Origin of the sequence: Devosia ureilytica (genome assembly GCF_024273195.1) — a bacterium.
GTDB classification, from domain to species: domain Bacteria; phylum Pseudomonadota; class Alphaproteobacteria; order Rhizobiales; family Devosiaceae; genus Devosia; species Devosia ureilytica.
This window is the reverse complement of the sequence record NZ_JAMZCU010000002.1, coordinates 1-53,753: the sequence shown is the minus strand read 5'-3', so window position 1 is coordinate 53,753 and position 53,753 is coordinate 1. Positions and strand designations below refer to the sequence as shown.

62 protein-coding genes (1 of these 62 running past the window's edge) are annotated in these 53,753 nt (G+C 62.8%); 34 read left to right on the top strand and 28 right to left on the bottom strand.

Annotation, left to right across the window (positions count from 1 at the left end):
- The 8 genes from NIM87_RS04175 to NIM87_RS04140 form a co-directional block, all read left to right on the top strand.
- A protein-coding gene (locus NIM87_RS04175) for a globin-coupled sensor protein (protein WP_254673382.1) crosses the window boundary here: on the top strand, positions 1–838 show its 3' portion. It extends 758 nt beyond the left edge of the window; 838 of the gene's 1,596 nt are visible here — the last part of the coding sequence; the start codon falls outside the window, past its left edge; the stop codon is at positions 836–838.
- 79 nt (positions 839–917) lie between these two features.
- On the top strand, positions 918–1,211 hold the full coding sequence (locus NIM87_RS04170) for a hypothetical protein (RefSeq protein ID WP_254673381.1): 294 nt from the start codon (positions 918–920) through the stop codon (positions 1,209–1,211).
- Positions 1,208–1,570, top strand: a complete 363-nt coding sequence (locus NIM87_RS04165) for a DUF1801 domain-containing protein (RefSeq protein ID WP_254673380.1) — start codon at positions 1,208–1,210, stop codon at positions 1,568–1,570. The genes NIM87_RS04170 and NIM87_RS04165 overlap by 4 nt, the downstream gene beginning before the upstream one ends.
- A 99-nt stretch (positions 1,571–1,669) precedes the next feature.
- Positions 1,670–2,032 carry a methylglyoxal synthase gene (locus NIM87_RS04160; protein WP_254673379.1) on the top strand — a complete coding sequence of 121 codons (363 nt, stop codon included), beginning with the start codon at positions 1,670–1,672 and terminating at the stop codon, positions 2,030–2,032.
- 107 nt (positions 2,033–2,139) lie between these two features.
- Complete coding sequence (locus NIM87_RS04155) at positions 2,140–2,922, top strand: ABC transporter ATP-binding protein (RefSeq protein WP_254673378.1); 783 nt, start codon at positions 2,140–2,142, stop codon at positions 2,920–2,922.
- A gap of 52 nt (positions 2,923–2,974) precedes the next feature.
- Entirely contained in the window at positions 2,975–3,679 is a 705-nt protein-coding gene (locus NIM87_RS04150) for an ABC transporter ATP-binding protein (protein WP_254673377.1), read from the top strand.
- A 3-nt stretch (positions 3,680–3,682) separates the two neighbouring features.
- The gene (locus NIM87_RS04145; RefSeq protein WP_254673376.1) at positions 3,683–4,687 is read left to right on the top strand and encodes a branched-chain amino acid ABC transporter permease; all 1,005 of its coding nucleotides are present in this window, start codon (positions 3,683–3,685) and stop codon (positions 4,685–4,687) included.
- Positions 4,684–5,970 (top strand): branched-chain amino acid ABC transporter permease, encoded by a 1,287-nt coding sequence (locus tag NIM87_RS04140; protein WP_254673375.1) that lies wholly within the window; start codon positions 4,684–4,686, stop codon positions 5,968–5,970. The genes NIM87_RS04145 and NIM87_RS04140 overlap by 4 nt, the downstream gene beginning before the upstream one ends.
- A gap of 1,042 nt (positions 5,971–7,012) precedes the next feature.
- On the opposite strand, the gene NIM87_RS04135 is transcribed toward NIM87_RS04140, so the two are convergent.
- Positions 7,013–8,209 (bottom strand): ABC transporter substrate-binding protein, encoded by a 1,197-nt coding sequence (locus tag NIM87_RS04135; RefSeq protein WP_254673374.1) that lies wholly within the window; start codon positions 8,207–8,209, stop codon positions 7,013–7,015.
- A gap of 234 nt (positions 8,210–8,443) precedes the next feature.
- On the opposite strand from NIM87_RS04135, the gene NIM87_RS04130 reads away from it, so the two are divergent.
- From NIM87_RS04130 to pyc, 7 genes are all read left to right on the top strand, one after another.
- Positions 8,444–9,493 (top strand): glycine betaine ABC transporter substrate-binding protein, encoded by a 1,050-nt coding sequence (locus tag NIM87_RS04130; protein WP_254673373.1) that lies wholly within the window; start codon positions 8,444–8,446, stop codon positions 9,491–9,493.
- 223 nt (positions 9,494–9,716) lie between these two features.
- The gene (locus NIM87_RS04125; RefSeq protein WP_254673372.1) at positions 9,717–10,745 is read left to right on the top strand and encodes an ABC transporter substrate-binding protein; all 1,029 of its coding nucleotides are present in this window, start codon (positions 9,717–9,719) and stop codon (positions 10,743–10,745) included.
- A gap of 136 nt (positions 10,746–10,881) precedes the next feature.
- Positions 10,882–11,751 carry an ABC transporter permease gene (locus NIM87_RS04120; protein ID WP_254673371.1) on the top strand — a complete coding sequence of 290 codons (870 nt, stop codon included), beginning with the start codon at positions 10,882–10,884 and terminating at the stop codon, positions 11,749–11,751.
- A 1-nt stretch (position 11,752) separates the two neighbouring features.
- A complete protein-coding gene (locus NIM87_RS04115; protein WP_254673370.1) occupies positions 11,753–12,805 on the top strand; it encodes a quaternary amine ABC transporter ATP-binding protein in 1,053 nt (350 codons plus the stop codon).
- Between the two features lie 151 nt (positions 12,806–12,956).
- Positions 12,957–14,495, top strand: coding sequence for a putative bifunctional diguanylate cyclase/phosphodiesterase (locus NIM87_RS04110; RefSeq protein WP_254673369.1), 1,539 nt, complete (start codon positions 12,957–12,959; stop codon positions 14,493–14,495).
- Positions 14,496–14,662: 167 nt separating this feature from the next.
- A complete protein-coding gene (locus tag NIM87_RS04105) occupies positions 14,663–15,079 on the top strand; it encodes a protein tyrosine phosphatase family protein (protein WP_254673368.1) in 417 nt (138 codons plus the stop codon).
- 102 nt (positions 15,080–15,181) lie between these two features.
- Positions 15,182–18,622 carry a pyruvate carboxylase gene (pyc, locus tag NIM87_RS04100; RefSeq protein ID WP_254673367.1) on the top strand — a complete coding sequence of 1,147 codons (3,441 nt, stop codon included), beginning with the start codon at positions 15,182–15,184 and terminating at the stop codon, positions 18,620–18,622.
- 41 nt (positions 18,623–18,663) lie between these two features.
- On the opposite strand, the gene NIM87_RS04095 is transcribed toward pyc, so the two are convergent.
- On the bottom strand, positions 18,664–18,948 hold the full coding sequence (locus NIM87_RS04095) for a YkvA family protein (protein ID WP_254673366.1): 285 nt from the start codon (positions 18,946–18,948) through the stop codon (positions 18,664–18,666).
- Positions 18,949–19,021: 73 nt separating this feature from the next.
- A complete protein-coding gene (locus tag NIM87_RS04090) occupies positions 19,022–19,231 on the bottom strand; it encodes a DUF4287 domain-containing protein (protein WP_254673365.1) in 210 nt (69 codons plus the stop codon).
- 122 nt (positions 19,232–19,353) lie between these two features.
- Between NIM87_RS04090 and ispG the strand changes: the two genes are divergently transcribed.
- Positions 19,354–20,595: a flavodoxin-dependent (E)-4-hydroxy-3-methylbut-2-enyl-diphosphate synthase gene (gene ispG / locus NIM87_RS04085; protein ID WP_254673364.1), complete on the top strand. Its 1,242-nt coding sequence runs from the start codon at positions 19,354–19,356 to the stop codon at positions 20,593–20,595.
- Complete coding sequence (locus tag NIM87_RS04080) at positions 20,592–21,041, top strand: GNAT family N-acetyltransferase (protein WP_254673363.1); 450 nt, start codon at positions 20,592–20,594, stop codon at positions 21,039–21,041. Before ispG ends, NIM87_RS04080 begins: the two co-directional genes overlap by 4 nt.
- Here the strand turns inward: NIM87_RS04080 and NIM87_RS04075 are convergent.
- The 5 genes from NIM87_RS04075 to NIM87_RS04055 all read right to left on the bottom strand — a co-directional run bounded on the left by NIM87_RS04075 (position 21,038) and on the right by NIM87_RS04055 (position 24,485).
- Entirely contained in the window at positions 21,038–21,463 is a 426-nt protein-coding gene (locus NIM87_RS04075; RefSeq protein ID WP_254673362.1) for a PACE efflux transporter, read from the bottom strand. The genes NIM87_RS04080 and NIM87_RS04075 overlap by 4 nt on opposite strands.
- Positions 21,464–21,813: 350 nt before the next feature.
- Positions 21,814–22,452 (bottom strand): class I SAM-dependent methyltransferase, encoded by a 639-nt coding sequence (locus tag NIM87_RS04070; protein WP_254673361.1) that lies wholly within the window; start codon positions 22,450–22,452, stop codon positions 21,814–21,816.
- Positions 22,434–22,901, bottom strand: a complete 468-nt coding sequence (locus NIM87_RS04065) for a YbaK/EbsC family protein (protein ID WP_254673360.1) — start codon at positions 22,899–22,901, stop codon at positions 22,434–22,436. Before NIM87_RS04065 ends, NIM87_RS04070 begins: the two co-directional genes overlap by 19 nt.
- A gap of 36 nt (positions 22,902–22,937) precedes the next feature.
- Positions 22,938–23,579 (bottom strand): MOSC domain-containing protein, encoded by a 642-nt coding sequence (locus tag NIM87_RS04060; RefSeq protein WP_254673359.1) that lies wholly within the window; start codon positions 23,577–23,579, stop codon positions 22,938–22,940.
- A 3-nt stretch (positions 23,580–23,582) separates the two neighbouring features.
- The gene (locus NIM87_RS04055; protein ID WP_254673358.1) at positions 23,583–24,485 is read right to left on the bottom strand and encodes a polyprenyl synthetase family protein; all 903 of its coding nucleotides are present in this window, start codon (positions 24,483–24,485) and stop codon (positions 23,583–23,585) included.
- A gap of 111 nt (positions 24,486–24,596) precedes the next feature.
- Between NIM87_RS04055 and NIM87_RS04050 the strand changes: the two genes are divergently transcribed.
- A complete protein-coding gene (locus tag NIM87_RS04050) occupies positions 24,597–25,307 on the top strand; it encodes a biosynthetic peptidoglycan transglycosylase (protein WP_254673357.1) in 711 nt (236 codons plus the stop codon).
- Here the strand turns inward: NIM87_RS04050 and NIM87_RS04045 are convergent.
- Complete coding sequence (locus NIM87_RS04045; protein WP_254673356.1) at positions 25,304–25,588, bottom strand: BrnA antitoxin family protein; 285 nt, start codon at positions 25,586–25,588, stop codon at positions 25,304–25,306. The genes NIM87_RS04050 and NIM87_RS04045 overlap by 4 nt on opposite strands.
- Positions 25,572–25,838 (bottom strand): BrnT family toxin, encoded by a 267-nt coding sequence (locus NIM87_RS04040; RefSeq protein ID WP_254673355.1) that lies wholly within the window; start codon positions 25,836–25,838, stop codon positions 25,572–25,574. The genes NIM87_RS04045 and NIM87_RS04040 overlap by 17 nt, the downstream gene beginning before the upstream one ends.
- A gap of 185 nt (positions 25,839–26,023) precedes the next feature.
- Between NIM87_RS04040 and rpmF the strand changes: the two genes are divergently transcribed.
- Both rpmF and fumC read left to right on the top strand, forming a co-directional pair.
- Positions 26,024–26,203, top strand: coding sequence for a 50S ribosomal protein L32 (gene rpmF / locus NIM87_RS04035; protein WP_126150442.1), 180 nt, complete (start codon positions 26,024–26,026; stop codon positions 26,201–26,203).
- Between the two features lie 127 nt (positions 26,204–26,330).
- Positions 26,331–27,731 carry a class II fumarate hydratase gene (gene fumC, locus NIM87_RS04030; protein ID WP_254673354.1) on the top strand — a complete coding sequence of 467 codons (1,401 nt, stop codon included), beginning with the start codon at positions 26,331–26,333 and terminating at the stop codon, positions 27,729–27,731.
- A 133-nt stretch (positions 27,732–27,864) separates the two neighbouring features.
- On the opposite strand, the gene NIM87_RS04025 is transcribed toward fumC, so the two are convergent.
- Positions 27,865–28,344 carry a VOC family protein gene (locus NIM87_RS04025; protein WP_254673353.1) on the bottom strand — a complete coding sequence of 160 codons (480 nt, stop codon included), beginning with the start codon at positions 28,342–28,344 and terminating at the stop codon, positions 27,865–27,867.
- Positions 28,345–28,529: 185 nt separating this feature from the next.
- Here NIM87_RS04025 and NIM87_RS04020 point away from each other — a divergent pair, with 185 nt between their 5' ends.
- Positions 28,530–28,982: a hypothetical protein gene (locus NIM87_RS04020; RefSeq protein WP_254673352.1), complete on the top strand. Its 453-nt coding sequence runs from the start codon at positions 28,530–28,532 to the stop codon at positions 28,980–28,982.
- Positions 28,983–29,267: 285 nt separating this feature from the next.
- On the opposite strand, the gene NIM87_RS04015 is transcribed toward NIM87_RS04020, so the two are convergent.
- Positions 29,268–29,540, bottom strand: a complete 273-nt coding sequence (locus tag NIM87_RS04015; RefSeq protein ID WP_254673351.1) for a hypothetical protein — start codon at positions 29,538–29,540, stop codon at positions 29,268–29,270.
- A 201-nt stretch (positions 29,541–29,741) separates the two neighbouring features.
- A complete protein-coding gene (gene gloB / locus NIM87_RS04010) occupies positions 29,742–30,509 on the bottom strand; it encodes a hydroxyacylglutathione hydrolase (protein ID WP_254673350.1) in 768 nt (255 codons plus the stop codon).
- Positions 30,510–30,610: 101 nt separating this feature from the next.
- On the opposite strand from gloB, the gene NIM87_RS04005 reads away from it, so the two are divergent.
- The 3 genes from NIM87_RS04005 to NIM87_RS03995 all read left to right on the top strand — a co-directional run bounded on the left by NIM87_RS04005 (position 30,611) and on the right by NIM87_RS03995 (position 33,897).
- Positions 30,611–31,342, top strand: a complete 732-nt coding sequence (locus NIM87_RS04005) for a class I SAM-dependent methyltransferase (protein WP_254673349.1) — start codon at positions 30,611–30,613, stop codon at positions 31,340–31,342.
- A gap of 492 nt (positions 31,343–31,834) precedes the next feature.
- Positions 31,835–32,929: a histidinol-phosphate transaminase gene (gene hisC / locus NIM87_RS04000; protein ID WP_254673348.1), complete on the top strand. Its 1,095-nt coding sequence runs from the start codon at positions 31,835–31,837 to the stop codon at positions 32,927–32,929.
- A complete protein-coding gene (locus NIM87_RS03995; protein ID WP_254673347.1) occupies positions 32,926–33,897 on the top strand; it encodes a prephenate/arogenate dehydrogenase family protein in 972 nt (323 codons plus the stop codon). The genes hisC and NIM87_RS03995 overlap by 4 nt, the downstream gene beginning before the upstream one ends.
- Here NIM87_RS03995 and NIM87_RS03990 read toward each other — a convergent pair.
- Positions 33,894–34,865: a DUF2125 domain-containing protein gene (locus NIM87_RS03990; protein WP_254673346.1), complete on the bottom strand. Its 972-nt coding sequence runs from the start codon at positions 34,863–34,865 to the stop codon at positions 33,894–33,896. The genes NIM87_RS03995 and NIM87_RS03990 overlap by 4 nt on opposite strands.
- A gap of 150 nt (positions 34,866–35,015) precedes the next feature.
- On the opposite strand from NIM87_RS03990, the gene NIM87_RS03985 reads away from it, so the two are divergent.
- Positions 35,016–35,600 carry a gamma-glutamylcyclotransferase gene (locus NIM87_RS03985; RefSeq protein ID WP_254673345.1) on the top strand — a complete coding sequence of 195 codons (585 nt, stop codon included), beginning with the start codon at positions 35,016–35,018 and terminating at the stop codon, positions 35,598–35,600.
- On the opposite strand, the gene NIM87_RS03980 is transcribed toward NIM87_RS03985, so the two are convergent.
- From NIM87_RS03980 to NIM87_RS03965, 4 genes are all read right to left on the bottom strand, one after another.
- Positions 35,588–35,929: a hypothetical protein gene (locus NIM87_RS03980; RefSeq protein ID WP_254673344.1), complete on the bottom strand. Its 342-nt coding sequence runs from the start codon at positions 35,927–35,929 to the stop codon at positions 35,588–35,590. The two genes, NIM87_RS03985 and NIM87_RS03980, sit on opposite strands and share 13 nt — an antisense overlap.
- A gap of 117 nt (positions 35,930–36,046) precedes the next feature.
- Positions 36,047–36,859: a lysophospholipid acyltransferase family protein gene (locus tag NIM87_RS03975; protein ID WP_254673343.1), complete on the bottom strand. Its 813-nt coding sequence runs from the start codon at positions 36,857–36,859 to the stop codon at positions 36,047–36,049.
- Positions 36,860–36,928: 69 nt separating this feature from the next.
- A complete protein-coding gene (locus NIM87_RS03970; RefSeq protein WP_254673342.1) occupies positions 36,929–37,858 on the bottom strand; it encodes a cell division protein FtsX in 930 nt (309 codons plus the stop codon).
- Positions 37,851–38,513, bottom strand: a complete 663-nt coding sequence (locus tag NIM87_RS03965) for a cell division ATP-binding protein FtsE (RefSeq protein ID WP_254673341.1) — start codon at positions 38,511–38,513, stop codon at positions 37,851–37,853. The genes NIM87_RS03970 and NIM87_RS03965 overlap by 8 nt, the downstream gene beginning before the upstream one ends.
- A 212-nt stretch (positions 38,514–38,725) precedes the next feature.
- Between NIM87_RS03965 and NIM87_RS03960 the strand changes: the two genes are divergently transcribed.
- From NIM87_RS03960 to NIM87_RS03950, 3 genes are all read left to right on the top strand, one after another.
- Positions 38,726–39,697, top strand: a complete 972-nt coding sequence (locus tag NIM87_RS03960; protein ID WP_254673340.1) for a DUF3426 domain-containing protein — start codon at positions 38,726–38,728, stop codon at positions 39,695–39,697.
- 9 nt (positions 39,698–39,706) lie between these two features.
- Complete coding sequence (locus NIM87_RS03955; protein WP_254673339.1) at positions 39,707–40,114, top strand: response regulator; 408 nt, start codon at positions 39,707–39,709, stop codon at positions 40,112–40,114.
- Between the two features lie 121 nt (positions 40,115–40,235).
- The gene (locus NIM87_RS03950) at positions 40,236–41,492 is read left to right on the top strand and encodes an invasion associated locus B family protein (RefSeq protein ID WP_254673338.1); all 1,257 of its coding nucleotides are present in this window, start codon (positions 40,236–40,238) and stop codon (positions 41,490–41,492) included.
- A gap of 97 nt (positions 41,493–41,589) precedes the next feature.
- Here the strand turns inward: NIM87_RS03950 and lysA are convergent, their stop codons facing one another.
- The 3 genes from lysA to argH form a co-directional block, all read right to left on the bottom strand.
- Positions 41,590–42,849 (bottom strand): diaminopimelate decarboxylase, encoded by a 1,260-nt coding sequence (gene lysA / locus NIM87_RS03945; protein ID WP_254673337.1) that lies wholly within the window; start codon positions 42,847–42,849, stop codon positions 41,590–41,592.
- A gap of 173 nt (positions 42,850–43,022) precedes the next feature.
- The gene (locus NIM87_RS03940) at positions 43,023–43,742 is read right to left on the bottom strand and encodes a gamma-glutamylcyclotransferase (protein ID WP_254673336.1); all 720 of its coding nucleotides are present in this window, start codon (positions 43,740–43,742) and stop codon (positions 43,023–43,025) included.
- A 61-nt stretch (positions 43,743–43,803) separates the two neighbouring features.
- Positions 43,804–45,273, bottom strand: coding sequence for an argininosuccinate lyase (argH, locus tag NIM87_RS03935; protein WP_254673335.1), 1,470 nt, complete (start codon positions 45,271–45,273; stop codon positions 43,804–43,806).
- On the opposite strand from argH, the gene NIM87_RS03930 reads away from it, so the two are divergent.
- Positions 45,272–45,934, top strand: a complete 663-nt coding sequence (locus NIM87_RS03930) for a TlpA family protein disulfide reductase (RefSeq protein WP_254673334.1) — start codon at positions 45,272–45,274, stop codon at positions 45,932–45,934. The two genes, argH and NIM87_RS03930, sit on opposite strands and share 2 nt — an antisense overlap.
- Before the next feature lie 8 nt (positions 45,935–45,942).
- Here the strand turns inward: NIM87_RS03930 and NIM87_RS03925 are convergent, their stop codons facing one another.
- The 6 genes from NIM87_RS03925 to NIM87_RS03900 form a co-directional block, all read right to left on the bottom strand.
- On the bottom strand, positions 45,943–46,152 hold the full coding sequence (locus NIM87_RS03925; protein ID WP_254673333.1) for a hypothetical protein: 210 nt from the start codon (positions 46,150–46,152) through the stop codon (positions 45,943–45,945).
- An 8-nt stretch (positions 46,153–46,160) separates the two neighbouring features.
- Positions 46,161–46,298, bottom strand: a complete 138-nt coding sequence (locus tag NIM87_RS03920; RefSeq protein ID WP_254673332.1) for a hypothetical protein — start codon at positions 46,296–46,298, stop codon at positions 46,161–46,163.
- 194 nt (positions 46,299–46,492) lie between these two features.
- Entirely contained in the window at positions 46,493–47,176 is a 684-nt protein-coding gene (locus NIM87_RS03915; protein ID WP_254673331.1) for a rhomboid family intramembrane serine protease, read from the bottom strand.
- Positions 47,177–47,339: 163 nt separating this feature from the next.
- Positions 47,340–47,936, bottom strand: a complete 597-nt coding sequence (locus NIM87_RS03910) for a cob(I)yrinic acid a,c-diamide adenosyltransferase (protein ID WP_254673330.1) — start codon at positions 47,934–47,936, stop codon at positions 47,340–47,342.
- 27 nt (positions 47,937–47,963) lie between these two features.
- Entirely contained in the window at positions 47,964–48,158 is a 195-nt protein-coding gene (locus NIM87_RS03905; protein WP_254673329.1) for a twin transmembrane helix small protein, read from the bottom strand.
- Position 48,159: 1 nt separating this feature from the next.
- On the bottom strand, positions 48,160–49,080 hold the full coding sequence (locus tag NIM87_RS03900) for a LysR family transcriptional regulator (RefSeq protein WP_254673328.1): 921 nt from the start codon (positions 49,078–49,080) through the stop codon (positions 48,160–48,162).
- A gap of 143 nt (positions 49,081–49,223) precedes the next feature.
- On the opposite strand from NIM87_RS03900, the gene NIM87_RS03895 reads away from it, so the two are divergent.
- Complete coding sequence (locus NIM87_RS03895) at positions 49,224–50,183, top strand: NAD-dependent epimerase/dehydratase family protein (RefSeq protein ID WP_254673327.1); 960 nt, start codon at positions 49,224–49,226, stop codon at positions 50,181–50,183.
- 21 nt (positions 50,184–50,204) lie between these two features.
- Positions 50,205–50,576: a DUF4260 domain-containing protein gene (locus NIM87_RS03890; protein WP_254673326.1), complete on the top strand. Its 372-nt coding sequence runs from the start codon at positions 50,205–50,207 to the stop codon at positions 50,574–50,576.
- Here NIM87_RS03890 and gluQRS read toward each other — a convergent pair.
- The gene (gene gluQRS, locus NIM87_RS03885) at positions 50,573–51,418 is read right to left on the bottom strand and encodes a tRNA glutamyl-Q(34) synthetase GluQRS (RefSeq protein ID WP_254673325.1); all 846 of its coding nucleotides are present in this window, start codon (positions 51,416–51,418) and stop codon (positions 50,573–50,575) included. The genes NIM87_RS03890 and gluQRS overlap by 4 nt on opposite strands.
- Positions 51,419–51,438: 20 nt before the next feature.
- Here gluQRS and NIM87_RS03880 point away from each other — a divergent pair, with 20 nt between their 5' ends.
- The 3 genes from NIM87_RS03880 (at position 51,439) to NIM87_RS03870 (ending at position 53,416) form a co-directional block, all read left to right on the top strand.
- Positions 51,439–52,113, top strand: a complete 675-nt coding sequence (locus tag NIM87_RS03880) for a DNA-3-methyladenine glycosylase family protein (RefSeq protein WP_254673324.1) — start codon at positions 51,439–51,441, stop codon at positions 52,111–52,113.
- Positions 52,110–52,769 (top strand): alpha/beta hydrolase, encoded by a 660-nt coding sequence (locus NIM87_RS03875; RefSeq protein WP_254673323.1) that lies wholly within the window; start codon positions 52,110–52,112, stop codon positions 52,767–52,769. Before NIM87_RS03880 ends, NIM87_RS03875 begins: the two co-directional genes overlap by 4 nt.
- A gap of 89 nt (positions 52,770–52,858) precedes the next feature.
- Positions 52,859–53,416: an HNH endonuclease gene (locus tag NIM87_RS03870; RefSeq protein ID WP_254673322.1), complete on the top strand. Its 558-nt coding sequence runs from the start codon at positions 52,859–52,861 to the stop codon at positions 53,414–53,416.
- Positions 53,417–53,753 lie beyond the last annotated feature (337 nt).

The following is a 53,753-nucleotide window of genomic DNA, read 5'->3' as shown; positions in this document are numbered from 1 at the left end:
GTCGCGCTCGCTCAAAACGGCAACGGGCGAAATCCTCTCGGGCGCCAATGACCTGGCGGAGCGGACCACCCGGCAGGCCGCGACCATTGAAGAAACCACTGCCTCGATCGAACAATTGTCGACGGCCGTGGTGGAAAATGCCAAGCGGGCGGCTTCGGCCAGTGATACGGCCCGCAAGCTGACGCTCAGCGCGACCGATGGCGGGGCTGTGATGGCCAGTGCCACAGGCGCCATGGGCGCAATCGAGACATCTTCGGGCAAGATCTCCAACATTATCGGGCTGATCGACGATATCGCTTTCCAGACCAATCTGCTGGCGCTCAACGCTTCGGTGGAAGCGGCGCGGGCTGGTGAAGCGGGCAAGGGCTTTGCCGTGGTGGCCGTGGAAGTGCGGCGCCTGGCCCAGAGCGCAGCGCAGGCCTCGTCCGACGTCAAGCAATTGATCGAAGCCAGTGCCGTCGAGGTGCGCAATGGTACGCAGCTGGTGGCGAAGGCGGCCGAGACCCTTCGCGACATTCAGATGCGCGCCGAGGAAAGTGCCGGGCTCATCGATACCATCGCCCAGGCCAATGCCGAGCAATCGGCCTCCCTCGAGGAGGTGACGGTTGCGGTGCGCCAGATGGATGAAATGACCCAGCATAACGCCGCCCTGGTGGAGCAGACCAATGCTGCCATCGAGCAGACCGAGGCGCAGGCCAGCGAGCTGGACCAGATTGTCGATGTGTTCCGCATCGGCGATAGCGTGCCCAAGATGCCCCAGGCCAAACGCCCGCAGCCCAGCCCCGTGCTCAAAAGTGCCGGCAATGCTGCGCTGGCCGCCGACTGGGAAGCCTACTAGGCGCTGCTGCTGCCATAGCCTGACACAAACCAGACGCACATGCAGTTCGCGCCAGGATCGGCGCGAACTGGAGGGCGTGATGCCAACAACTGAACTTGTCACCTTTCGCTTGTCCGGCGCCGACCGCGACGCCTTCATCGCCGCCAATGCCCAGGTCAACCACTGGGTGCGGCAGCAGACCGGCTTTGTCAGCCGGACGCTCAGCGAGGGTGCGGATGGTGAGTGGACCGACATCGTCATCTGGTCGAGCGCCGAGGACGCCGAAGCGGCTGCGGCGCAGATGAACCAGGACATGGACCGCTTTGAGGCCATGGCCATGATCGAACCGTCGAGCATTGTCATGCGCCATGCCGCGGTGGTTCTTTCCGCATGAGCACGCCGCCGGGGGCCGATGTCGAGGCTTTGCTTGCCCCGCATTCGGAAGGCATAGCGGCGCTTTTCCGGCCCCTGGTGAACCTGATTGGCACGGTGCCCGAGGTTTCGGGCGTCGTGCGGTTTGGCTGGCGTTCAGTCAATTTCCGGCATAGCCGCGCCGGCCTGATCTGCGCGGCGTTTCCCCATGCCGATCGCGTGGCGCTGTATTTCGAGAATGGGCGCCTGCTTGATGACCCCGAGGGGCTTTTGGAAGGCGATCTCAAGAAGGGGCGGTTTCTGCGTCTTTATCCGGGTCAGGCAATTCCGCGCGATGCCATCCTTCTGCTGGTGGCCGAGGCGGTTGCCTTGCGCGCCTGAGGCCCATTGGCATGGACTTCGAGCCGGGCTGGTTGCTGACCCATTGCCCTTTTCGCGCCATGCGGGCAGAAAGCGCCGACCAGCATTGGAGGCGGGACAATGGCGCGTATCGGTCTTGTGGCTCATGATGACAAGAAGGACGATCTGTGCCGCTGGGCCGAGGCCCACAGGGACAAGCTCTCCCAGCACGAGCTTTGGGGCACCGGCACCACGGGCAGCCGGGTGACCGCCGAGACGGGCCTGCATGTCCATCTGCTTAAAAGCGGCCCCCTGGGCGGCGATCAGCAATTGGGGGCGATGATCTGCGAGGGGCGGCTGGACGTGCTGATCTTTTTCATCGATCCGCTGTCGGCCCAGCCCCATGATGTCGATGTCAAAGCCCTCACGCGGCTCGCCACGCTTTACGATGTGCCGCTGGCCAACAACAAATCCACAGCCGACGCGGTGCTCGCAGCGGTGTGAGCCGCCGCTTCCGGTTGAATTTCCCGCGCTCTTGTGAGCAGATGCCCCAAAATCGCCTGGATTGAACCAGGCTGGCAGACATTCAGGAAACCGGGGCTCCAATTAACTTGTCCTCAGACTTGGTCATTGACGTTCGCAACGTCTCAAAACGCTTTGGCGGGCTCACCGCCGTCAACAATTGCTCGCTCTCGGTTCGGCGCGGCTCCATCACCGGGCTGATCGGCCCGAATGGCGCGGGCAAGTCGACCCTGTTCAACATGGTGGGCGGCAATATTGTGCCCGACAGCGGGCAGGTCATTTTCGATGGCCAGGACGTGACCGGCTTTCAGCCGTACCAGCTGTTCCGTATCGGCATGCTGCGCACCTTTCAGATTGCGCATGAATTTTCGCAGATGACGGCGCTGGAAAACCTGATGATGGTGCCTGGCGACCAGCCGGGCGAACACCTGCTCGATACCTGGCTGCGGCCGCGCCTGGTGCGCTCGCGCGAGACCGATGTGCGCAAGAAGGCGCTCGATGTCATCGACTTCCTCAAGCTCGGGCATGTGCGCGACGAATTGGCCGGCAATCTTTCGGGTGGGCAGAAGAAACTGCTTGAGCTGGGGCGCACCATGATGGTGGACGCCAAGATCGTGTTGCTCGATGAGGTGGCGGCGGGCGTCAACAAGACGCTGCTCAATGATCTCGCCAGCAATATCGAGCGGATGAACCGCGAGCTGGGCTACACATTCTTCGTCATCGAGCACGACATGGACCTGATCGGGCGGCTCTGTGATCCGGTGATCGTCATGGCGCAGGGCGAAAAGATCGCCGAGGGCCCGATGGCTGAAATTCGCGCCAATCCCGCAATCGTCGAGGCCTATTTCGGCACTCCGGTGGAGGCCGTCTGATGCGTGTCTTCCTGTCCAAAAACCGGTTCCCACTTTTTGGGGAGACCCGTTGATGCCCTTGATCGAACTCAAACACGTCGTCGGCGGTTATGGCGGCGCGCCGATCCTGAATGGCGTCAACATGGCCATCGAGAAAAGCGATATCGGCGTGATTGTCGGCCCCAATGGGGCGGGCAAGTCGACGACGCTCAAGGCCATTTTCGGTCTGTTGAAGGTCACCGGCGGGACTATCGAGTTTGGCGGTGAGAACATCGCCAATTCGCTGCCCGACAAGCTGGTGCCACGCGGCCTGAGCTTTGTGCCGCAGGAAAAGAACGTCTTCACCTCGATGAGCGTGGAGGAAAACCTCGAGATGGGGGCCTTCACCCGCAAGGATGATTTCAAGGCCACGATGGCCTGGGTCTATGAGATGTTTCCTGTGCTGGGCGAAAAGCGCCGCCAGCCGGCAGGCGAACTCTCGGGCGGCCAGCGCCAGATGGTGGCCATGGGCCGCGCGCTGATGAGCAAGCCCAGCCTTCTGATGCTGGACGAGCCTTCTGCGGGCCTGTCGCCGCGCTATGTCATCGAGATTTTCGAGACCATCCAGCGCGTCAATGCCGAGGGCGTGGGCATCCTCATGGTCGAGCAGAATGCACGCCAGGCGCTGGCCTTTGCCACCAAGGGGTTCGTCCTCGCCAGCGGCCAGAACCGCTTCACCGGCACCGGGGCCGAACTGATTGCGGACCCCGAAGTCGCCAAGTCTTTCCTCGGGGGCTGAGCCGTGACCGAAATCATCTTTTTCATCAACCAGGTGGTGATCTCCGGCCTTGTGCTGGGATGCATCTATGCGCTGGGGGCCATCGGCATCACGCTGATCTTCGGCATTCTGCGCTTTGCTCATTTTGCCCATTCCGAGCTGATGACGGGCGGCGCCTTTATTGCGTTCCTCCTTGCTTCGGCCTTTGCAGCCTGGGGCATTGTTACGCCTATCCCCACCGGCTTTGTGGTGCTGCCCATTGCCATGGTGCTGGCCGCCATTCTGGCGCTGGGCATCGACAAGGGCTTTTATGCGCCGCTGAGGAAACGTGGCGCCAAGCCGGTGACACTGCTGATCGCGTCCATCGGCGTGACGCTGATGGTGCAGGGGCTCATTCGCCTGTTCTTTGGCGCCGGGTCCTATTCGTTCTTTGAAAACGAGCCCAAGGAAATCTTCCGCATCGACACGTCGGCGCTGGGGTCGACCCGTCCGCTGGTGATCACCGAGCCGCAGGTGCTGATGATCCTTGTGACGCTGGTTTCGGTGATCGCGCTGCATTTCTTTCTCACCCGCTCGCGGCTGGGCAAGGCGATGCGCGCCATGGCCGACAATGCCGATCTGGCGCAAGTGTCGGGCATCAACACGGCGCTGGTGGTGCGCGTCACCTGGGTGATTGCGGGTGCCCTCGGGTGCATGGCCGGCACCATGCTGGCGCTGGACGTGACGCTGAAGCCGGACCTCGCCTTCAACATCATCCTGCCCATCTTTGCCGCCGCCATCGTCGGTGGCCTCGGCCAGGCCTATGGCGCTATTGCCGGGGGCCTCTTAATCGGCTTTGCCGAAACGCTGGCGGTGTTCAACTGGACCATGCTGTTCCGGCCGCTCAACGCCATTCTGCCCGACTGGGCGCAATTGCCTTCGACGCTGGCGCTGGTGCCCACCGAATATAAGCTCACCGTGGCCTTCGTCATCCTGGTGATCACGTTGCTTGTCCGGCCCACCGGTATCTTCAAGGGAGCCTCGTCATGATCCAGCGTTCCCTGACACTGTTTGGCGGGCTGTTTGTCCTGATCCTGGTCGTCGGCTGGGTGATGGGTCTGCCTTTCACCTCGTCGCGCCTGGTCGAGGCCGCCGCCTATGCGCTGATCGCGCTGGGGCTCAATATCCAGTGGGGCTATGGCGGGCTCTTTAACTTCGGCATCATGGGGTTCCTCATGGTGGGCGGCGCGGCCGTCACCTTCATTTCCTATCCGATCAACCCCGATTTCTGGGGCTCGGATGGCCCGATGATGCTCGGGCGGGCGCTGCTGGCCTTTGCTATCGGGGCGCTGCTCGTGCTGGCGGCACGCCAGGCGCATCGCGTGGGTATTACCGGCAAGTGGAAGGGCGCGCTGACCGTCCTCGCCTGGTTCGTGGCCTATGTGCTCTATCGCAGCCAGCTCGATCCGGCGGCAGCCTATATCGAGAGCGCCGGCGGTGGCTGGGTCGGCGGGCTGGGTGCGCATCCGGTGCTCGGCTGGCTGTTCGGTGGCGTGCTGGCCGCGGGCATTGCCTATGTCATCGGCAAGATCTGCCTTGGGCTGCGCACCGACTATCTGGCCATTGCCACCATCGGCATTTCCGAGATCATCCGGGCGCTGATCAAGAACATGGATTGGCTGACGCGCGGCACGCTGACGGTTTCGCCCATTCCGTGGCCGACACCGCTGCCGCAGAACTATCAGGCGGGCGGCATGGATATTGCCAGTTCGCTGCTCCTGGCGCGGGCGGGCTATCTGGTGCTGGCTTTGGTGATATTGGCCGCAGTCATGTGGCTGATTTCGCGCGCCTATGCCGGCCCCTGGGGCCGGATGATGCGCGCCATCCGCGACAATCACATCGCGGCCTCCTCCATGGGCAAGAATGTTACGGCCCGGCAGCTCGAAATCTTTGTCTTCGGCTCGGTGCTGATGGGCATTGGCGGGGCCATGCTGGTCAGCTTCGTGCAGATTTTCGATCCTTCGAGCTACCAGCCGATCAACCACACCTTCCTCATCTGGGTCATGGTGATCGTGGGTGGCGCCGGCAACAATTGGGGCGCGCTGTTCGGGGCCGTGCTGCTCTGGCTGATCTGGGTGATTTCCGAGCCGCTGAGCAAGGCCATTTTCGACATGGTCAGCTATTGGTCGACCAATGTTGGCTGGGGCGCCATTCCCGAAATCGAGGCGCGTTCGGCGCAGATGCGGGTGTTCGTGCTGGGGCTGGTGATCACCATTGCGCTCCGGTTTGCGCCCAAGGGCCTGATCCCGGAAGTGGTGAAGCGCGAGGGGTAAGCTAGCGCCTTACCGATCAACAAAGAGGGAAGCTATTTGACGGATTCGCAATCTTTCAATAGCTTTCGGTGGAGGCGGGGGGTGTCGAACCCCAAGGGGAGACGCTGCAAATCGTTCCTTGGCACCGGCCATTAACCGCCCCCATGCCAGTCAGGGCGTGCCCTGACTGGCTGTTCATGAGAGGTTACGCTAATCTCATGTACCACCTCCCGGACCGGCTTCACGGCCCCGCAGGGAGTTGAATGGAAACCCGAAGATGCCTCCTCGCCAGGAATGCGCATCTTCGGGTTTTTTCGCGTCAAGGCGCATCATTCGAAAATGCCCCTCTCTCGACTCTCGGGAATTTTCATGCCCCGGATGTACCAGAGGTTGCCATCAAGTATGAGGTCACCAGACTGCTTAAGTCGGGACAGTTGAGGGCTGAGGCTCGTACGTGGGTATTGAATTCCCAAGAGTGCATTGATCCTTGGCAGAATGTCGGTTGCGGGTAGTCCGTGCCCCGCCTCTTCCAGAGTCTGAAGAACCGCTTCCTTAATCGTAGTTCCGGACGCGCGCCGCCCCCTCCTACGCGGCTGAGAGCTATGCGCGATTTCGGAGGATGACGCCAACGCGGGTTCGGACAATCCTGCCGCCAATGCGGCCTTGTCCAGCTTCGTTCGTTCGTCGAGCACTTTACGAAGTTCTTCGCGCAAGCGCGCCTCGGCGTCGGAAAGCTCCGTACGCCGACGAGCAATGTAGTCTTCCAATGGCAGGCTTGCATCGACCATGTGCAATTGTATAAGCCGAGTCCGATGTGCTTGCAACAGGCAACATTAAGGTTGCTTGTGTGCCCCCTATGTTCCGCGACTTCGCGGACGGAGTCATAGTTAACGAGTCCTTAATGTGGGGCGGTCGTGGGCGCGGGTGTAGAAAAAAGGCCCGGGAATACTCCCGGGCCTTCTTATGTCTGTGTATTCGTGCCCTGCGCGCGTAGCGCTCCGGGCCTAAGCTCCACAAAACCCTCCACTGGAGGGTTTTGCCCTCGCCATGCGCCGGATGGAGCCTAGTCGATCAGGCCCTTTTCGACGAACGAACCGCCTTCGACGGCGAGTTCGACGATGATGCCGTCCACGTCGCCGGCTTCGTCAAAGTCGAGCGCGCCACCGGCGCCTTCATAGTCGATGTCGGTGCCGGCTGCGATCAGTTCCTTGGCCTTGGCCCATTCGCCCGGCAGGATCTTTTCGCCCGGAGCCGAGGAGACTTCGCGCAGTGCTGCCGAGAGGCCTTCGCGGGCAGACGAGCCGTTCTTCTCGATGGCGAGGGCCATCAGGAAGGCAGCGTCATAGGCCTGAGGGGCATAGGTGGCATTGGCGGTGAAGCCGTCAGCGGTGAAGGCATTGTAGATGTCCACGGCAGCGCCCGAGGGAGCGCCGGCGCGGGTGGCAATCATGCCTTCCACGGCAGCAGCGTCGATACCGTTGAGCAGGTCGTCGCCGACCATGCCGTCGCCGCCCACATAGGTGGTGAAGTTGCCGCTCTCGACGGCCTGGCGCAGCACGGTGTTACCCGAAGCGTTGGCATAGGCGAGGATGACGAGGTTCTGCGAAGCCACCAGGTTGCCCAGCTCGGCGCGGTAGTCGGCCTTGCCTTCTTCGTGGGCGAGATTGGCAGCAATGGTGCCGCCACCAGCTTCATAGGCTGCGGCCAGCGCGTCGGCGAAGCCCTTGCCGTAGTCATTGTTGACATAGGTGATGGCGATGTCGTTGACGCCCTTGGCCAGCAGCAGGTTGGCCAGCTTGACGCCCTGGAGCGCGTCGGACGGGGTGGTGCGGTAGACAAGGTCATTGTCTTCCAGGGTGGTCAGGGTCGGGGCCGAAGAGGCCGGCGAGATGAACACCACGCCACCCGAAAGACCCGAGCCGTTGAAGGCGCCGATGGTTTCGCCCGTGCAGAGCGCACCGACCACGCCGGTCACGTTGTCGGTATTGATCACCTTGTCGGCAGCAGCGGCAGCGGCCGTTGCATCGCAGGCACCGTCAGCCGAGATGATGGAGAGTTCACCACCCAGGATGCCGCCCTGCTCGTTGACCTGGCTGACAACCAGTTCGGCGCCGGCAAAAATCGGCGGGGTCAGGGATTCGATGGGGCCGGTGAAGCCGCCGATGAAACCGATGGTGGCGCCGCTGTCCTGGGCCAGGGCCGGAGCGGCAATGGTCAGGGTGGTGGCGGCAACCGCCAGGGTCAGGGTTTTCTTGAACATAGACGTCCCTCTGTTTCGGTTGCGCGCCGGGTGGTCTTGCTGACCTCCTTCTTGCGGCGCGGCAACAGGCATGGGGGCGCGTCGCGCGCCCCGCTGGGGCAGACTGTTGCATAATCGGGGCGCCGATGTCACCGGGGATTGCGCGCCAATTCTTGTACTCCGCGCAGTTGCTTAACAGGGGGGTGTTGGGCATAGACTGGCGCCGGGTCCGGGACGCAGCGGCAAGGGTGTGCCATGATTTTTCTCCGCCATGCGATTGCCGTCGCAACGCTGGCCCTCATCATGCAACCGGCGCTGGGTCAGATCACCGTGCTCGATACGGCCCAGGATGCGGCAGCCACGCCGGCAACAACCGAAGCCGCAGCAGCGCCGCCACCGCCCTGCGGCCGGCGGCCCCTTGCCATTGCGCGGATGGGCTGGCCATCGGCGGCTATCCTCGCGGAAATCCATGCCCGGCTATTGACCGCCGAATTCGGCTGCGAGGTGCGGGTGGTTTCGGGGGACCTGGCGGCCACCACATCGTCCATGGGCTCGACCGGCCAGCCGCAGGTGGCGCCCGAAATGTGGATCAATCGTATTGCCGATCTCTGGAATGGCGCCATGGAAGGTCAGCAGGTGCGCAGCGCCGCTCCAACCTATGCGCAAAGCCAGTTCGAGGGCTGGTACATGCCATTGACCCTGGCCAGTAGTTTCAGTGCGACGCCGGTGGCGGCGGAGCTGGCGCTGACCCTGCCGCAGGTGCAGGCCGCGGGGCGCGTGCGCTTCATCTCCTGCCCGGTGGACTGGGCCTGTTCGGTGATCAATCGCAATCTGGTCAAGGCCCACGGGCTGGGCGATCTGGTTGAGATCGTCGAGCCGGCCAATCGGCTGGAGATGGACCGGTTGATTGCCGAGGCGCTCAATCGGCGCGAGCCCTTCCTGTTCTATTATTGGCAGCCCAACGCCATTCTGGCGCAGCTCGAATTTGTCGCCATCGACATGGGTGCCTATGACGAGGCGGCGGCGCAATGCCTCGCCGACCGGGTCTGCAATGACCCCAAGCCGTCGGCGTTTCCCAGCGACAGCGTGGTGATCGCGCTGGCCGAGCGGGTGTTTGCCGAGACCCCGCAGATTGCCAGCTATTTCCAGCGCGCGAGCCTTGCCCTTGAGGAAATGGATCAATTGCTCGCCCAGCTCAATCAGCCCGGCGCCACGCTGGAGACGGTTGCCGACCGCTTCGTGGCCGAGCGTCGCGATCTTTGGCAGGATTGGGTTGGCGCTGCGCCTCCAATCGATAACGAATAAATTCGGGATATTTTTTCGACTTGAAACAGTCGAATTTCTACCTGCTTGCTTCTTGGGCAATCAAGAAGTGTCCGGCGATCAGTTAAAACGTCAAGTTCGCAATGCGGTCGACCAAGATAATGTGGCGCGTCTGGTCTGTTATTGATCAAATATTGCCGGATTTGACACACAATTCTGCCATCTTTATGGTCCGCTCCATTCCACAACCGCAGGAGTTGACCTGATGATTTTGAAATCCGGTGGCATTGCCGCCGCGATCGCTGTTGCCTTTTTGTCTGCCAGCAGCCTTCCCGCCCTTGCCCAGGATGCAGATGCCGCCGCATGCGGTACCGACCGCACCATCGACATTGCCGAGATGAGCTGGCCTTCCGCTGCAGCCCTGGCGCATATTCATGCGACGATCCTGGAACAGGGTTATGGCTGCGACGTCGAGATCGTCGCGGGCGACACGGTTCCCACCTCGTCGTCCATGCTGACGCGCGGCAACCCGGCGGTGGCGCCGGAGCTGTGGACCAGCGCCATTGAAGAGGCCTGGGACGCCGCTATCGAGGAGGGAACGGTGGTCGAGCTGTCCGATGCCATCACCGATGGCACCGTCGAGGGCTGGTTCATCCCCGCCTATGTCCAGGAGGAATATCCCGAGCTGACCACCGCCGAAGCCGTGATCGCCCGTCCTGACCTGTTTGCCGATCCTGAGGATCCCAGCAAGGGCCGTCTCTATTCCTGCCCGCCGGGCTGGGCTTGTGAGCTTTCAACCTCCGCACTGTTTGAAGCCTTTGGCATGGAAGAGACCTGGAACCTGTTCTCGCCCGGTTCGGGTGGTGCGCTGGACGCTTCGATTGCCCGTGCCTTCACGCGAGAAGAGCCAATCCTGTTTTACTACTGGGGTCCGACGGCCATTTTGGGCAAGTTCCCTGCCGTGCAGCTCGATATCGGTGAAGCCGACGTGGCTGTCTACCAGTGCAACACCGATCCCGATTGCGACGAGCCGGCGGGCGTGACCGCCTATCCGTCGAGCCCCGCGGTTGTGGGTGCTGCAGCCTGGATCACGGAAGACGCTCCAGCGGTTGCCGACTATTTCTCCAAGGTTGGCCTGACCAATGCGGAAATCAGCGAACTGCTGGTCTATGGCGACGAGAACCAGGCTGATGCCGAGGCGACCGCCGAGAATTTCCTCAAGACCAAGCAGGACGTTTGGACCAATTGGGTTCCGGCTGAAGTGGCCGAAAAAGTGCTGGCAACGCTCGGTTAATCCCGGCGTTCAGCGTTCCTCATGGCGGCCGGGTTTCGACCCGGCCGTTTTGTGCGTTCGATCCCAAAGCCAATGGAGGCGCTGGCTTTGGGATCGCACGCCGGTCTGCGGCACTCCGAAATGAGAAAGTGCAAACATGTTTCCAGAACTGATCGACACCCGCCCGTGGCGCAGGGCCATTGATGATGGCCTCAACTGGGTCGTGCGCAATTGGGGCGACGAATTCGAGGCGGCGGCCTATCCGCTGCTGATGCTGCTCAAATTCATCGAGGACACCCTGATTGCCACGCCCTTCTGGCTGATCATGATTCTCCTTGTGGGCATTGCCTGGCTCGCCACACGGCGTTGGCAATTGCCGCTCATCGTCTTCTTGTCGCTGGTCTTCCTCGGGGTCATGGACCTTTGGGAAGATGCCATGACGACGATGGCGCTGATGATCGCGGCGACGCTGACCGCCATTGTCGTCTCCATTCCGGTGGGCGTGTGGATGAGCCGGTCGGCGCGGGTGCGCCAGGTCATCACGCCAATCCTTGACCTGATGCAGACGCTGCCCAGCTTTGTCTATCTCATCCCCACGGTGATGATCTTCGGCCCCGGCAAGATCCCGGCGCTGATCGCCACCATCGTCTATGCGGCGCCACCGCTGGTGCGCCTTTCGGACCTCGGGCTGCGCTCGGTTGATCCGGCGGTCATGGAGGCCAGCCGCGCCTTCGGCACGACGCCGAGCCAGCGGCTCTTTGGCGTGCAGATTCCGCTGGCGCTGCCGACGATCCTGGCCGGCATCAACCAGACCACGATGATGGCGCTGTCCATGGTGGTGATCGCCTCGATGATCGGGGCCGGCGGCCTTGGCTACCAGGTGCTGCAGGGCATTGGCCGGCTTGAGGTCAGCCGGGGTCTTTTCGCGGGGCTGGGCATTGTGGCGCTGGCCATCATCTTTGACCGCATCACCCAATCGTTCGGCAAACAGCTTCAGGCCCGCATCGGCCTGGCGGAGGCGCGCTAACATGCATGACATGAACCAGGATACCGGCCTTGCCATCCGCATGCGCGGCGTCACCAAGATTTTTGGCAACGATCCGCAGGGCGCACTTGCGCTGTTGCGCTCAGGCAAGTCCAAGGCTGAAGTGCAGGCCCAGACCAATCACGTGGTCGGGCTCGACAATGTGTCGCTCGATATTGCGCGGGGCCAGATCTTTGTGGTCATGGGCCTTTCGGGCTCGGGCAAGTCAACGCTTATCCGCCACGTCAACCGGCTGATCGATCCCACCGATGGGGAGATCGTGGTTGAGGGCAATGACGTGCTCAAGATGAGCCTGCCCGAGTTGCGCACCTATCGGCGCAGTACCGTTGCCATGGTGTTTCAGAAGTTCGGCCTGTTGCCGCATCGTTCGGTCATCGACAATGTCGCCTATGGACTGGAAGTGCGGGGCGTGCCCAAGGCCGAGCGCATGGAAAAGGCCGCCAAATGGATCGAGACGGTGGGTCTTTCGGGCTATGAGCAGAGCCAGCCGCGCCAGCTTTCCGGCGGGCAGCAGCAACGGGTTGGCCTGGCGCGGGCTTTGGCGCTCGACACCGACATCATCCTGATGGATGAGGCCTTTTCGGCGCTCGATCCGCTGATCCGCTCGGGCATGCAGGACCAGCTGGTCGAATTGCAGAAGAGCCTGGGCAAGACCATCCTCTTCATCACCCACGATTTCGACGAAGCGCTCAAGATCGCCGACCGCATTGCCGTGCTCAAGGACGGGGCGGTGCAGCAGGAGGGCAAGCCCGAGGACATCGTGCTCAAGCCCGCCAATGAGCATATCGAGGAATTCGTGCGCGAGGTGAACAAGGCGCGCGCCATTCACGTCCGCACCATCATGGAGCGGGGCGAATTCGAGGCCTGCGAGTTCCAGGTGCCGGCCAATGCCCGATGCGAGGACGTGCTGCCCTATTTTGCCGAGCATCAATGGGTGGGCGTCACCAATGACAAGGGTGTGCAGATCGGCCGGGTGACCGCCAAGCGCGTCATCGGGGCGCTGGCCCGCTATACGCCGGGCGTGGGTGAAAGCTGACCAATTCACACTTGATCAACCCTGACCATCGGGGCGCCCGGTTTGTCATCTGCGTGTCGCAGAGGGACACTAGCGTGGCGCCCCGATTTTCGATTTTGCTAGTTTTTCCTTATAAATCAGGCATTTAACATTGATTCAGACTTGATGGGGCATGCTGGGGCCAGCTCTCGACCATCCAGGTTACACCATGCAGGTCCGCCCCAACTTTGCCCTCGTCAACCAGGCCTATGACTGGCTGCGGCTGACCATCGGGCTGCTTGCCATCATGCTGCTGGGATTGAGCCTGGCCACACTGCTTGGCTTCGGTTCCCAATCGGTCATCGCCTGGATTATGGCAGGCCTTGCCATCACCATTCCCGTGGTGCTGTTGCAAGCCCACAGACTGTTACGGCGACGCCTGGCCGAAGCGCAGGCAGCGATGGCCGAAGCCCTGGCCTCGGCCAATCGCGATGCCCTGACCGGCACGTTTACGCGCTCCTATTTCCTCGATGAGCTGCAGCGCTTTGCCCACCGCGGGTCGCTGTCGGCGCTGGGGTATCTGCAGATCGACATGGACAATCTCAAGGTGCTCAATGACAGCGCCGGGCATGGCGCGGGCGATGCGGCGCTGGTGGCGCTGGTGCGCGAGATGCGCGCGCTGATGCCGAACGCCATCATCGGCCGGCTGGGCGGGGACGAATTTGGCGTGCTCATTCCCGGCCATGACAACAAGGGTGGCCTCTGCCGCCTGGGTGACCGGCTGCTGCGCCAGCTCAACGAACCGCATCAAATTGCGGGGCGGATGACGCGGCTTTCGGCCACCATCGGGGTGGCGCTGGCGCCGCTCGACAGCGACGACCCCAATGAGCTGATCGCCATTGCCGATCTGGCGCTCTACAAGGGCAAGCATGCCGGCCGCGGTTGCGTGGTGCCTTTTGATCCGGACATGCTGGGCGATGAGCGCCATCGTCGCTTCGTGGAGCGCGAGTTGCGCGCCGCCATCCTGATGGACGAGTTGGAGCTGCATTATCAGCCGGTGTTCGACAGCGCGACGCTCACGGTGCGCTCGCACGAGGCATTGGTGCGCTGGCGACACAAGGTGCGCGGCACGATTGCGCCGGGTCAGTTCATCGGTGTGGCCGAGCAGAGCAGCCTGATCGACCGGCTGGGCGAATGGGTCTTGCGACGAGCCTGCGCAGACCTGCCGCGGCTCAAGGGGCCGGTGGCGGTCAATGTCTCGCCGGTGCAATTGCGCCGGGCCGAATTTGCCGAGAGCTTTGCCGATATCCTGATCGAGACCGGCACCTCACCGACGCGCATCATCGTCGAAATCACCGAGAACGCGCCGCTGGCGGCGGGCAGCGTCGAGATGAACAATCTGACCACCCTGAGGGCCATGGGTGTCCGCGTCGCCATCGACGATTTCGGCGCTGGCCATGCGAGCCTGCACTATCTGCGCGATTTTGCCTTCGACATCATCAAGATCGACCGCACCTATGTCGCGGATTTCGCCGCCAATCCGGTCAATGCAATGATCGTTTCGGCGGTCTGCGACATTGCCCGTTCGCTCAAGCTTGAGGTGGTGGCCGAAGGCATCGAGACCGAGGAACAGTTGCAGATGCTGGTCGAGGCCGGCTGCACGGCGCTGCAGGGCTATCACCTGGGCCGGCCACAACCCCTGGTCGTCCAGCAGGTGGTGTGCGCAGCCTGATCGCGGTCTGCGACAGCTCGGTGACAGCTTTGCGCCACAGCCAGTTGCGTCACCGGCAACCGCGTGGCTATAACGGGCCATTGCGCGCCGGCGCTCTGCCTGTGACTGCGTCCGCGAAGTGGTGACCGCTTCAAGGACTGCCGCAGGGGCTTGTGGGAGAAGAAGCCTTGGAACTGAAGCGGATCAACGATCACGTCAGCGTCTCTGGACAGATCCAGCCCGACGACGTCAAAACGCTCAAGGACCTGGGCTTTGTTGCCATTGTCAACAACCGGCCGGACGGGGAATCACCCGACCAGCCGGCTGGGGCTGAAATCGAAGCAGCCGCCAAGGCTGCCGGGCTCGCCTATCATGCCATTCCGCTGGGACGCGAAGGGGTGAGCCCCGATCTCGTCAATGCCACCAAGGCCGTGCTCGAGGGGAGCGACGGCAAGGTGTTCTGTTTCTGCCGGTCGGGTACGCGCTCGACGACGCTGTGGGCGCTGAGCCAGGCGGGGGATGTCCCCGCCGATCAGATCATCTCCCAGGCCGCTGAGGCAGGATATGACATGAGCCACCTGGCCGGATATCTCGGCCAGAACTGAAATCAGGTTTTCGACGGTTGGGCGGTCAACCGTCCCGTCCGTCGGCATTTGCTGAGCCGGACCCAAGCGGTCCTTGCCCCCTCCTGCTCGGAACGGACATCGATGACCATCAAGAAAATTCTCGTCGCCAACCGCAGCGAAATCGCCATTCGCGTGTTTCGTGCCGCCAATGAACTCGGTCTCAAGACCGTGGCGGCCTATGCCGAAGAAGACAAGCTGGCGCTGCACCGGTTCAAGGCCGACGAGGCCTATCTGATCGGCAAGGGCAAGGGCCCGGTCGAAGCCTATCTTCAAATTGAAGAGTACATTCGGATCGCTCGCATATCCGGTGCTGACGCGATCCACCCGGGCTATGGCCTGCTTTCAGAGAGTCCCGAATTCGTTGATGCCTGCGAGGATGCCGGCATCATCTTTATCGGACCGCGCGCGCAGACCATGCGCGACCTGGGCAATAAGGTTGCCGCCCGCAATATGGCGATTGCCAGCAATGTGCCGGTGGTGCCGGCCACAGAGCCGCTGCCGGACGACCCCGAGACCATCAAGAAGCTGGCCGCCGAAATCGGCTATCCGCTGATGCTCAAGGCGAGCTGGGGCGGCGGCGGGCGCGGCATGCGGCGCATCATGGATGAAAAGACGCTGCTTTCGGAAGTGTCTGAAGGCAAGCGCGAGGCCAAGGCCGCCTTCGGCAAGGACGAGATGTATCTCGAAAAGCTGATTGAGCGCGCCCGGCATGTGGAAGTGCAGCTGATCGGCGACGATCATGGCAATCTGGTGCATCTGTTCGAGCGCGACTGCTCGGTTCAGCGGCGCAACCAGAAGGTGGTGGAGCGCGCGCCCGCGCCTTATCTCAGCGACGCCGTGCGCAAGGAGTTGACCGACGCCGCCGTCCGGCTGGGCAGTGCCGCAAACTATCGTGGCGCCGGTACCGTCGAATTCCTGATGGATGCCGACACGGACAAATTCTACTTCATCGAAGTGAACCCGCGCATCCAGGTGGAGCATACGGTCACCGAGGAAGTGACCGGCATCGACATCGTCAAGGCGCAGATCCATCTGCTCGACGGCGCCGTGATCGGTACCCCTGAATCTGGTGTGCCGCTGCAAGAAGATATCAAGCTCAATGGCAATGCCATTCAGTGCCGGGTGACCACCGAGGACCCCGAGCAGAATTTCATTCCCGATTATGGCCGCATCACCGCCTATCGCGGCGCCACCGGCTTTGGCGTACGCCTCGATGGCGGAACCGCCTATTCGGGCGCGGTCATTACCCGTTACTACGACCCGCTCCTCGAAAAGGTCACCTGCTGGGCACCAAGCGCCGATGAGGCCATTGCCCGCATGCATCGCGCCTTGCGCGAGTTCCGTATTCGCGGCGTGGCGACCAATCTGGCGTTCCTTGAGAACATCATTACCCATCCCGATTTCCTCGAGAACCGCTATACGACGCGCTTTATCGACACGACGCCGGACCTCTTCAATTTCAAGCCGCGCAAGGACCGGGCGACCAAGCTCCTTTCCTATATTGCCGATGTGACCGTGAACGGGCACCCGGAAGTGCGCGACCGGCCGCGTCCGCCGGCCGAGGCCGCGGCGCCCTTCGTGCCTGAATTCCCACCGCTTTCGGTGGTGGAAGGCAGCCGCCAAATTCTGGACCGGGACGGCCCTGTCGGCCTTGCGCAGTGGATGAAGGACCAGACGCGGGTCCTGTTCACCGACACCACAATGCGGGACGCGCATCAGTCGCTGCTGGCGACGCGCATGCGCAGCTTCGACATCACCCGCATTGCCCAGGCCTATTCGCGCGGCCTGCCGAACCTCTTCAGCCTCGAGTGTTGGGGCGGGGCGACCTTTGACGTTTCCATGCGCTTCCTCAACGAGGACCCGTGGGAGCGCCTCGCCAAGGTCCGCGCCGGGGCGCCGAACATCCTCACCCAGATGCTGCTGCGCGGCTCCAATGGCGTGGGCTACACCAATTACCCGGACAATGTCGTCCAGTTCTTCGTCAAGCAGGCGGCCGCCGGGGGCGTCGACATTTTCCGCGTTTTCGATTGCCTGAACTGGGTCGAAAACATGCGCGTCTCGATGGACGCGGTGATCGAGGCCAACAAGGTCTGCGAGGGTGTCGTCTGTTATACCGGCGACATGCTGGACCCCGACCGGGCCAAATATGACCTCAAATATTACGTCGCGCTGGCCAAGGAACTCGAAGCCGCAGGGGCGCATGTGCTCGGTCTCAAGGACATGGCTGGGCTGCTCAAGCCCGCCGCCGCGCGCAAGCTGATCTCGACCCTGAAACAGGAGGTCGGCCTGCCGATCCACCTGCACACGCATGACACGTCCGGCGCGGCGGCGGCCACGGTGCTGGCAGCGGTGGATGCGGGGGTTGATGCGGTCGACGCGGCCATGGATGCGCTTTCCGGCACCACGAGCCAGCCGACCCTGGGTTCGCTGGTTGCGGCCATGGCCGATGGGGATCGCGATCCCGGGCTCGATGCCAAGGCGATCCGCCAGATTTCCTTCTATTGGGAGGCCGTTCGGACCCAGTACCGCGCCTTCGAGAGCGACTTGAAGGGCGGCGCATCGGAGGTCTATCTCCACGAAATGCCGGGCGGCCAGTTCACCAATCTCAAGGAACAGGCGCGTTCGCTGGGGCTCGAAACCCGCTGGCACGAGGTCGCCCAGACCTATGCCGACGTCAACCAGATGTTCGGCGATATCGTCAAGGTGACGCCTTCATCCAAGGTGGTGGGCGACATGGCGCTGGCCATGGTTTCGGCGGGCATCACCCGCAAGGATGTCGAGAACCCGGACAAGGACATTGCCTTCCCTGACTCGGTGGTGGGTTTCTTTGCCGGTGACCTGGGCCAGCCGCCGGGCGGCTTCCCCGAACAGCTGCAAAAGAAGGTGCTCAAGGGCAAGACGGCGCTGACCGAGCGGCCAGGCTCCTATCTGAAGCCCATTGATCTTGAGGCCGAGCGCAAGAAGATTGCCGAGGAAGTGGGACAGCCCATCGACGATTATCGTCTGGCCTCGTTCCTCATGTATCCAAAAGTCTATTCGGATTTCGAAAAGACCCAGGATCGCTATGGGCCCACCGAAGTGCTGCCCACGCCGGTCTATTTCTACGGCCTCGAAGAAGGCGACGAACTGCTGGTCGATATCGAAAAAGGCAAGACGCTGGTCGTCACCTATCAAGGTCGCGCGCCGACCAATGAAAAGGGCGAGGTCCGCTGCTTCTTCGATCTCAACGGCCAGCCGCGCACCATTATCGTGCCGGATCGGCTGAAGGCCGGTGAGGTCAAGGTGCGCGCCAAGGCTGCGGCGGGCGACCCCAAGCAGGTGGGCGCGCCCATGCCGGGCGTCATCTCGACACTGGCCGTCAAGCAGGGCCAGTCCGTCCAAGCGGGCGATGTGCTCTGCTCGATCGAAGCCATGAAGATGGAAACGGCCATTCACGCCGAAGCCGATGGCGTGGTGGCCGAATTGCTGATCAAGCCCGGCGACCAGATCGATGCCAAGGACCTGCTGGTGCGATTGGAATAGCAAGAAGGCCCGGAGCGATCCGGGCCTTCTGGTTTTCCGTGTTACTTCCGCCGGGCCGTCCCATCGACGGTCTTGCCGTATTTACCGGCATAGACCGGCACAGGCAGGCGCGAGACGATCCAACTCACCATTAGTGGCACGAGGACAAGATCGTCCACCCAGCCGAGCAGCGGGATGAAATCGGGCAGGATGTCGAAGGGGTTCACCAGATAGAAGGCGACAAACAGCGTTGCCGCCTTGAGGTGGAACGGGGTTTCGGGCGCCCGGAAGGCCTTCCAGAGCTGGACGACTTCCTTGCGGAACAGAACGAGGCGGGAAAGGAGCATGGTCATCATGCTCCATCAAGTGGTTGTGCCGCGGCTCCGGTTCAAGCATCGCGCGATCACGAATTGACGACGATCAGGTGAGGACCCCGCGATCCTTGAGCAGTTTGACGATGGCCATGGCATGGCCGTGGCCCAGCCCGTACTCGGACTTCAGCCAGTCGGTGATGGCCGTCGCCCTGGTGCCGGGGGCGGTGAGCCCCCTGGCGCGCGCCAGACGCACGAACTCGTCCGGCGAGACGCCGGTTTGTTTTTCGATATTGGTGAGATAGGCGGCAAAGGTCATGGTGAGTCTCCGTGTCCATAGCAGCGCAACGAAGCGCTCGTCGTCAATTCGACACAGGTTTCCAATATTGCGCCGGTCCGCCCCGGGGCTTATGTGTCAGGGCAATTGGACGAGGTGTTTTGATGGCCGGAGCGGCGCCGCGCAGGCAGTCTGTTGGAGTTGATGTGGGTGGCGTCATGGTGGGCGGCGGCGCCCCCGTGGTTGTCCAATCCATGACCAATACCGATACCGCAGACATCGACGCGACGGTTCGGCAGGTCATGCAGTTGGCGCGCGCCGGCTCGGAAATCGTGCGCATAACTGTTGATCGAGACGAGAGCGCGGCGGCGGTGCCGGTGATCCGCGACCGCCTCCAAAGCATGGGCTATGACGTGCCGCTGGTGGGCGACTTCCACTATATCGGCCACAAGCTGCTCACCGATCATCCAGCCTGTGCCGAGGCGCTGGCCAAGTATCGCATCAACCCGGGCAATGTCGGGTTCAAGGCCAAGCGCGACACGCAGTTTTCGACGCTGATCGAGATCGCCAATCGCTATGACAAGCCGGTGCGGATCGGGGTCAATTGGGGGTCGCTCGACGAGGAACTGCTGACGCGCCTGATGGATGAAAACGCTGCCTCCGTCGCGCCGATTTCGGCCGCCGCAGTGCAGCGCGAGGCGATCATCCAGTCGGCGCTGCTCTCGGCGCAGCGGGCCGAAGAGCTGGGCATGGCCCGCGAGCGGATCATCCTTTCCACCAAGGTGTCAGACGTCCAGCACCTGATCGCGGTCTACGAGGACTTGGCCGCCCGTTGCGATTATGCGCTGCATCTGGGGCTGACCGAGGCAGGCATGGGATCAAAAGGCATCGTCGCCTCCTCGGCGGCGCTGGGCATCCTGCTGCAACAGGGAATTGGCGACACCATTCGCATTTCCCTCACCCCCGAGCCAGGCGGGGATCGCACCACCGAGGTCAAGGTGGCGCAGGAATTGCTGCAGACCATGGGTTTCCGGCAGTTCCTGCCGGTGGTGGCGGCGTGCCCCGGTTGCGGGCGGACCACCTCGACCACGTTCCAGTCGCTGGCCAAGGACATTCAGGACCACCTCAACACTTCGATGCCGGAGTGGCGCGAGCGCTATCCGGGCGTCGAGACGCTCTCGGTGGCGGTGATGGGCTGCATCGTCAACGGGCCGGGTGAGAGCAAGCACGCCAATATCGGCATTTCCCTGCCGGGCACCGGCGAGACCCCGGCTGCACCGGTGTTTGTTGACGGGCACAAGGTCGCGACCCTGCGTGGGGCCGACGTCGCCGACCAGTTCAAGGTCATGGTCGCCGATTATATCGAAAAGAAATTCGGGGCCGGAAAGCAGGACGCGGCGGAGTGAGCGGCGACAAGCCGGCGCTGGAGGCGGTTCTGGCGCTTGATCTCCTCTGTCTCAAGGGTCCCGATGGTGGGCCGCTGGACGCAGAAACGCATAGACAGGCGCTGACGGCCAGCCTGCAGCGGTCCGAATGGGCCAGCGTCCACCGCGACGGCGCGCTGGTGGCCTATGGCTGTCTCTGGCCGGTGGCGGACAACAATTGGTTCGTTGGCGGCCTGGCCATTCACCCTGCACATCGAAGCTCGCCGACTATCGCCGCGCTTGGGCGCGCCATGGCGGACCTATTGAAAGGGCTCGGGCCGGTGACGCTGCGCAGTCATGTGCGGCGCGGCAATGTCGCCTCGCTGCGGCTGCATCGGCGGCTGGGCTTTGCGGTGGAGCAGGAGAATGAGCGTGCCGTGGCATTCGTGGCCGAGGCCGCGCTCATTCTTGCGCGGCTGCCCGGTTAGGATTTCTGCCACTCGGGCAGGGGGAACACGCGGTCATAGGCCCAGTTAAAGATTAGCGCATAGCCCATGTAGAAAAGGGCGAAAGCGAAATCCATGACCAGGGCCTGCCAGAGTGAAATGCCCAGATACCAGGCAATGAGCGGCATGAGCATGAGCAGCAGGCCCAGTTCGAACAGCATGGCATGGGCGATGCGGATGGGCGCTGTTTTCAGCGTTGTGCCGGCAAAGCGGTTCATCGCCCGATCAAAAATGAGGTTGTAGACGTAGTTCCACGCCATGGCGACAGTGGCGCTGCCGATGATGATGACGGCGCTGTCGCCGGCGGGCAGGTGGAAGACCAAAGCCGCGAGCGGCGTTGCGATCAAAATGCCGATGACCTCAAAGGAAATGGCGTGGCGGATACGGTCGGCGGTGGTCCGCATGGAAAGCTCCATGAGTTCCGGGCCGTCCCGAACGCTGATCCCGAAATGGGGGAGGTCGTCCTCGCTGGTTCGTGGATTTAATCCGGCTTGCCAGAGTGTGCAAGGGCGCCGGAGCATTGCTGATGGTCTAGATCATTTCACACTCAGGCGGACGCGGTTCCATCGCCTCCCTCCCCCTTGGGGGGAGGGTAGCGACGCGAGGCCGACAGGCCATCGCAGAGCTGGGGTGGGGGTGACGCGACCTCCAAAGGCTCCGAGCAAGAGGACAGGCCGACACCCCCACCCTCGGTCCCTCCCCACAAGGGGGAGGGCGGCAAGAGGGCCGCGCGTTCAGCTAAACGTGAAACGGTCTAGGGACGCAGGGCAAAGACCCCGGCGCGAACCGGGGCGCTGCCGCCCATGTCGGCCACGGCGTATTCGATCAGCAGATCGAGCCGGTCAAGCGGAAGATCGCGCCGGAAGGGGTCGCCAACCAGAACATTTGCGCCCTGCGCGGCGGCATCCAGCAGAATTGGCAGCGTCCTGCCGACCACCTCGGGGAGGTAGAAGATATCCCCCGCCAGGATGATATCAACCGGCGGCAGCGCCGGTTCGGTCCAGAGCGCCAGAGAAACGTTGTTGGCTTCGGCATTGAGGCGCAGGGCCACCTGTCCGACCGGGTCCGGTTCGACGGCCAATACCGATGCCGCGCCCGCCTTGGCCGCAGCGATGCCCACCAGCCCGGAACCCGCTCCGAAATCGAGCACGCGCTTGCCCAAAACAGCCTCGGGATGATCGCGGAGATAAAGCGCCAGCGCCGCTCCGCCGCCCCAGGCATAGGCCCAATAAGGCGGCGTCCGCTCCAGCCCCTCGCTGGTCAGCCAGCCGTTGAGCCCACTTTGCGGGGTTGGGGAATAGAGCGTGATGTCGGGACGGAAGGGCAGGGCCTTCAGCGTCAGGCGCTCGCGGATGAAGCGTGCGGCGCGCTGCTTCACGCTGGCGGCTGACATGCATCGACCCATCTGCCGCCGCACAGTTCCGCCAGCCGCTCGACCGAGAGCTTGACCGAGGAGTGGGTGTCGCCCGCTGCGGGGATGACGAGGTCATAAATCCTGAGCGAGCTATCGAGGTAGATCGGCAGCGGCGCTGGAAGGCCGAAGGGGCAGACGCCGCCCACCTGATGGCTGGTCAGGCGAAGCACGTCTTCGGCCCCCAGCATGCGCGGGCGGCCACCAAAGGCCGATTTGGATTTCTGGTTGTCAAGCCGCGCGTCGCCGCGGGTGACCAGCAGCACCTCCTCGTCCCGCACCCTTATGCAGAGCGTCTTGGCAATCTGCCCCGGCTCGACCCCGTGCACCACGGCGGCCAGTTGCACGGTGGCGGTGGAGTCCGGGGTGACGATGACTTCAAGGTCCGGTGCGCGGGCGGCGAGATCGGCGCGAACGGTATCAAGGCTCATGAATTGGTCCTGGCTATTTGCATTGCAGGGCCGCGCTCAAAACAGGGTTGCCAGGCGCTGCTCGTAATCGGCGCGCATCTTGTAATGCACCGGGGTCCTCAGAATGCGCTGCATCAGTTCAGGCTCGATATCGCGTGCGCCTTCGAGCGCGAGCAATTGGCTGACCGTGATGCGGTCGCCATCGAAGGGGCGGTGCAGCACCGGTTCGCCGCCCTTCAAATGTCCCGGTTCGATCACCCGGCAATAGGCGCCGGGGCGGCCGGCCTTCATGAACTGCTTGAGCCAGGCGGGATTGCCCATGCGAGCGGCAAAGACCGCGCAAGGGGTGCGATGCGAGGTCACTTCGAGCACAACATCGTCGATCTCGAACCGGTCGCCCACGGCCACCTCGCGCCCCTCGACGCCGCCAATAGTCAGGTTCTCGCCAAAGGTGCCGGGGGCGATGTCACGCTCCAGCACCTTGCTCCAATAGGCATAGTCGTCGGCGAAATAGACATAGACGGCCTGGTCGACACCGCCGTGATGCTTGCGGTTGATAATGGCGTCACCCTCAAGCCCCTGCCGCGTCACCTCGACTTCAGCATCCTGGGCAATCGGCTCCTTGTAGATGCCGGTCATGGCCGACTTGGCGGGAATGGGTCTGGGCTGGCCGATATTGACGCTTTGCAGAATGGCCATGGCCTATTTCTCCCGGCTGGCAAAATAATGGGCAGTGGCGCGCAGGCCATCTGCCCTGGGTCCAAACGTGCGCAGGGCCGAAATGGCTTCATGCACTGTGGCATTGAGCATGGCGCGGGCGCCCTCCAGACCCAGCCGCGCCACGACCGTCTGCTTGCCCAAGGCCGCATCCTTGCCGGTGGCCTTGCCCATGGCCTCGGATGTGGCGGTAACGTCGAGAATGTCATCGGCGAGCTGAAAGGCGCGGCCGGCGGCCTCGGCATAGGCGGTGAGCGCGGAAAGCGCGCGCGGGTCGGCGCCACCCAGAATGGCACCCATGCGGACGCTGGCGCGGATCAGGGCGCCGGTCTTCATCGCCTGCATGGTGGCAATCTCGGCCTCGGTGAAACCGCTGGTTTCGCCTTCGATATCGCGCATCTGCCCGCCAACCATGCCACCGGCGCCGCTCCCAAGGGCCAATTCGGCAACCAGGCGGATGCGTACCTCGGCATCATCGTGGCAGGCCGGGGCGGCAAGGATTGCAAAGGCGTGGGTGAGCAGGGCGTCTCCCGCCAGTATGGCGGTGGCCTCGTCATAGGCTTTGTGGACTGTGGGGCGTCCACGCCGGAGGTCGTCATCGTCCATGGCCGGCAGGTCGTCGTGGATCAGCGAATAGCAATGCACCATTTCCACTGCCATGCCCGCCTGCAAGGCGGCGTCGCGGGGCACGGAGAAAATGGCAGCGGCCTGGCGCACCAGGAGGGGGCGGAGACGCTTGCCGCCTTCAAGGCTGCCGTGGCGCATTGCCGCAATGACCCTGTCGGCAGCCGGACCTGGCCCCGAAAGCCGCGCGCCGCTGAGATAGTCGGAGAGCCCGGCTTCGATGGCTCGGGCACAGTCGGCGCTGTCGGCGGAAAAGTCGTACATGGCCATGTTGCTAGCCCGGAGTGGGAGATGGGGCAATCCCCCTCACTCGTCTCGGCTTGCGGCCGATCCACCCTCTTGGCCTGCTTTGACCGTCCCGCTATGAAGCGCCCCATGGCCCGGCGCAAAAAATCTATCTGGCGGCATCTTCGCATCCCCCTTGGCGTCCTCGCGGTGGTGGTCGCCATTCCGCTGGTGCTGACCCCGCTCTATCTCGTTGTCCAACCGCTCTCGGTGCCCATGCTCGCTCGCATGCTCAGCGGCCAGCCCATGGTGCGGGAGTGGCGCGATATTGATGACATTTCGGATCGGTTGAAAGCATCGGTGATCCTCTCGGAGGATGGACAGTTCTGCCGCCATTGGGGCGTGGATGTCGCTGCCTTGCGGGACGAAGTCGCCAATTACCTGGCGGGCCGGGAGACGCGCGGGGCGTCCACGCTCACCATGCAGGTGGCGCGTAATCTGTTCCTCTGGAACCAGCAGAGCGCGGTGCGCAAGGCGCTCGAAGTGCCGCTGGCGCTCTATATCGACCTGGTCCTCCCCAAAAAGCGGATCATGGAGATTTACCTCAACATCGCCGAATGGGGGCCGCAGGGCGAGTTTGGAATTGCGGCCGGAGCGCTGCGCGCCTTTGGGCGTGAGCCGCAGAACCTTGATTGGCAGACCGCGAGCCTGCTGGCCGTCACCCTGCCCAATCCGATCCTGCGCAATCCGGCGCGCCCCAACGCCGGGCTGCTGCGCCTGGCCGGCATTGTGCAGAACCGGGCCCGCCAATATGGCGAGCGGGCCAGTTGCGTGGGGCAGGACGGGGTGCTGGCGCTCTAGCGGCTCTTGGCGACTTTTTCAGCAAGCACTTCATTGATGCGCGTCTGCCAACCCGGGCCCTGGTTCTTGAAATGGTCAACAATCTTGGCATCCAGACGCATGGTGACGCGAACCTTGTTCTCATCCTGCCTCGGTCGACCCACCTTGCGCGGCACCGGCATGGGGATGCCACGTTCGGCGAAGAACTCCCGCGCTGGGCGCAGTGTCTTGATTTCCGCATCGGTCAGCGGAGCGGCCGGGTCGTAATCCTCCGGCGGTGGGCCTTTAGTCTTCGAGGCCATGGTTCCTTGCCTCCTTCTTGTGCATGGGGCGTAGGCTGATAATCCTGATATTGTCTCCACGTAGAGCGTATGCAAGGCAGTACAGGCGCTCGCCTATGTGGCCGAAGGCGCGGAATCGCTCCTCGCCATAATCGAAACGATTGTCCTGCTGGAATGCGGCGTTGGACCAGTCGAATTCCTCGACGCGATCAAACCCGATGCCGTGTTTCAGCCGGTTTGCAGCATCCTTTGCCTTGTCCCACTCATACACGCTGAGCTTCCCCCAAAGCCTTGTATTAATGTACATACAATAATTATGACCTGCAAGACGGTGCTGGAATCACAAAACCCCTAGCCAAGGGTGCGCTCATGCTCTATAGACCCCACCAATCCTGACAGAGACACGTCTCTGGCCGCTTTTGGCGGCGCAACGATTTTGAATTCGGAGTACCGACCATGGCAGTGCCAAAACGCAAGACCTCGCCGATGAAGCGCGGCTTCCGCCGCTCGCACGACGCTATCGCCAACCCCACCTATGTCGAAGACAAGGATTCGGGTGAGCTGCGCCGTCCGCACCACGTTGATCTCAAGACCGGCATGTACCGCGGTCGTCAGATCCTCGCGGCAAAGAACTAAGCCGAAAGGCGCTTTGGCGCTGATGGCCAAAGTCTGATATTTCGACGGCCGACCCCGCAATGGGTCGGCCGTTTTTGTTGTTACTGCCGCCAAACCAGAAGCGGCCAAACCGGAGCAGAGGCAAGAGATGAGCACGCGCGTCGAATCGGACACCATGGGCACCATTGAGGTTCCGAACGATAAGTATTACGGCGCGCAGACCGCTCGCAGCCTGATGAACTTCGATATCGGCGGCGAGAAAATGCCGGTCGAGATCATCACCGCCTTCGGCATTCTGAAAAAGGCTGCGGCGCTGGCCAATTTCAAGCTCGGCCTGATGGACGAGGCAACCCGTGACCTGGTGGTTGCTGCCGCCGACGAAGTGATCGCCGGCAAGCTTGCCGATCACTTTCCGCTGGTGGTCTGGCAGACCGGTTCGGGCACCCAGTCCAATATGAATGTCAACGAAGTCATTTCCAACCGCGCCATCGAAATGGCCGGCGGCACCATGGGTTCGAAAAAGCCGGTGCACCCGAATGACCACGTCAACATGAGCCAGAGCTCCAACGACACCTATCCCACCGCCATGCATATCGCAGCGGTCGAGGCGGTGGAGGGCTACCTTTACCAGCGCGTTCTGCTGCTGCGCGACACCTTGGCCAAAAAGGCCGACGACTATATGGACGTGGTCAAGATCGGTCGCACCCATTTGCAGGACGCCACTCCGCTGACGCTGGGCCAGGAAATCTCGGGCTGGGTGGCGCAGATCGATTATGCGCTGGCGGCCATCAAATCGAGCATGCCGCAATTGAAGGAACTGGCCCTGGGTGGCACCGCCGTCGGTACCGGGCTCAATGCCCACCCCGATTATGCCGTTACCGTTGCCGCCGAAATTGCCGCGCTCACGGGCCGTGACTTCAAGACCGGGCCGAACAAGTTCGCGCTCCTGGCCGGGCACGATGCCTTCGTGGGCACATCGGGGGCGCTCAAGCAATTGGCCGTCGCCTTCATGAAGATCGCCAATGACGTGCGTTGGCTGGCCTCCGGTCCGCGCTCGGGCCTGGGCGAAATCACCATTCCCGAGAACGAGCCGGGGTCTTCGATCATGCCCGGCAAGGTCAATCCGACCCAGTCCGAGGCCATGACCATGGTCGTCGCCCAGGTCATGGGCAATGATGCTGCCATCGGCTTTGCGGCCAGCCAGGGCAATTTCGAGCTCAATGTCTTCAAGCCCGTCATCGCCTACAATTTCCTGCAAAGCGTGCGGCTCCTGGCCGACGCGGCCAAGTCGTTCAATGACAACTGCGCCACTGGCATCGAGCCCGACCACAAACGCATCAAGCAGCTGGTCGACCAGTCACTGATGCTGGTGACGGCGCTCAACCGCAAGATTGGCTATGACAACGCTGCCAAGATCGCCAAGACGGCGCACAAGAACGGGTCGACGCTGAAGGAGACGGCGATTGAACTGGGCCTGCTGACGGCGGAAGAATTCGATGCCGAGGTCAAGCCCGAACAGATGGTCGGGCCGCTCAAGCTCAAGAAATAGACCGGAACTTTTTACACAGGCACGATGCCGTCCTCGGGCTTGACCCGAGGACCGGCGACACCAGGCCCGGTGCTCGTGCGGAGCGGCCCTCGGGTCAGGCCCGAGGGCGATCCTGTGGTTGAGGGACTGCCCCTCAGCCCCTCACCGCGGCCTCGATCTTCGCCACGTCGATCTTTTTCATATCCATCATGGCATCGAAGGCGCGCTTGGCGATCTGGCCGCCCTGTTGCATGGCGTCGCTTAGCGCGCGCGGGGTGATCTGCCAGGAAATACCCCATTTGTCCTTGCACCAGCCGCACATGCTCTCTTCCCCGCCATTGCCGACGATGGCGTTCCAATAGCGGTCGGTTTCGGCCTGATCCTCGGTGGCGATCTGCATCGAGAACGCCTCGGTGTGCTTGAAGGCCGGCCCGCCATTGAGCCCGATGCAGGGAATGCCCATGACGGTGAATTCCACTGTCAGCACCGCCCCGGCCTTGGTGGAGGGATTGTCGCTGGGCGCCCGATGCACGGCCGTCACTTGGGTGTCGGGGAAAGTCTGGGCGTAAAAATTGGCGGCGTCCTCGGCGCCAGTATCGTACCAGATACAGATTGTGTTCTTGGCGTTGGGCATGGAAGTTCTCCTCATATGCCGGTCCGGTGACCGCGATTGTGGCGCGCCGGTGGAACGGTGCGCAAGGGTGCGACGTTCGGGCGAAGCTGAGTTGAACAGGGCCGGGGCATTTCTTGTCCTGCGCGGCACTCTTCCGCCAAGGCGCAAGCTCTGGCATGGTGGCGCAGATCAGCGGAGACCAGACCATGAGCGAAACCGTCATTCTGCCAACGGGCCGCGTGCAGCGTCCACGGGGCAATGGCTTCATCGTCCCGCTGCTGGTTGTGCCCTTCGTGCTCTACAACCTGGTCGTGTTCCTGTTTTTCGCGGGCAATCCGGTCAATTGGGGCGCGGGGCTTTTCTCCATCCCCATGCCCTCAGGCATGCCATGGGCGATCACGGCGGGCGATTTTCTCCTCGTCGTGGGCATATTGCTGCTGTTTTTTGAAGTGCTCAAATCCACCAATACGGCGCGCTCATCGATCATCGAGCATATGCTGTCCATGGTGGTTTTCGTGGCGTTCCTGGTCGAGTTCCTGCTGGTGGGCGCGGCGTCCAGCTCGGTGTTCTTCCTGCTCATGGTCATGAGCCTGATCGATGTCGTGGCCGGGTTTACCGTTTCGATCACCAGCGCCAGCCGCGACGTGTCGATGAGCTAGATCATTTCACACTCAGGCGGACGCGGTTCCATCGCCTCCCTCCCCCTTGTGGGGAGGGACCGAGGGTGGGGGTGTCGGCATGTCCTCTTGCTCGGAGCCTTTGGAGGTCGCGTCACCCCCACCTCAGCTCTGCTAGGGCCTGTCGGCCTAGCGTCGCTACCCTCCCCCCAAGGGGGAGGGAGGAAAGAGGGCAGCGCGTTCAGCGAAACGTGAAACGGTCTAGCCAGGCGTTTCCCGGAAAGGTGCGACGCGGTTTTCGGTTCGGGAACGCGAAGCTTCAAAAACTCAGGCCACAATCGTCTTGCGATAGCCCTGCGGCATGCGGCGCTCGGCGATGCGGGCTGTGTGTCCATAGGCGCCGATGGCACCTTCGGCGGTGCCGCGGCGGCGGGCTCGTTGGGTCGGCAGGGCGGCTCGCGCGGCCAGCAACTGGCTGACAAAGGCGGCAGCAGGGGCACTGCGTGCCAACGACGGACGCGGCGCAGCCGGCGCCAAAACCATGGGCAGGCCCGGACGGGGTGTTTCGCTTTGTGCCAGATCGGACATCATCTGTACCATTTCGGGCCGCCCTGTGCCGGAATGGCACAGACCTTGCGACGCTATGCCTCCATAGGGGCAAGCGCCGTGCCAGATGGTAACAGTTTGTTAACGAAGTTCGATCCGCAAACGTGATCACTTCACAGCCAAGTGTGAAGCGGGGCCGCCCAATGCTGGACAGCCCCGAAAACAATTTGCGCGCTGGGAGGGCCTGCGGAGGGGCTAGAAGGTGTCCTTTCCCTTGCGGATGGCGGCAAAGACCTCTGCGGGATCAGCGCCTTCAAGGCCATAGTGGCGGGCCAGTTCAGGGGCATCGGCGCGCAGGAACGGATTGGCCGCCTTGTCCTCGCCCAGTGAGAACGGGATCGTTGCCTTGCCGGCGGCACGCAGCGCATCCACCTCGGCGGCGCGGGCCTTGAGCGCTGCATTGTCGGGGTCAACCGAAAGCGCGAAGCGGGCGTTGGATTGGGTGTATTCGTGCCCGCAATAGACCAGGGTTTCGTCGGGCAGGGCGCGCAGGCGCTTGATACCGTCCCACATGGGACCGGGTGTGCCCTCGAACATGCGCCCGACGCCGAGAGAAAACAGCGCGTCCGCCGAGAACAGATGGCCCCCGGCACGGTCGTAAAACACCACATGGCCCAGCGTATGGCCCGGCGTCGCGATCACTTCGAATGCGCTTTCTCCCAGGGTAATGGTGTCGCCATCGCCCACCAGTTCATCGAGGTCGGCGATCTTGTCCGCCTCGTCGCGCGGGCCGACGACGCGGGTGCCGAAGGCGGCTTTCAGTTCGGGGATTGCTTCGACATGGTCGACATGGTGGTGGGTGATGAAGATGTCGGTGAGGGTCCAACCGCGCTGCAACAGGGCATTGCGGATCGGGCCGGCCTCGGGTGCGTCGATGGCGGCGGTGCGGCCAGTCGCCTCGTCATGCACGAGATAGCCAAAATTATCGCTGCGGGCGGCGAAAACGTCCACGATCAGACCCATGTCCGGTCTCCTTCTTGTCAATTGGCCGCAAGCTAGGGAGCGCGCGCGCCGATGACAATGCCGGATTGGACAAGTTCCCGTGGCTTTGGCACTGTCTTGTCATGACCAGCGATGTCGTCCGCCTCATCGATTATTACAAATCCCCGCTCGGGCGCCTGTCGCGGGCGTTGGTGCGCGAACAGGTGATCGACCTGGCCGGCGACCTGCGGGGTAAGCGCGTGTTGGGGCTGGGGTTTGCCACGCCCTATCTGCGCTTTGCGCTGGAGCCCTCCGAGCGGGTGCTGGCGCTGATGCCCGAACGACAGGGTGCCTCGGCCTGGCCGCGCGAGGGCCCGTCGCACACCGTGCTCTGCGATCCGCTCGAAATGCCGCTCACCGACGCGGCGATTGACATGACACTGGCTATCCATGCGCTCGAACATGTGGCCGATGCCGAGGAACTGATGCGCGAGCTCTGGCGCATTACCGCGCCAAATGGGTATCTGCTGCTGGTGGTGCCGCGCCGCAGGGGGATCTGGGCGCAGCGCGACAATACGCCCTTCGGGCAGGGCAATCCCTATTCGGGCGGGCAGTTGGAAAAGCTCTTGCGCGACCACAGTTTCGTGCCCGAGGCTTGGCGCGATGCGCTGTTCCTGCCCCCGTTCCAATCGCGGCTGGTGGTCAAATATCCGCGCTTTTTCGAACGTTTCGGGCGTCTGTTCGGTCCGGCCATGAGCGGGGTCATCTGCATCCGTGCCCGCAAGGAGGCGTTTCCAGCGGTGCCGCGGCGCAAAAAGGCCGAACGCTATGTCCGCCTGCCGGGGCTGAGCGCGGCGACGGCGCGAAGCGGCTGAATGCTCCGCTTCGAATTTGCTAGCAACACAAAAGTAATCCCCGCCCCCTCAACCTTCCCCCATACTCTGCCCGTCCCCACCGACAACACGCGATGCCGACGAAGCATCGGGTGGGGAGACGGGCTGGTTGGGGTCGCCTAGCCGGATGCGTGTATGCTGACCACCGGCCGCTCAACCGAAGCGACTGGCGACAGGCGGCGACGGATGTTTTGCATCCGGGCCAAAGGTCTGCGCCGACTGCCAAGGGGATGGGCAACCGCAAAACGGGGCCGCTCGATGCATGCGCAAGAAATCCCGGTCGTGGGAAGCGGCTTTCGCCTCTTCTTTACTAAAACCTTCGGGGCGAAAGCCGCTTTTCACCGTGCAGCCGCAGACGCCCAGCGTCGTGCGGATATCGGCGCTGATAGCCAGCAACCGAGCGAGAGAGGCTTTGCGTTTGCGTTCCCCATTGCATAAGGTCCGCGCGGTTTTCCTGCCCAGTTGAACTCTGCCATGTCCGATAAAAATCGTCCCACGCCGCAGCCCGGCATTCTTGATATCGCGCCCTATTTGCCGGGAAAATCCGGCGCGGCGGGCACTAAATCGATCAAGCTTTCGGCCAATGAATCCCCGCTTGGCGCCAGCCCCAAGGCGCTCTCTGCGATGATCGAAGCGGCGGCAAAGCTCGAAATCTACCCGGAAGGCTCGTCGCGGGTGCTGCGCGAGGCGCTGGGGGAAGTGCATGGGGTAGACCCGGCCAGCATTGTCTGCGGCAATGGCTCGGATGATTTGCTGCACCTTCTGGCCCAGACCTATCTGGGTGAAGGCGATGAGGCGGTGATGAACCGCTATGGCTTTTCGGTCTATCCGATCATCACCATGGCTGCCGGGGCGAAAATCGTCATGGTGGACGAGGTCGACTATCGTGCTGATGTTGATGCGCTTTTGGCCGCCGTCACCGCGCGCACCAAAGTGATCTGGCTGGCCAATCCCAACAATCCCACGGGCAGCTATCTTTCGGACGCCGAAGTGCGGCGGCTGCATGCCGGGCTGCGGCCCGATATCCTGCTCGTCATCGACAACGCCTATGCTGAATATGTCACCGCCGAAGATTTCTCGGTGGGCCTGGACCTCGTTCATGAACAGCAGAACGTCGTCATGGTGCGCACCTTCTCCAAGATGGGGCTGGCGGCCGCCCGCATTGGCTGGATGGTCGGACCAGACCATATCGTTGATGCGATCAATCGCATCCGCGGGCCATTCAACGTCAACCTGCCGGCACAGATGGCGGGGGCCGCAGCGGCGCGCGACCTGGAGTTCAACGAACGCCTCAAGGCGCATAATGCCCATTGGCGCGACTGGCTGACCACGCAATTGCAGGGCAATCGCATGCGGGTGGTGCCCAGCCAGGCCAATTTCATCATGGTGTTGTTTGAAACGCCGGCTCTGGCGGCCAGGGCCTTCGATACCCTGGTCGCGGCGGGCTATATCGTGCGCGAGATCGGTCCATCCTATGGCATTGACCAGGGCCTGCGCATTTCCATCGGCTCGGAGGCGGCCATGCGCGGCGTTGCCCAGGTGCTGACATCCATGGATCAAAGCCTATGAGTGTGCATTTCAAGAAACTGGCCCTGATCGGCATCGGGCTGATTGGCTCGTCCATTGCCCTGGCCGCCCGGCGGCAGGGGCTGGTGGAGGTGATCTCCATTGCCACGCGCCGCCAGGAAACGCTGGACGAGGCGCGCGATCTGGGGTTGGGCGATATCTATACGCTCGATGCTACCGAAGCGGTGCGCGGCGCCGACCTTGTCATTCTGTGCGCGCCGGTTGGCGCCTATCGCGCGCTGGCCGCTGCCATCGGGCCGCATCTGGAACAGGGCGCCATCCTTTCCGACGTCGGTTCGGTCAAGGCGCATGTGGTCAAGGTGGTCGGCCCGCATGTGCCGGCGGGCGTCAGCTTCATACCCGGCCATCCGATTGCCGGCACCGAGCATTCGGGTCCTGCGGCGGGCTTTGCGGAGCTCTTTGCCGGGCGTTGGTGCGTCCTGACCCCAACCTCAGGCGTGCCGCAGGCCGACACCGACAGGCTCGTGGCCTTCTGGCAGGAGATGGGCTCGTCGGTAGAATGCATGGACGCGGCGCACCACGACATGGTGCTGGCCATTACCAGCCATATTCCGCACCTTATCGCTTATAATATCGTGGGTACGGTGGCAGACCTCGAGGCGACGACGCAGTCCGAAGTGATCAAGTTCTCGGCCTCGGGCTTTCGCGATTTCACCCGTATCGCCGCCTCCGACCCGGTGATGTGGCGTGACGTCTTCCTGACCAACAAGGACGCCGTGCTCGAAATGCTGGGGCGCTTCAACGAGGACCTGTCGATGCTGCAACGCGCGGTGCGCAATGGCGATGGCGCAGCGCTCGAAGCCATGTTCACCCGCACACGCGCCATCCGCCGCTCGATCATCAATGCAGGGCAGGAAACCGCGGCGCCCGACTTCGGCCGCCCGCATGAGCAGCCGCCCACGCCCGAAGTGCCGCTGGTGCGCGAGCATGGTGGCGGGGACGACGCCTAAAACAAGGGCGCTAGCGCGGCTATGGGAACGAGGCCGGACGAAATACCGCCACCAGCAAAGGTCAGCTGGTTCTTGTGGCGGCCATCGTCGCCAGGAACGCCCAGCACCAGCGTGCGCCATGGCTCTTCGATATAGGGGCCGATGCGTTCGGCGACGCCCAGCGAATCCACGCTGATGGCGCCCGTGGGATAGCCCTGGGCATCAAGTGAGAGTTCGCCGCTGGCGTTGAAATCGGCACTGCCGTCATTGGCGCGAATGCCGATGATGCGCAACTTCCCCCCGGCCTGTTGCCAATCGGGCAGAAGGGGCACTGCGCCCCAGTTGCGGATGTCATCGGGCAGGGCGGTCAGCTCCAGTTCCACCTCGGCATTGGTTGGCGCCAGGGCAATGCCGGGCGCTTCGAGGTCCTGGGCGCGCATATAGCCGGCGAGAGCCGCACGGCCGGCTTCGGCATTGTGCTGCTCTGGGATGTCGAGCAGATGCAACTCGACCTGCGGCGAGCGGGCGATCAGCGTTTCGCCGAACAGGCGGTCGGTCCAGCTCAGATCGCTGGCCAGCACCGAGAGGCGCGAAATGCGCCAGCCGTCGAGGCGCAGGCTGGCCTCGAGCGTGGCCCAGGCTACGTCCTGCCGCTGGCCGGTAAAAGCGTCGGAAAGCTGCGCAGGGCCCTGGGCCGAGGCGACGATATGGGTGGGGCGATAGACCATGGCGCTGGCGCGCAGGCCCGGCACCTCCACCAGCAGGTCGCCGGAGACGAGGCTGGCATTGGCGCAGTCGATATCGAAGCGGAACGGGAAGCCGGCAACATCGAGCGTGCCGCATTGCAGCTGCGGGCTGGTTTCGCCATCGGCAAGGGCCAGCAGGTCTACCTGCTGGCGGATTTGCCCCGCCAGGAAATACCAGCCGGCGGTCCAGCCGAGAACGACGAACAGCACGAGGCCGGCAAGAATGGTGATTCGCTTCTTCATGGCCTCTTCATACCTGTGTCGTGGCGCCGTCAGAAGCGGGTTTGCATGCGGCCAGATCGCCTCTATCCCCGGGACAGACGGAATGCGCTAGACTGCTGCCTCCCCAGGGACGGAGAAGGCGGCTAGACTAAACGAGAAAGTGGTCGTGCTATGGCGAACGAAACAGACATCGATAGAGGGCAGGATAAGCGTTTTGTGTTCGGCTACGGCTCGCTGATCTGGAATCCCGGGTTTTCTTTTCTCAGCGCTCAACTGGGGCTATTGCGGGGCGCGCATCGCTCGCTCTCGATCATTTCGCACTATCATCGCGGCACGCGCGAGGCGCCGGGCCTGGTCTTTGGCTTGACGCGGGGCGGGTCCTGTCGAGGCATGGTGTTCGAGGTGGAAGCCCCGGTCTGGGCCGAGGTGCGAGCCTATCTTGACGGGCGCGAACTGGTTACTGCCGTCTATCGTGATGTATGGCGGCCTGTGCATCTGGCCGACGGTCGGCGGGTGCAGGCGCTGACCTATGTGGTCGATGAGGCGCATGAGCAGTTTGCCGGGCAGCTCAGCATCGAACAACAATTGGCGATGATCCGCGCCGGGGTCGGCATTTCCGGCCGCAATGTCGACTATGTGCTCAATACCGCGCGGCATTTGGCGAAATTGGGTATTCGTGACAGGGCCCTGATGGCGCTGGCCCGCCAGTTGCAGGCGGAAGGCGTTGAGGGAGAGGGGACGGGTCAGGCGGCCTGAGCCACCAGAGCAGGCGCCGGAACGGCTTGTTCCAGATCCCAGATGGTCGAAAGCCGGTGCTCGGGTGCGGGCAGGCGGAAGACATTGGTGGCGCAATCGAGCGCCAGGCGGAACCGGGTGCGGCTCATCGGGTCGGCAACAAGATCTTCGGTCGAACCGACCCAGAGCACATGATTGCCCTGGGCGATCAGATAGAGGTCGGTTTCGGTCATGGCGAAGCTATCGAGGCGCTCGGCGCTCAAGCCATAGTCACGCCCCGACTGACCCTGCCAATGCGACAGAGCCGGCCTGTGCGCATCGCCGCGCGGAAGACTAGTTCGAGGCACCATTTCCCGTTCCCCTGCGTCCCAGAAGAAGAACAAAATTAGAACAAATTCTAACGACCGTCAACCCCTCCCAGGGCGTGACGCTACATCTATGGATGCGTTCGTAGTTTTGGTCAATATCTAGTGGTTGGTGCCAGCGCGAAGCTCAGCGACGCGGGACTTGAGACGATCGTCCAGGGGCTGACCAATGCCCTGATCAATCGCTTCAAGCGAGAGGTGGTTCGATTCGGTTTCGATGGCCTCGCGAAGCCGCTGCATGAACACATCGGGGCTGAGCCCTGGTTCGATGGGCGGCAGGAAACGCGCGCGGGCGGTGCCGGGCCAGATCACCTTGGCATTGCGACCCCAGAACAGCCCGGAATTGAGGGCCACGGGCACCACGGGCACATTTAGCTCGGTATAGAGCCGCACAATGCCTTGGCGATAGTCGGGCGGTGCCAGCGCGGGACGGCGCGTGCCTTCGGGATAGATGATGAGGCGGCAGCCTCGGTCAATGGAGGCGCGCGCCTGCTTGATCATCTCGGGAATAGCTTGCGCGCCGCGCTTGCGGTCGATTTCGATGCAATCGAGCGAGCGTGCTGCCCAGCCGAAGAAGGGAATATTCATCAATTCCTTTTTGGCGATGAAAGATGGGCGCCCCGCATGCGGAAAAATCGCGAAGATGTCCCAGTCGGACTGATGCTTTGAGGCAATGATGCAGCCGCCGGGCGGGATGTTCTCGTCGCCATCGACCTGGGTTTTCACCCCGGTCAGCACCCGCAGGAAGGCAATATTGGACCGGCACCAGTAGCGCGAGAGCGCCTGCGCGAACGGCGTCGTGCCGAATAGAAGGCCAATTGTTCCAGCCACAATGGCCAGGATCGCCGTTTGGCCAATAAAGACCACATAGAACAGCGCAGTGCGGATTGCCTGAATGGCGGCCTTGAACGACATCATCCCTCCCGGTCTGGCAAGACGAGGTCTCTCATAGCGGCGCAAGAACGGCTTGGCGAGACAAATGCCTCACGAGGCCTCGCTGAGATAGCGGCGCACGGTGACCCGTGAGGTGACCGCCGTCAGGACGGCAATTACCGGAACTACGGCGAGTATGATGGTCATGCCATCAAGGCCGAGCAGGAACTGGCCGAACAAGACACCGACCTGCGCCGTCGCCTCGCTGGGCAGCACGCTGCCTGCCGCGGTGCCGATCAGCACAAAGAACAGGATGGCCAGGAGGGCTCCGAGGAACCCACCCTGCAGGCCAATGGAGAGAAACCGTCCCTGAAACTCGCCGGCAATGAACTTGTTGGAGGCGCCGATGAAATGCAGCACGTCGACGATTTCACGATTGCTGGCCATGGCGCCGCGCGTGGCAAAGACAATAGCAAGGACCGTCGCAACACCGATCAGCCCGAGCACCAAAAGACCCGACAGCACCACCGTGCCGGCCATGGTGTTGAGCTGTTGCCGCCAGGCGGCATGGGTATCAAGGCTGGCGCCCTTGATCGCCTGCAGATTGCGCTGCAACTGCTCGACGTCGGCCTCGGCCGGGTCGGAAAGCTGAACCACGACGAGGCGTGGAATGGCGATGGCCGAGAGGTCGAGCCCGGCGCCAAGCCAGGGTTCGAGCAGGGCCTGGCTTTCCTCGACGGTGAGGGCGCGGGCGGCGCCGACGCCGGGCGTCGACTGGGCCAGCGAGACGGCGGTGCGCAGATTGCTCTCCATCACCTCGCCTTCGACCGGGCGGAGCTGGATGGTCAATTCACGTCCGACATCGGCCGACCAGGCAATGGCTGATTTCTGCACCAGCACCACCCCGCCCAGCGTCACCGCCGAAAGGAAGGCCATAATGGTGATGAGTAGCAGCAGGGTGCGGCCGGCGACGCTTTTTTCCGGCACGATGGGCGCGGCGCCGCCCCGTCGGGGCAGCAGGGCGAGCAATTGCCTAATCATGGATGGTCAACTCCCCCTTGTTGAGCACCATGCGCGGATAGGAGAAGCGGTCGAGCAGCGGCAATTCATGAGTGGCCAGGATAATGGTCATGCCCAGCGTGCGGTTAAGCTCGGCAAACAGATGCACCAGCCGGCTCGACAGATCCGGGTCCACATTGCCGGTGGGCTCATCGGCCAGCAGCACCTTGGGGCGGGCGATGACGGCGCGGGCAATGGCGGCGCGCTGCTTTTCGCCGCCCGAAAGCAGGGTCGGCAGCGCATGCATGCGCTCGCCCAGGCCCACCCATTCGAGCAGCTCGGTGACATTGGGGCGATACTCGCTTTCCGGCTGTCCCAAGACGCGCAGCGGCAGGGCGACGTTCTCGAAGGTGGTCAGGTGGTCGAGCAGGCGGAATTCCTGGAATACGATGCCAATGTGGCGGCGCATTTGCAGCAGGCCATCCTGGTTGAGATTGCCCACGTCCTCCCCGAACATGGTCACTCGGCCGCGGCTGGGCTTGATCGAGAGCAACAGCAGGCGCAGCAGGCTGGTCTTTCCCGAACCGGACGGACCGGTCAGGAAGTGAAACGAGCCGGGCTCGATGGAAAAACTCAGATCTTTGAGGATCTCGGGGCCATTGCCGTAGCGCAGGCCCACGTCGGAAAACTCGATCAAGAACGGGCGCTCCCCAGCTCATCCGGTGGCTTTGGCGGCATCAATGCGAATCAGCCTTGGCCGCATCATAGCAGTGCCGAGGGTTCCCGGCGGCATAGGCCAGGTCTTTGGCCGTGGGAAAGCGGCACAATTTTGGTCATGGCGGGGGTTTGAGGAGTTTTAACCCCGCAGGGGATAGGGTCGAAAACCATTCCGGGATTGCGTACCGCCTGATGATCATCACCTGCCCGCATTGCCAGACCAAGTACCAGGTGACCTATGAGGTTATCGGGTCGGTCCGTCGCAAGGTGCAGTGTGCCCATTGTCACAAGGACTGGGACCAGGACCCGACGCCGCCGGCGCCAAGGCCGGGAACGAAAACGGCCGATATCGGGGACACCGGGCGAGCCGATCAATTGTTCGACGCCATGGCGGAAGACGCATTGGACGAGGCCATGACAGCCGAGGCGAGTGCCGTTGCGGCAGCGGGCGCTAGCCAGACCCGGCCCTTGCCCAATGTGGACGCGGCCGAACTGCAAAAACGGCAGGTCGCCTTCAAGCGGCGGCAGAATGCCATGAGCTCCAGCCTGCCGCTGGCCCGGCTGCGGCGCGCGGCGCGTTTTGCCGGTGTGGTGATCCTCATCGGGCTGGTGGGAGGCGCCTATTTCGGCCGCGTCCCGATCGTCGAGCGCTACCCGGACCTGGCAGGGCTTTACGAAGCGGTTGGCCTGGGCGTCAATGTGGTCGGGCTGGACTTCACCAATCTAGAAACGCTCAAAGCGCTCTCGGGCGGCAATGACGTGTTGACGGTTTCCGCGCAGATTGTCGGCAAGTCGGCAAAGCCGGTGGGGGTGCCGCCGGTTGTGATCAGCCTCCTCGATGCCAGTGGACACGCCGTCTATGAGTGGAGCGTCACCCCCCGCGTCCGTGACCTGATGGCGGGCGAGCGTGCAACCTTTGACACGAGGCTGTCGTTGCCGCCCAGCGAGGCGGTGCGCGTACGCTTGAGCTTTGCCGGCCAGGGCTTCAATTCGGGCGAGCGCAGCGCGGGCGCTGCCAACCCTGCGGACACATCGCAGCCGGGCATGGTGGAAGCCCTTGCCGTGCCGGAAGAAACAATTCACACGGCGCCAGCAGCCGACAATCATGACCAGGCCGCCGAACCGGACCATGCGCCGGCGCCAGCAGCCAGCGAACACCATTAGGAGAGCGCCATGGCTCGCATCCTCATTGCCGAAGACGATCCGTCGGTCCGCGCCTTTGTCGTCAGCGCCCTCACCATGAAGGGGCATGAGGTGGTGGCCGAGGAAGACGGTGGCCTTGCCGCCGAAACAGTCGACGCCGAGGCCGGGCGGTTCGACCTGCTGCTGACCGATATCAAGATGCCGGTCATGGATGGCATTGCGCTGGCCCTGCATGTCGGAGCCGCCTATCCGTCGGTGACCATCCTCATGATGACCGGCTTTGCCGATCAGCGCGAACGCGCCCATGGGCTGGATGCGCTGATCTATGATGTCATCGCCAAGCCCTTTACCCTGGCGGACCTGCTGTCCAAGGTAGACGACGCACTTGAAGGCCGGCCGGTGGAAGTGGTGTCCCTGGCGCGGCGGGGTGTGCAGTAGCAGGGAGCCGGGTCGCAAAGTCTATCGCGCAGTAATCCGGCCTGTATGGCTCAGTATTCCTTGATGACTTGAGTCTGTTCCAAGAATAGTGCCTAGTCCTGTTTCGGCTAGGAGGGGCGCCATGAAACGAATTGCGACAATCCCTGTTTTTGCGACTGTCTTACTAGGCATGGTGACGGGCGCCCTTGCCGATAATTTTGCCTTGGCTGTGCCGGGGCCGTCCGGATTGGAGTTGGAGTTCCGCGGCTATGGCCGATCCGGCTCAGAGATATTCTCCGAGACGGCCAGTATCACCGAGATCATCAATGGCCAGCGCCAATATGCCATTCGCGTCGATGAGGACATTCTGACCAGGGATCCACTGGTGCGTTGGTGCGTGACGGATCCGACAGGCACGTGGCTCCCGGCCAAGGGGGCAGCGGATTTCACCGTCTGCGACGAGTCCCCGAGCGAGAGGAGCGGCACCTACGGTTTCGAGGTGGCTGAGTTGATGCCCAGGACCAAGGGTTTCGTGCCAACGGGCGTCGAGACCTGGTGGGGTCCCGACGACCCTGTCACGGAGTGGACCCGCTTTTGTCTCGCCAGCGATGATGCGCTCTGCATTGTCCGGCGCGATTTCGTCGATGGAGACGGCGCTATCAAGGCCAGTTTGGTGCTGCGCAGCCTGAGCGCCTCCGATGAATATGTGGTTCAGGCGCGCGTGCCTAATGGTGGCCTCGTACATGAACCGACGAGCTGGCAGATCGACCAGCGGGAAGCGTTCAAAGTTCAGTATCACTATTGTCAGGCGGCGTGGTGCGTGATCCAGGCCATGGCGAGCGGACAAGGCATCGGTACCTTCAAGCGTGGCAACCAAGTGGTGATTGCCACGCGCGATCGCTCTAATCAGCCGCAGTCGCTGAGCTTTGGTCTCGATGGATTTACACGGGGTTTCGACGGTCCGGGGACGACGGTGGAGGTCAACGCCGCCACGCCCGCCGGCGTCGACATGCCGACAGCGCACGATTGGCAGGAGCGTTGCGAGGGCGATACGTGCATCTACCTCTCCACGACCTCCGGCAGTCCAAAGGACGTTCCGGCCAAGCTGCTTCTGCGTCTTTCGAAGGACAAGCCGGCCTTGCTGGTCGCCAGCGCGCCGAATGGCATGAGACTCTCGGGCGGCATGATTTTTCGCTACGGCGACGATCAAGCCAATCGCATCAACTACATTATCTGCGATTCCGCCTTCTGCTCGGCGCAGGTCCAGTTGAACGAGGAGTTCTATGACCTAGTCGTCAATGACAACGAAGTATCCATCGAATTTGTGGGTCTTGATGATGAGGAGTTCACCGCGACGTTCGAGATGGCCGGATTGAAGGCGCTGATCGAGGAGGACTGACCTTCATGCTCTGGAGCTGATCGCCCTGAGCTGAACCCAGTCCCGTGCGAACCGGGTGCCGGACCATCCCTCTGCCCACGGGGAGAGGGATGAGGGATCAAACCCAGTCTGGCACGCTGTCGAGCGCAAGCAGTTCGTCCAGCGACTTGCGCGGCCGGATGACGTGCCAACGACTGCCGTCGACCAGGACCTCGGGGATCAGTGGGCGCGAGTTATAGGTCGAGGCCATGACCGCGCCATAAGCGCCGGCGCTCATCACGGCAAGCAGGTCGCCCTCTTCGACCCCGGCAATGGTGCGGCCCTTGGCCAGGTAATCCCCGGTTTCGCAGACCGGGCCGACGATGTCGCCGGTGATCGGGGCGAGATTGGAGTGGTTGACCGGCTCGATGTCGTGATGCGCCTCATAAAGGGTGGGGCGGATCAGGTCGTTCATGGCGGCGTCGACGATGATGAAATCGGCCTCGCCGCGCTTCACATATTCGACCTTGGTGACCAGAATGCCAGCATTGCCCACGAGCAGACGCCCCGGCTCGATGACAAGCGAGCACCCCAGTTGGCCGACCTTGTCGCGCACGACGGCGGCATAGGCCTCCGGGTGGGGCGGAGCTTCCTGATCGTGATGATAGGGGATGCCCAGACCACCGCCGATATCGACATGTTCGATGGCATGGCCATCGGCCCGCAGCGCCTTGACCAGTTCGGCCATCAGCCCGAAAGCATTGCCGAAGGGTTCAAGATCGGTGATCTGGCTGCCGATATGCATATCGACACCAACGGCCACGACATTGGGCAGTTCGGCGATGCGGGCATAGACCTCACGGGCGCGCTTATAGGGGATGCCGAACTTGTTCTCGGACTTGCCGGTGGAAATCTTGGCATGGGTGCGCGCGTCCACATCGGGATTGATGCGCACCGAGACGCGGGCGGTAAGGCCCATGTCAGCGGCAATCATCGAAAGGCGCTCGAGTTCGGGCTCGCTTTCAACGTTGAAACACTTGATGCCGACGGCAAGGCCCCGGCGCATTTCGGCCACGGTCTTGGCGACGCCGGAAAAGACGATCTTTTCGGGGGCGATGCCGGCAGCCAGAGCTCGTTCCAGCTCGCCCAAGGAGACCACGTCGGCGCCACAGCCCTCTGCGGCCATGAGCTTGAGGACGGCCTGGTTGGAATTGGCCTTCATGGCATAGGCCATAAGCGTGGGGATGCCCTCAAAGGCCTCGCCCACAACGTGGACGTGGCGGCGCAGGGTGGCGCTGGAATAGACGTAGAAGGGCGTCCCGACCTCACGCGCCAGATCATTGAGATTGACGTCCTCGGCATAAAGAGTGCCGTCGCGATGCTGGAAGTGGTGGACCATTTTTCCGTTCCTGCCGCTCACCCCTTGCGGGAGAGGGTGCCCGAAGGGCGGGTGAGGGGTTTGCCTTTACGTCATAGACCCCTCATCCGGCGCTGCGCGCCACCTTCTCCGGCAAGGGGAGAAGGGGAGTCCCGCGTTCTCTACGGCAGACCACCCGAAAACGAAAGCCAGACTTATCGATCTGCCTCATAAGCGGCTTCGATGCGTTCGGCGACCAGGTGCTGGAGCCGCCAGAGATGGGGGTCGTGGACGCCCATTTGTTCGAGATGCTCGACCGTTGCGAACAAATATTCGGCCATGGAGCCGCGCGTGCCCGAAGCCTTGGCGAGGACATCGGCAATTTCGGGCTCGCTGAGGCCTGAGACATAGCGGCCCGACAGGCGGTCGATGCAGAAAGTGAGGGCGCGGATCTGTCGCTCACCGGCGCGCACCGTCACCCAGCGCGGTGGAAAAGCGGTGGGAATCCAGCCCATTTCGCGCTCGAACAGCTTGATGAGGCATTCGTCGCGCCGGTCGGCTGGCAGGCGATAGAGCGCGCCCTTGCAGGCGCCGCCGCGGTCCAGCGCCAGCATCAGCCCCGGATTGGCGTCGCTGCCGCGAAAGCGGGTGTTCCACCCGAGGCAGAAGGCGCGGTGCCAGCCGTGCAGCAGACCGGTGCGCATTTCGACGAAGTCGCAGGCGGGCTTCCAGATCAGCGAACCATAGGCAAAAACCCAGGTTTCATCGCGCTCGTCGGGACCGCCAAACAGGGTCTGAATGGTGGCGGCGTGATCGTCCGGTGAGGCTTCGCGCATGCCCGGTGGGGGTGCGGGCATGGCCTCGACGACTTCTTCGGGCTGAAGATAGGCGACATGACGCGCAGTCAGGCGCATCTGCCGGCGGTGTTTCGACACGTTTTGCTCCGTCATCCCTTGCATTCAAGGGGCGGGAGCAACGGTGACTCATTCGCTCGGTCTAGGCAATCCCGCCGTCGCCATGGCCGCCATGCTTTTTCGCTTTCAGGGCGCGGGGTTCATGGTGCTCGCCGGTCAGTTCGGATTTCCAGCGCGCGGCCTGGGCCAGAACATTGGCCGGGGCGGTGCCACCATAAGAGGCGCGGGCAGCGACCGAGGCCTCGACAGTCAGCACCTTGTGGATGCGGCTATCGATGCGGTGATCGATCAGCTTGAAATCCTCGATGGTGAGGCCTTCGAGCCCACAGCCCTTTTGTTCGGCCAGCGATACCACTTGGCCGGTGATGTGGTGGGCGTCGCGGAAGGGAATGTTCAACTCCCGAACCAACCAGTCGGCAACGTCGGTGGCGGTCGAGAAGCCAGCCGAGGCCGAAGCATGCATGCGCTCGCGATTGGGAACCATGTCGGCCACCATGCCGGTCATGGCCGCCAGCGACAGCGAGAGTGCATCGAGGGCGTCGAACGCGACTTCCTTGTCTTCCTGCATGTCCTTGGAATAGGCGAGCGGCAGGCCCTTCATCACCACCAGAAGCGCGTTGAGAGCGCCCAAAATGCGGCCGATCTTGGCGCGGACCAGTTCGGCGGCATCGGGATTGCGCTTCTGCGGCATGATCGAGGAGCCGGTCGTGAACTTGTCCGAGAGGCGCACGAAACCGAACTGGGCCGACGACCAGATCACCATTTCCTCGGCAAAGCGCGAAAGGTGCATGGCGCAGATGGAGGCCGCGGCGAGGGTTTCGAGGATGAAGTCGCGATCCGACACGGCATCGAGCGAATTGGCGGTCGGGCGGTCAAAGCCCAATGCCTGGGCGGTCATATCGCGGTCGATGGGATAGGGCGTTCCGGCGAGCGCCGCTGAGCCGAGCGGATTTTCGTTGAGGCGCTTGCGCGCATCCTCGAGCCGTCCGGCGTCGCGGCCGAGCATTTCGACATAGGCGAGCAGGTGGTGGCCGAAGGTGATCGGCTGGGCGTTCTGCAAATGGGTAAAGCCGGGCAGGATGGTTTCGGCTTCGTCCTCGGCCCGGGCGACCAAACCCAGTTGCAGGCCGCGGATCTGGCCGACCAGCGTATCGATGTAGTCGCGGACATAGAGGCGGAAATCGGTGGCGACCTGGTCATTGCGCGAGCGGGCGGTGTGGAGGCGCCCCGCGGCATCGCCGATCTTTTCGCGTAGCCGGCTTTCGACATTCATATGGATGTCTTCGAGCGCCCGCGAGAATTTGAACTGGCCGCTCTCGATTTCGGCCAGCACCTCGTCTAGACCGGCTAGGATGGCATCGCGGTCGGTCTGCGTCAGAATGCCCGTCGCGGCAAGCATTGTCGCATGGGCCTTCGATCCGGCAATATCCTGGCGGAACAGGCGCTGGTCGAAGCCGATGGAGGCGTTGATTTCCTCCATGATGGCATCGGGCGCCTCGGCGAAGCGACCGCCCCACATCTTGTTGCTGAGAGCCTTGTCTGGAGACACCATGCCAAATACCCGCCTTGTCGGTCCCCGATCCGCGCTAGCCTGGGCTTTGCCCGTCGCGGCGGGGGTGGTCGTTGTTGCTGGGTCTATAGCGGCATGGCTGATGCTGGGCAATGCCGGCACCGCCAATGAATGTCCAGTGCAGGCCGCGGCAGCGCAGATCATCGATGCGGCGGCGGTGGGGGAATTGGCGGCGCTCAACGGCACCGGCGAAGGGCGCGGCTATTCGGACATGGCGTTCAAGGACGCCGCGGGCACCCAGATGAGCGTTGCCGATTTTGCCGGCAAGGCGCTGCTGGTCAATTTCTGGGCCAGCTGGTGCGTGCCCTGTCGTGAGGAAATGCCGGCGCTCGACGCCATTGCGACAGAGTTTAATTCGGAAAAATTCATGGTGCTGCCGATCAATCTCGATATCGGCGCCAGCGGGCTCGAAAAGGCGCAGGCATTCCTTGATGAAGGACAGTTCGCCAACCTGCCACTTTTTGCCGACAACACATTTGCCGCCTTTGAACGGCTCAAGCGCGAGGCCGTGGCTATTGGCTTGCCGGCAACGCTGCTGCTCGATCCAGAAGGGTGCGAGCTGGCGGTGCTGCAGGGCCCGGCGGAGTGGCACAGCGATGATGGCAGGGCCGTTATCGAAGCGCTGATCGGCTTGCGGGGTTAGGACCAGTCCTAGATCAGCAAGTCCACTTCGGCGCCATTGATCGGGGCCTCGGCGGGTTTTGTGGTGGGCAGGGGCGATGCGGCATTGTCGGAAAGCGCCTTAGCCATTTCGCCGCGCAGACGTGCGACTTCGAGCAGGTGACCGGCTTGGGGCACACCGGACCGGTGCACCATGCGGTTGATCATCACGGAAGGGGAAATGCCAGTGCCCGATCCCATGGTGCGGCTCAGGCCTGCTTGTCGACCTTGAGGCCCTGTCCCGGAGGCGGGGCGCTGAGGGCGGTCTGCATTAATGAATTGAGCAGGTTAGCTTCCATTTCATGGGCCTTTTTGAACACAGCGACCTGCACGGAATTCTGCGTCATCGCCGTGCGGGCTGTCAGCAAATTCGTGGAAAGGTCGGAGTTCACGGCGGGTCCAATCGGGTTGAAGCTCACCTCACACTAGTTAAGCCGGGTTAACATAAGCTTGGCCGGTGCGCCGCATTTTGCGAAAATTGTCGCTTTTTTTGGTCGCACTTCCGAACCGCAAAACCGTGGCCACTTTTGCCAGAAGCGCTCTATCGCCCGCCCCAGAGCGGCACGTTGTGGCGCTTCAGCAGCGGTGCAAGCGCCAGCCCGGCAGCAAAGCCACCCAGATGCGCCCACCAGGCGACCGGCTCGTCAGAGCCGATGACGACGTAAAAGAGCTGGGTCGCAATCCAGAAGCCGAGCATCCAGAAGGCTGGCACCGGCAGGGGGATCAGCCAGACGATGCGAGCTAATACGAAGACACGGGCATGGGGATAGAGCACGATATAGGCGCCCATGACCCCGGCCACGGCGCCCGAAGCGCCGATCAGCGGGCCATTGCCCTCAAGGTTGAACAACAGGTGTGCCAGCGCCGCGAACACGGCGCAGGCCAGATAGAACACCAGATATTTCGCGTGACCGAGCGCGTCCTCGATATTGTCGCCAAACACCCAGAGGAACAGCATGTTGGTCAGTAGGTGCAGCCAGTCGGCATGGAGAAACGCGTAGGTCACAAGGTTGGCCCAATCGGGCAGCCAGGCGACCGGCTGCGGATAGAGATCGCGCACGACGATGGGGATCATGCCGAAATTGATGGTCGCTGCGTCAAATGCCGAAGGCGGCAAGGCGGCCTGGACAAGAAAGACCAGAATTGTGATCCCGATGAGCCCATAGTTGACGTAGGGAAAGTGGACATGGCGGATGGGGTTGCTGTCATGCAGGGGCAGGAACATTTTTGTCTTTTCACCCCTGTCCTATTGATGGCTTCATCGCTGCCCACCACCGCTCGTCACCCTCGGGCCTGACCCGAGGGCACTGTACTTGCCGGACGATCAGCAAGTGAAGACCCCTCGGGTCAGGCCCGAGGGTGACGTCCTGTGTTGATTGAGCCGAGCCCTATTCGCCTTTTTTGAGGTCACCATAATTGCCGGGGACCCACAAGACATCCTTGGTGCCGCCGGCATTGGCGACGCGACCCAGCACGAACAACAGGTCCGAGAGGCGATTGAGATAGCGTAGGGCTTCGGGACTGGTTTCGGGCTCGACCTCGATCAGCCCCGCCACCAGCCGTTCGGCCCGCCGCGTGACCGTTCTGGCAATGTGGATGGCCGCTGACAGCGGCGTGCCACCGGGCAGGATGAAGCTGGTGAGGGGGGCCAGATCGGCATTGAAATGATCGATCTGCTTTTCGAGCCATTCGGTCTGGATCGGGCGCACCCGCAGGCTTGGGTATTCGGCCTGGGGATCGTCAGCGCCCGGTGTTGCCAGATCCGAGCCAACATCGAAAAGATCGTTCTGAATGCGCGCCAACACCGCGTCGATGCGGGGCTGAGTGGAGGCTGAAAGCCGTGCCTGGCCGACGAAGGCATTGGCCTCCTCGGTGGTACCATAGGCTTCGATACGCAGGTCATGCTTGGCTCGGCGCGGTCCGCGCACCAGGCCCGTGGTGCCCCCGTCGCCGGTGCGGGTGTAGATGACGTTGAGTTTGACCATATCAGCCCCAGATCAAAAGCGTCGGTGCTAGCCGCGGCCGAAGAGGAATAGCGCACCGAGCAGCAGCACGAGCGCAACGGCCTGGCCGATGACGCGCAGGCGCATCAGCCGCTGGCTGGTATTGCCGGGGCCGCCCTTGAGCATGTTCCAAAGGCCCATGCCAAGCACGATAACGACGAAAAGCAGCGCCAGGGCGATGCCGATATTGAAAAGGGTCTGCATATCAGCCTTGTCGAATGGAAGGAGCGAGGGGTTCGCTGCTCATATAGGCGATGAGGCCCTCCGCCACAGCATCATAGATGGCACGAATTCGATGCGAGGTGAACAATTCCCTGTGCGTTGTCAGCCAGACCGGCAGCGGGGGAACGGCGAGGTCGAGCGGCAGGACGGCGAGGCCGGGCGTGCGCCGCGCCAGGTTCTCCTGCCCGAAGCCAATGCCAAGACCTGCCCGGATCAATTCCCAGAGGTGCGTCTGGTCGTCGGAGCGCAGGACGAAATGGTCGCGGGAGATGGTGAACCCCAGTGTGCGGGCATGGGCGATGATGGCGTCGGAGCGGTCAAAGCCGATCAAGTCGTGCTGCCAGAGCTCGTCCAGGGTCGTGGGGCGCCCGCGTCGCGCCAGATAGCGCTCATGGGCCACCGGGACCAGCGCGATATCCCCAAGGTGTCGCGTCACCAATTCGAGCTGGGTGGGGCGGAACATGCGAATGGCAATGTCCGCCTCGCGCATCAGGAGGTTTTCGGCCGAATCGGAGGGCGCCGTCTCGATGGCAATGCGGGGGTGAAGCGAGCGCACACTGGCGAGGATTTCGGGCAGGACATAGTTTGAAATCATGGTGCTGGCGGTGATGCGCACGGTGCCGGCGCCATCGTCCTGCGCTCCAGCCGCCAGGATTGCAGCCTCGGCCAGTGCCGCCTGCGCCGCCCGGACGGGGTCATGGAGGCGCAGGGCGGTCGGGTTGGGTTTGAGGCCGGTGAGGCTACGCTCGAAGAGGGTGAGGCCGAGGTCGGCCTCAAGCGTTTCGATATGGCGCCCGACAGTGGGCTGGCTGAGGCCCAGGCTGCGGGCGGCGCCTGAGAGCGAGCCTTCGCTGATGACGGCGGCAAAGCTGCGCCACAGCGCCCAGTCCGGCTCTCTATTCATTTTTGAATGTCAAACCCAGAAAAACAGCCAATCGATATTCATCTGTGTATCGACGACCTTGCGTTCCAGCAAGAGCGTGATCGGGAAAAGTGGACGCCGGTTTTCCGAGAGATCACGCGGAGAAGAGGTAAATGGAGCTTGAAATGACCAAGGGCAAAGTGACAATTCTGGGCAGTAATGGCCATATCGGCAATGCGGCGACAATCGCCTTTCGCGATGCGGGCTGGGTGGTGACTGGGCTGGGGCGGACCAATCGCAGGCCGGTCGGAGGCACCCGGTTTGTCGGCGGCGATGCCGACGATGTGGCGGTGGTAAAGGCGGCGATTGCCGATGCCGAGGTGGTGGTTCACGGCCTGCACCTGCCTTATGACAAATGGGGCAATGGCGCTGCCGAACGGCAATTGCAGGTGGTGCTCGACGCCATGGGTAATTCGGGCAAGACACTGCTGTTTCCCGGCACCATCTACAATTATCGCGCTGGTGACCGGACTGTGTCACCCGGATTGCGCCAGAGCGGCGAGAAGCCGCGCGGGGAAATCCGCATCCGGCTCGAACAGATGCTGGAGGAGGCCGCGGCTTCGGGGCGCATCAGGGTGATCATCCTTCGCGCCGGCGATTTCTTCGGGCCGGGCAATCGCGGCGAATGGTTCGAGCAGGCCATGCTGATGGATATGGACAAGAGCCGGGTCTATCACCTGGGCGACCTCAAATTGCGCCACAGCTGGGCCTATCTGCCGGATTTGGCGCGCGCCTTTGCAGCGGTTGCGGAACAGCGCGAGGGTTTGGCGCCGTTCGAAAATTTCCACTTTGCCGGTTATTGGGTGTCCCATGGGCAGATGATGGCAGCGATCCAGTCAGGGTTGGGCCGGCGCCTTAAGGTCGCGCCGCTGGCCTGGTGGATGCTGGGCGCGGTTGGCCTCGTCAATCCGATGATGCGGGACATTTTCCGTATGCGCTATCTCTGGGACAATGAGATGGAGCTGGTCGATCCGCGGCTCGATGCGCTGCTGGGCGCGGGGTTCCAAACGCCCTTCGAGGATGCGGTGAAGGCGACAGTCGAGGAGCTGGCTGCGGCCAAGCTGCCAACACGCAAGGCAGCCTGAGCGGGCATGGGGGTGACGGCAATGAAGGACGTTATTGTATGGCAGCGGGCCGAAGGCGCGCTGGTGTTCGGAGCCGGGCTGGTGCTGGTCTGGTGGAGTGGGGCAGATTTGCCGTGGTGGGCGGCGGTGTTGGTGTTCTTTGCGCCGGACCTGAGCTTTCTCGGCTATGGCATGGGGCCGAGGATCGGGGCGGCGATCTACAATCTCTTGCATGTCTACGCATTGGGCACAGTGTTGCTTGCCATTGGCGCGGTCCTGGGCTGGCCGCTTTTGTTAGCGCTCGGTGCGCTATGGCTCGCACATTCCGGCTTTGATCGCATGTTCGGCTATGGGCTCAAATCTGCCGCCAGCTTTCAGGAGACCCATCTGGGACGCATTGGCAGGAAAGCCTAGAATCCCACCGCTCGGCGCACGTCATCGGGTGTCCAACCAAGGGCTCGCAGGTCGCTTAGACTTTGCGAGCCTTTCGATTTGGCAAGCTTTTGGCCGTCGTCGCCCAGCAGCAGGCGGTGGAAGTGGTAGAACGGCGTCGGCAGGCCGAGCAGCATTTGCAGCAACACGTGAATATCGGTGGCGGCCTCGAGGTCGCGGCCGCGCGTGACATGGGTGATGTGTTGGGCCGCGTCGTCCACCACGACGCTGAGATGGTAGCTGGTGGGCGTGTCCTTGCGCTGCAGCACCACATCGCCCCAGCGTTCGGGGCGGGCGTGGCGGATCTGCGGGCGGTCGTGCAGCGTTGGACCGATGACGGTAAAGGTCAGCATGCCGGTGCGGGCCAAGGCGGCCTCGGTATCGAGACGGAACTGCACCGGGTCGCCACGCTCCAGCCGCGCGATGCGGGTGGCGTTGGAGAGGTGCCGGCAGGTGCCCGGATAGAGTGGCGCGCCATCGGGGTCGACGCTGGTAGAGGCTTCGGCGATTTCGGTGCGGGAGCAGAAGCAGGGATAGATGAGGTCCATGGCTCGGAGCCGGTTGGCAGCCTCGGCATAAAGGTCGAACCGCTCGGACTGGATCAGCACCGGCTCCGGCCAGGTGAGGCCAAGCCAGGTGAGGTCATCGAAAATAGCTTGGGTAAATTCGGGTTTACAGCGGCTCTGGTCGATGTCTTCGATGCGCAGCAAGGTGATGCCGCCCAGGCTTTGCGCTGCATTCCAGGTGACAAGCGCCGAGAGCGCGTGGCCAAGATGCAGATGGCCATTAGGGCTGGGGGCAAAGCGAAGCAGGGGTTTTGACATGGACCGAGACGGGATTGAGTTTGAACGGCAATAGCATTTTGGACGGTTTGGTAACACCACGGATCGACACGGCTGAGGGTGTGGCATGGCACCTGGATGCCCTCACCGGCCTGGCGCCGCAATTGCGCAGGATGTGGGAAACGGTCGGGCCGGTGCTGCCGCGGGTCAACCCCAAGGGCTTTGCGGGCATGGCCAAGGTCATTTGCGGGCAGCAATTGTCGGTGGCGAGCGCGGCGGCGATCTGGGGGCGGTTTGAACAATTGCCGGGGGCACTGGAGCCGGGCACCTATCTTGAACTCAGTGAAGAAGTGGTGCGCGGCTCGGGCTTTTCGCGCGGCAAGTTCGTGGCGCTGCGGGTGGTGGCGGAGGCCATTACGGCGGGTGAACTCGATTTTGCCCATGTCGACGCGCTGCCCGCCGAGGACGCGATTGCGCGGCTGGTGGCGCTCAAGGGCATCGGGCCCTGGACGGCCGAGGTCTATCTGCTGTTCTGCGCGGGCCATCCCGATATTTTCCCGGCGGGCGATCTGGCCCTGCTCAAGGCGGCGCATCACGGGCTTGGCCTTGACGCTCGCCCGACGATCAAGGACATGATCAGGCTGGCCCGGGACTGGTCACCGCACCGTTCGGCGGCGGCGCTGCTGTTCTGGCGCTATTTTGCGGCGCTCAAGCAAAGGGATTCCAGCCTTTTATGACCAAGCTCTCCGGCCCTATGCTTCCCCCTGCCACTGGACAGGCTCCCGACGCCGCCGTCGTGCTGCTGCACGGCTATGGCAGCGATGGCAATGACCTGATCGGATTGGCGCCGCATTGGCAGCAGGCGCTACCGGGCGCGCTGTTCGTCTCGCCCAATGCGCCCGAACCGCTCGGCATGGGTGGCTATCAGTGGTTCGCCATTGACTGGAGCGGCGACCGGCTGGCCAGCCGCCAGACCGGGGTCACCGGGACGCGGCCGGTGCTGGTGGATTTTCTCAATGATCTTTGGAGCCAGACCGGGCTGACGCCGGATCGCACCATTCTGGCCGGGTTCAGCCAGGGCGCCATGATGGCGCTGCATGTCGGCACGTCCCTGCCGGCGGGCCAGCGATTGATGGGGATCATCGGTTTCTCGGGGGCCTTCCTGCCGCCCGAAGGGTTCGGTGGATCGGGCTTGGCCAAGCCGCCCATTTGTCTCGTCCATGGCGACATGGACGATGTTGTCGATCCCAACCTGAGCGCCGAGGCGAACACGGCCCTTGGTGACGCGGGTTATGACGTGCGTTTTCACCTCAGCCGCGGCGTGGCCCATGGCATTGCCCCGGATGGGCTGGCGTTTGCCACCAGCTTCATTGAAGGACTGGCGAGAAAATAAGCCTCGTCCCCCCGCTTCACACGCCCGACACAAAGGGCTTAGTATAAAGGGGCTATGGACTTACGCGATTCCCGTTTCGGGAGACTCAAGTGACTATCCATGTGTCGCCTGAGGCTTGTCCCGCCCTTGTACTGAACGCCGACTTCCGGCCGCTCAGCTACTATCCGCTGTCGCTATGGTCCTGGCAGGATGCGATCAAGGCGGTGTGCTTGGACCGCGTCAATATCGTCTCCCACTACGACACGGTCATCCATTCGCCCAGCTTTGAAATGCGGCTGCCGAGCGTGGTTTCCCTGCGCGACTACGTGAAGCCGGCGCGCCACCCGGCGTTTACGCGCTTCAATGTGTTCCTGCGCGACCGCTTCCAGTGCCAGTATTGCGGCAGCACCCATGATTTGACCTTCGACCATGTCATTCCCCGCTCCAAGGGCGGGTTGACGACGTGGGAGAATGTCGTGGCTGCCTGTGCGCCCTGCAATCTCAAGAAGGCCAATCGGATGCCGAGCGAGATCAGGATGTTCCCGCACCAGACTCCCTATGCGCCCAGCGTGCACGACCTGCACAACAATGGCCGGGCCTTTCCGCCCAACCATCTGCACCAGAGCTGGCTCGACTATCTCTACTGGGATATCGAACTGGAGCCCTGAGGGCGGCTTGCCTGGCCCCCTGGCAGCGTTGTTCTCCAATAACTATTATTGGTTCTGTCGACCAGGAAGAATGGCGATCAGTGCTGAGCTGGGTGAGGCGCTCGAGAGCTGGAAGCTGCCTGCCGATCGCTGGCCAGAGAGAGCACGCTTTACCCGCAGCTATAGAGAGGCCCGAAGGCTACCGCCGCATGCCCATCGACAACGACCTCGTCCTCTATCAAGTCACCGCTGCCACCGTTCGCATTGTTCGGGTCGTTCACCCCGCCCGCGATCTGCGCGACTTGCGTTCTTAGCTGCTGCGCGTCAAACAGGGTGAGACTCAGCGTCAATCAGGATG

What these genes read in the sequence shown, in the direction of transcription:
- hisC (WP_254673348.1), top strand. Translation starts at nt 31,835, where the DNA reads ATGTCCGATAAAAATCGTCCCACGCCGCAGCCCGGCATTCTTGATATC.
- rpmF (WP_126150442.1), top strand. Translation starts at nt 26,024, where the DNA reads ATGGCAGTGCCAAAACGCAAGACCTCGCCGATGAAGCGCGGCTTCCGC.
- NIM87_RS04050 (WP_254673357.1), top strand. Translation starts at nt 24,597, where the DNA reads ATGGCCCGGCGCAAAAAATCTATCTGGCGGCATCTTCGCATCCCCCTT.
- NIM87_RS03910 (WP_254673330.1), bottom strand. Translation starts at nt 47,936, where the DNA reads ATGGTCAAACTCAACGTCATCTACACCCGCACCGGCGACGGGGGCACC.
- NIM87_RS04090 (WP_254673365.1), bottom strand. Translation starts at nt 19,231, where the DNA reads ATGACCTTTGCCGCCTATCTCACCAATATCGAAAAACAAACCGGCGTC.
- gluQRS (WP_254673325.1), bottom strand. Translation starts at nt 51,418, where the DNA reads ATGTCAAAACCCCTGCTTCGCTTTGCCCCCAGCCCTAATGGCCATCTG.
- fumC (WP_254673354.1), top strand. Translation starts at nt 26,331, where the DNA reads ATGAGCACGCGCGTCGAATCGGACACCATGGGCACCATTGAGGTTCCG.
- NIM87_RS04160 (WP_254673379.1), top strand. Translation starts at nt 1,670, where the DNA reads ATGGCGCGTATCGGTCTTGTGGCTCATGATGACAAGAAGGACGATCTG.
- NIM87_RS03900 (WP_254673328.1), bottom strand. Translation starts at nt 49,080, where the DNA reads ATGAATAGAGAGCCGGACTGGGCGCTGTGGCGCAGCTTTGCCGCCGTC.
- NIM87_RS04060 (WP_254673359.1), bottom strand. Translation starts at nt 23,579, where the DNA reads ATGGCCATTCTGCAAAGCGTCAATATCGGCCAGCCCAGACCCATTCCC.
- NIM87_RS03950 (WP_254673338.1), top strand. Translation starts at nt 40,236, where the DNA reads ATGAAACGAATTGCGACAATCCCTGTTTTTGCGACTGTCTTACTAGGC.
- NIM87_RS04055 (WP_254673358.1), bottom strand. Translation starts at nt 24,485, where the DNA reads ATGTACGACTTTTCCGCCGACAGCGCCGACTGTGCCCGAGCCATCGAA.
- NIM87_RS03895 (WP_254673327.1), top strand. Translation starts at nt 49,224, where the DNA reads ATGACCAAGGGCAAAGTGACAATTCTGGGCAGTAATGGCCATATCGGC.
- NIM87_RS03905 (WP_254673329.1), bottom strand. Translation starts at nt 48,158, where the DNA reads ATGCAGACCCTTTTCAATATCGGCATCGCCCTGGCGCTGCTTTTCGTC.
- NIM87_RS03925 (WP_254673333.1), bottom strand. Translation starts at nt 46,152, where the DNA reads ATGGGATCGGGCACTGGCATTTCCCCTTCCGTGATGATCAACCGCATG.
- gloB (WP_254673350.1), bottom strand. Translation starts at nt 30,509, where the DNA reads ATGGGTCTGATCGTGGACGTTTTCGCCGCCCGCAGCGATAATTTTGGC.
- NIM87_RS04170 (WP_254673381.1), top strand. Translation starts at nt 918, where the DNA reads ATGCCAACAACTGAACTTGTCACCTTTCGCTTGTCCGGCGCCGACCGC.
- NIM87_RS04025 (WP_254673353.1), bottom strand. Translation starts at nt 28,344, where the DNA reads ATGCCCAACGCCAAGAACACAATCTGTATCTGGTACGATACTGGCGCC.
- NIM87_RS04125 (WP_254673372.1), top strand. Translation starts at nt 9,717, where the DNA reads ATGATTTTGAAATCCGGTGGCATTGCCGCCGCGATCGCTGTTGCCTTT.
- NIM87_RS04065 (WP_254673360.1), bottom strand. Translation starts at nt 22,901, where the DNA reads ATGAGCCTTGATACCGTTCGCGCCGATCTCGCCGCCCGCGCACCGGAC.
- NIM87_RS04005 (WP_254673349.1), top strand. Translation starts at nt 30,611, where the DNA reads ATGACCAGCGATGTCGTCCGCCTCATCGATTATTACAAATCCCCGCTC.
- NIM87_RS04070 (WP_254673361.1), bottom strand. Translation starts at nt 22,452, where the DNA reads ATGTCAGCCGCCAGCGTGAAGCAGCGCGCCGCACGCTTCATCCGCGAG.
- NIM87_RS04120 (WP_254673371.1), top strand. Translation starts at nt 10,882, where the DNA reads ATGTTTCCAGAACTGATCGACACCCGCCCGTGGCGCAGGGCCATTGAT.
- NIM87_RS03930 (WP_254673334.1), top strand. Translation starts at nt 45,272, where the DNA reads ATGCCAAATACCCGCCTTGTCGGTCCCCGATCCGCGCTAGCCTGGGCT.
- NIM87_RS03920 (WP_254673332.1), bottom strand. Translation starts at nt 46,298, where the DNA reads ATGACGCAGAATTCCGTGCAGGTCGCTGTGTTCAAAAAGGCCCATGAA.
- NIM87_RS04075 (WP_254673362.1), bottom strand. Translation starts at nt 21,463, where the DNA reads ATGCGGACCACCGCCGACCGTATCCGCCACGCCATTTCCTTTGAGGTC.
- NIM87_RS03955 (WP_254673339.1), top strand. Translation starts at nt 39,707, where the DNA reads ATGGCTCGCATCCTCATTGCCGAAGACGATCCGTCGGTCCGCGCCTTT.
- NIM87_RS03915 (WP_254673331.1), bottom strand. Translation starts at nt 47,176, where the DNA reads ATGTTCCTGCCCCTGCATGACAGCAACCCCATCCGCCATGTCCACTTT.
- NIM87_RS03890 (WP_254673326.1), top strand. Translation starts at nt 50,205, where the DNA reads ATGAAGGACGTTATTGTATGGCAGCGGGCCGAAGGCGCGCTGGTGTTC.
- NIM87_RS04015 (WP_254673351.1), bottom strand. Translation starts at nt 29,540, where the DNA reads ATGGTACAGATGATGTCCGATCTGGCACAAAGCGAAACACCCCGTCCG.
- pyc (WP_254673367.1), top strand. Translation starts at nt 15,182, where the DNA reads ATGACCATCAAGAAAATTCTCGTCGCCAACCGCAGCGAAATCGCCATT.
- NIM87_RS04020 (WP_254673352.1), top strand. Translation starts at nt 28,530, where the DNA reads ATGAGCGAAACCGTCATTCTGCCAACGGGCCGCGTGCAGCGTCCACGG.
- NIM87_RS03975 (WP_254673343.1), bottom strand. Translation starts at nt 36,859, where the DNA reads ATGTCGTTCAAGGCCGCCATTCAGGCAATCCGCACTGCGCTGTTCTAT.
- NIM87_RS04135 (WP_254673374.1), bottom strand. Translation starts at nt 8,209, where the DNA reads ATGTTCAAGAAAACCCTGACCCTGGCGGTTGCCGCCACCACCCTGACC.
- lysA (WP_254673337.1), bottom strand. Translation starts at nt 42,849, where the DNA reads ATGGTCCACCACTTCCAGCATCGCGACGGCACTCTTTATGCCGAGGAC.
- NIM87_RS03970 (WP_254673342.1), bottom strand. Translation starts at nt 37,858, where the DNA reads ATGATTAGGCAATTGCTCGCCCTGCTGCCCCGACGGGGCGGCGCCGCG.
- ispG (WP_254673364.1), top strand. Translation starts at nt 19,354, where the DNA reads ATGGCCGGAGCGGCGCCGCGCAGGCAGTCTGTTGGAGTTGATGTGGGT.
- NIM87_RS03990 (WP_254673346.1), bottom strand. Translation starts at nt 34,865, where the DNA reads ATGAAGAAGCGAATCACCATTCTTGCCGGCCTCGTGCTGTTCGTCGTT.
- NIM87_RS04150 (WP_254673377.1), top strand. Translation starts at nt 2,975, where the DNA reads ATGCCCTTGATCGAACTCAAACACGTCGTCGGCGGTTATGGCGGCGCG.
- NIM87_RS04115 (WP_254673370.1), top strand. Translation starts at nt 11,753, where the DNA reads ATGCATGACATGAACCAGGATACCGGCCTTGCCATCCGCATGCGCGGC.
- NIM87_RS04165 (WP_254673380.1), top strand. Translation starts at nt 1,208, where the DNA reads ATGAGCACGCCGCCGGGGGCCGATGTCGAGGCTTTGCTTGCCCCGCAT.
- NIM87_RS03985 (WP_254673345.1), top strand. Translation starts at nt 35,016, where the DNA reads ATGGCGAACGAAACAGACATCGATAGAGGGCAGGATAAGCGTTTTGTG.
- NIM87_RS03980 (WP_254673344.1), bottom strand. Translation starts at nt 35,929, where the DNA reads ATGGTGCCTCGAACTAGTCTTCCGCGCGGCGATGCGCACAGGCCGGCT.
- NIM87_RS04095 (WP_254673366.1), bottom strand. Translation starts at nt 18,948, where the DNA reads ATGCTCCTTTCCCGCCTCGTTCTGTTCCGCAAGGAAGTCGTCCAGCTC.
- NIM87_RS04110 (WP_254673369.1), top strand. Translation starts at nt 12,957, where the DNA reads ATGCTGGGGCCAGCTCTCGACCATCCAGGTTACACCATGCAGGTCCGC.
- NIM87_RS03995 (WP_254673347.1), top strand. Translation starts at nt 32,926, where the DNA reads ATGAGTGTGCATTTCAAGAAACTGGCCCTGATCGGCATCGGGCTGATT.
- argH (WP_254673335.1), bottom strand. Translation starts at nt 45,273, where the DNA reads ATGGTGTCTCCAGACAAGGCTCTCAGCAACAAGATGTGGGGCGGTCGC.
- NIM87_RS04045 (WP_254673356.1), bottom strand. Translation starts at nt 25,588, where the DNA reads ATGGCCTCGAAGACTAAAGGCCCACCGCCGGAGGATTACGACCCGGCC.
- NIM87_RS03875 (WP_254673323.1), top strand. Translation starts at nt 52,110, where the DNA reads ATGACCAAGCTCTCCGGCCCTATGCTTCCCCCTGCCACTGGACAGGCT.
- NIM87_RS04140 (WP_254673375.1), top strand. Translation starts at nt 4,684, where the DNA reads ATGATCCAGCGTTCCCTGACACTGTTTGGCGGGCTGTTTGTCCTGATC.
- NIM87_RS04130 (WP_254673373.1), top strand. Translation starts at nt 8,444, where the DNA reads ATGATTTTTCTCCGCCATGCGATTGCCGTCGCAACGCTGGCCCTCATC.
- NIM87_RS03960 (WP_254673340.1), top strand. Translation starts at nt 38,726, where the DNA reads ATGATCATCACCTGCCCGCATTGCCAGACCAAGTACCAGGTGACCTAT.